We start from the raw sequence: 57,218 nt of genomic DNA on the forward strand, positions 1-57,218 counted from the left end.
ATGTCCCACGCCATCCGCACCCAGTTTCGCCATTGGCTGACGCAGCGCCTGGCGCACTGGGCCTGCGCGCTGTGACGCAGGCGGCCTGCGGGCAGGCATGCAAAAGCCCGCCGGGCAGGGACACCGGGCGGGCTTGCCGTGCCTTAAACGCCGCTCAGGCGCGTTCGTCCAGCAGGGCGCCTTGCATGCGGTCGTTGGTGCGCAGCACCTGCAGATTGGCCAGATAGGCGTAACTGGCGCTGATCTGTTCGACGGCTTCCTGCTCCAGCGCCACGCCTTGCTGGCCGCGCACAGTCTGCGCCGTCACCCCACCTTCGGGCACGGCCTGCTGCGCCACCTGCTGGCGGCGGAAACCTTCCGTCTGCTGGTTGGCCACGTTGTGGGCCGAGGCGTTCAAGCGCTGCTGTGCTGCCTGCAAGCCGGACTGGGCAATGGATGCGATGGCGCTCATGCCGCTCTCCTACCGAAGTGATGAAGCAAGATCAAGATGGCGAAAGCATGCCACGGCGGCGCCATTTCGGCCAGCCCGGCGGCACCGGCCTGCGGCAGACTACACCTCGGGACAAACTGTGGACAAGCACCATGAAACCCGCCTGATGGTGTGCACAAGCTGTGGCAGAGCGGTGGATGCCCCCTGTACCATGGGATTTCTCCGTTGGTTTCCGGCCATTTCGGTCATTTCTGCCGTTTGCGCGAAAAAACCGCCACCGCAGGGAATTTTTTCCGCCGTGCAGGGTCTACCGTTCGTCACACCGCTGTCATGGCGGGCCGCCACACTGGCGGCGTCCGCACGGTTTTTCCGTTGGCTGGCAGTTTTGTTTCCTTGTGGCTCTTTCAGGGCTACTTTATGGCCGCCCCCTGGGGCGGCTTTTTTTTGCTTCGCTGGTGGCCAGCCTGCTGGATGCTGCACCACCGCCCAGGTGATCTCGGACACCCCTGCCCCAGGGTGAACGAAGGCATGGCGCCGCCCCCTGCAGCCTGTGGATAAAGCTGGGCACAAGCCTGTGCGCAGACCTGTAGAAACTGTGTCCTTCTGTGGACAAGCCTTCCGCTGCCGCGCAGACAGGGTGCAGCAGCGCTATGCCGCGCCCTCCCCACCATGGGCGGCCACCAGACAGTCGATGAAGGCCTGGGCCGCACGGCTGGGCTGGGGCGAAAGCCGCCACATCGCCACAAACTGGCAGTCGTAGTGAAAGCGCGCCGGCGCCACCGCCTGCAGGCGGCCTGCCGCTTCCAGCGCCTGGGCGTAATGGTCGGGTAGAAAGCCCAGGTAGCAGCCCGACAGGATCAGCGTGGCAATTGCCTCCTGGTCAAAGCCTGTGGCCTTGCGCGGCAGGTGCGCACGGTGGCTCAGCTCCATGTTCGGGGAATGCTCGCCCAGCCCCGCAAACGGGTAGTGGCGCAGCCCCTCCCAGTCCAGATCGCCATGGTGGGCGCCATACAGCGGGTGGCCGGCGGCGCAGTACAGCTGCATGTGTTCGGCAAACAGGTCGCGGTAGACCAGGCTGGCCGAGGCCCGGTGCGCCGGAATGATGCCCACCTGAAAGCGCCCGTCCATCAGCCCGCGTTCGATGGTGTTGATGCTGCTGACATGCAGCTGCAGATTCACTTCGGGCGCCTGGCGGTGGAAGGCACGGATGGCGGCGTCCAGGTGGGCCGCCGGGTTGGTGACGGTCTTGTCGAACACCGCCACCTCCAGGTTGCCGCCCATGCGGTCGTGGATGTCGTCGATCTGGCTGCGGAACAGGTCCACGCCGCCCAGCAACTGCAGCGTGGCCTCATACACCTTCAGCCCTTCAGCGGTGGTGGCGAACCCGGCACGCCCGCGCCGGCACAGCACCAGGCCCAGCCGTTCTTCCAGGTCTTTCATGTGGCGGCTGAGGGTGGAGGCGCTGATGTTCAGCTCCAGTTCGGCGGCCGACATGCCGCCGCACTCCACCACACTCTTGAAAATGCGCAGCAGGCGCAGGTCCATATCGCTGAGCTGGCCCAGCACCGCGCGGGCACGGGCCATGGACGCGGGCACGGGAGCGCCCGTGGGGGCGGCAGCGGAAACGGGTGCAGAAATGCGAGCAGGCCGTGACGTCATGGCAAGCATTAGAGCAAGTTTTGCACCAGCGGCCTAGACGGCGACCTCCCCCCGCCACCAGGCCATGTGCTCTCGCCCTGGGGCAGGCCTTGCGCATCCGTTACAGCAGGGCCGCCGCAGCGCTGGTGTAATCGGCTCCAGCGCACGCCGTGCGCCCTGCCCTCCTGCTGCCCGCCATGATTCCTGTCCACGATCTGCTGGTGTTTGCCGGCGCCTCCCTGCTGCTGGTGCTCACGCCCGGCCCGAACATGCTGTACCTGATCTCGCGCTCCATCTGCCAGGGGCGCACGGCCGGCGTGACGTCGCTGGCCGGTGTGGTGCTGGGCTTTTTTGTGCACATGCTGGCCGCCAGCCTGGGGGTCACCGCCCTGTTCATGGCCGTGCCCATGGCGTTCGAGGCACTGAAGTGGGCCGGCGCCGCCTACCTGCTGTGGATGGCCTGGCAGGCGCTGCGCCCGGGCGGCGCCTCGCCCTTCGAGCAGACCACCACGCTGCCGCCCGAGTCGCCGCGCAGGCTGTTTGCCATGGGCCTGTTCACCAGCATCCTCAACCCCAAGGTGGCAATCTTCTATCTATCCATCTTCCCGCAGTTCGTCAGCGCCGAGCATGGCCCGGTGTTCTGGCAGAGCGTGACGCTGGGCATGGTCCAGATCACCACCAGCTTCAGCGTCAACCTGTTGATCACGCTGTTTGCCGCACGCATTGCGATCTGGTTCAAGGACAACCCGCACTGGCTGCGCGCCCAGAAATGGGTCATGGGCACGGTGCTGGCCGGGCTGGCGGTGCGCCTGGCCATGGAACAGCGCCGCTAGGCGCGGCAGACAGACCCCGGGCCACCCCGCTGCCTGCGGAATGCGCAGGCCCATTACTTGCGCTATTTCACAAGTAAACATGGGTTTACGGCTATTCAAGAAAACGTGGACCGCTCCAACAATGGATTGCATACCGATCCCCCTGCCTGGAGCCTCCCATGGACTTTGCCGACATCACCCAACCCGCTGCCACCGCCACCCGCATGGATGCCGCCTGGCTGGACGCGCACTGGATGCCGTTCACCGGCAACCGCAACTTCAAGGCCAATCCGCGCATGGTCGTGGGTGCACAGGGCGCCTACCTGCACGACAGCGCCGGCCGCAAGATTTTTGACGGTCTGTCGGGCCTGTGGTGTTCGGGCCTGGGCCATGGCCGCAAGGAAATCGCCGAAGCCGTGGGCAAGGCCGCGCTGAATCTGGACTACGCGCCCGCCTTCCAGTTCGGCCACCCCGCTGCCTTCGCGCTGGCCAACAAGATCAAGGAACTGACACCCGACGGCCTGGACTATGTGTTCTTCACCGGCTCGGGCTCGGAAGCCGCGGACACCTCGCTGAAGATGGCGCGCGCCTACTGGCGCACCAAGGGCCAGGCCGGCAAGACCCGCCTGATCGGGCGCGAAAAGGGCTACCACGGGGTGAACTACGGCGGCATCTCGGTGGGCGGCCTGTCGGGCAACCGCAAGATGTTCGGCCAGGGCATCGAAGCCGACCACCTGCCCCACACCCAGCCTGCCACCGGCTCGTTCTACAAAGGCATGCCCGACATCGACGGCCGCGCGCTGGCCGACCGCCTGCTGGACGTGATCGCCCTGCACGACGCCAGCACCATTGCCGCCGTGATCGTCGAGCCCTTCTCCGGCTCGGCCGGCGTGGTGATTCCGCCCGCAGGCTATCTGCAGCGCCTGCGTGAAATCTGCACTCAGAACAACATCCTGCTGATCTTCGACGAAGTCATCACCGGCTTCGGCCGCTGCGGCGGCTGGACGGGTTCGGAAGTGTTCGGCGTCACCCCCGACATCCTGAACTTCGCCAAGCAGGTCACCAACGGCGCCCAGCCCCTGGGCGGTTGCGTGGCCAGCAAGGACATCTACGACACCTTCATGGCCGCCGGCGGCCCCGAGTACATGCTGGAGTTTGCCCACGGCTACACCTACTCGGCCCACCCCGTGGCCTGTGCCGCCGGCCTGGCCGCGCTGGACATCCTGCAAAAAGAAGACCTGCCCGCCCGCGTCAAGGCACTGGCCCCCACGTTCGAAGCGGCCGTGCACAGCCTGAAGGGCACCAAGCATGTGGCCGACATCCGCAACTTCGGTCTGGCGGCCGGCTTCACCATCGCCCCGCTGCCGGGCGAACCCGCCAAGCGCCCCTACGAGATCGCGATGGCGATGTGGGAAAAAGGCTTCTACGTGCGCTATGGCGCGGACACCATCCAGCTGGCCCCGCCCTTCATCAGCACCGAGGCCGAGATCGACCGCCTGGTCAGCGCCCTGGGCGACACCTTGCAGGCCACGGCGTAAGTCCGGCCGTGACAGCGCCTGTGTCCCGCAGGCGCTGGCCTCCGTTGACGTGCGTGCAGATACTGCCGCACATTCCTGAAACCATAGCTGCTGCAGCGCACCCAGATTGCGCTGCAGCCCATTGAGCACCAAGCCCATGCACAAGGACTCCGCCATCACCGCCACCGTCGGCCACCTGATCGACGGCCAGATCGTCCCCGACACCGAACGCACCCAGCCGGTGTTCAACCCCGCCACCGGCCAGAGCACGCTGAACGTGGCGCTGGCCAGCAAGACCACGGTGGAAGCGGCCATTGCCTCGGCCGAAAAGGCCTTCCCGGCCTGGCGCAACACCCCGCCACTCAAGCGCGCCCGCGTGATGGCCAAGCTCAAGGTGCTGCTGGAGCAGAACGCCGACCAGATTGCCGCGCTGATCACCGCCGAACACGGCAAGGTGCTGGCCGACGCGCATGGCGAGCTGCAACGCGGCATCGAGAACGTGGAATACGCCAGCTACGCCCCCGAGCTGCTCAAGGGCGAACACAGCCGCAACGTGGGCCCCGGCATCGACAGCTGGAGCGAATTCCAGGCCCTGGGCGTGACGGCCGGCATCACCCCCTTCAACTTCCCCGCCATGGTGCCGCTGTGGATGTGGCCCATGGCCGTGGCCTGCGGCAACACCTTTGTGCTCAAGCCCTCCGAGCGCGATCCCAGCAGCACCTTGTTCATCGCCCAGCTGGCACTGGAAGCCGGCCTGCCCCCCGGCGTGCTGAACGTGGTCAACGGCGACAAGACCGCCGTGGACACGCTGCTGCAGGACCCGCGCGTCAAGGCCGTGAGCTTTGTGGGCTCCACCCCCATTGCGGAATACATCTACGCCGAAGGCTGCAAGCACGGCAAGCGCGTGCAGGCCCTGGGCGGCGCCAAGAACCACGCCATCCTGATGCCCGACGCCGACGTGGACAACGCCGTCAGCGCGCTGATGGGTGCGGCCTACGGCAGCTGCGGCGAGCGCTGCATGGCCATCCCGCTGCTGGTGGCCGTGGGTGATGCAGTGGGCGACGCGGTGATCGCCGGCCTGAAGACCGAAATCGCCAAGATGAAGGTCGGCCCCGGCACCGACAACAGCAACGACATGGGCCCGCTGGTGACCAAGCCCCATTTCGAGAAGGTGAAAGCCTATGTCGACAGCGGCGTGGCCGAAGGGGCTACGCTGGTGGTCGACGGCCGCAGCGTGAAGGTGGCCGGCCATGAGGAAGGCTATTTCCTGGGCGCCTGCCTGTTCGACCATGTGCAGCCCGGCATGAAGATCTACCAGGAAGAAATCTTCGGCCCAGTGCTGGGGGTGGTGCGCGTGCAGACGCTGCAGCAAGCCATGCAGCTGATCGACGACCACGAATACGGCAACGGCACCTGCATCTTCACCCGCGACGGGGAAGCAGCCCGCTATTTCACCGACCACATCCAGGTCGGCATGGTGGGCGTGAACGTGCCCCTGCCCGTGCCCGTGGCCTACCACTCGTTCGGCGGCTGGAAGCGCTCGCTGTTCGGCGACCTGCACGCCTACGGTCCCGATGCCGTGCGCTTCTACACCAAGCGCAAGACCATCACCCAGCGCTGGCCCAGCGCCGGCGTGCGCGAAGGGGCGGTATTCAGCTTCCCCAGCAGCCGCTGAAAAGGCTTTTCCGTCTGTCTCCACATGCCCCGCTTCGGCGGGGCTTTTTTGTGTGCAGCATTCGCCGCACTGCACAGCGTCTTGCAAGCACCCGCGCCGTGAACGACCGCAGCCCGGATTGGTGCAGTTCTTGCGAGGCCTCCGGCATTGCCACCACCGCCCTGACCATGCCACCCCGCGACGCTGCCCCTTCCTCCGACGGCCTGTTCAACCAGTCGCTTGCCAAGGGCCTGCAGGTGCTGAGCGCCTTCAATGGTGCGCACCGCAGCCTGACACTGGCCGAGGTGGCACAGCGCACCGGCATGAGCAAGGCCTCGGCCCAGCGCTCGGTGCATACGCTGCAGACTCTGGGCTACATCGGCAAGCACCCCAGCACCCGGCGCTTTCTGCTGCTGCCCCGCGTGGTGGAGCTCGGCTTCAACTACCTGGACGCCCACCCCATGATCAGCGCCGCCCACACCTACCTGGCGCAGCTGGCACGCGCCAGCGGCGAGACCGCCACGCTGACCGAACCGACCGACACCCACATGGTCTACCTGGCCCAGGTGCTGACCACCCAGCACATCCCGATGCTGACACCGGTGGGCACACAGATCCCCATGTACGCCAGCAGCTGCGGCCGTGCCTACCTGAGCCAGCTGCCGACGGCCCAGGCCCGCACCCTGTTGGAGCAGGCAGTACGGCCCGCGCGCACGCGCACCACCCTGACGCAGGTGGAGCCCTTGATGGCCCAGCTGCAGCGCTGCGTCGAGACCGGCTACGCCACCAACTGCGAAGAGCTCTTCATCGGCGACATGGGCATTGCCGCGCCGGTCTTCAACACCCGGGGGGAGGCGGTGGGTGCCGTGCATGTGGCGCCTCCCACCAGCCGCTGGAGCATGGCCGATGCGGAACGCCAGCTCGCCCCGCTGGTGATCGAGTGCGCACGGGCCATTTCCCGCCTGGTGCCGCCCACCTGAGCCCTGCCATGGCACTGCGGTGCCAGCGTCGCCTAGGCAACAGCAGCACGGTAGAAACATCCATGCACCGCACGCAACGCCTGTGAAGAATGCCTGCAACACCCCGCGTGCTCTTGCCGGATTCACCCACAGGAGACCTACCGTGATGCACCGCACAACGACTTCCTCCCTGGCACTGCTGCCCCTGCTCTGCACCCTGAGTCTGGGCGCTGGCGCGGCCGAATACCCTGCCAGCCCGATCACGCTGGTGGTGGGTTATGGCGCCGGCGGCGGCACCGATGTCTGCAACCGCGTACTGGCCATGAACGTGGGCAAACAGCTGGGCCAGACGGTGATCGTGGACAACAAGCCCGGCGCCGGCACCACGTTGTCGCTGAGCCACGGCGCGCGCCAGAAGCCCGACGGCTATGTGCTCACCGCCCTGTCCTCAGCCGGCGTGCTGAACCAGGTGCTGATGCCCAAGGTGGCGTATGACGTGGTGCGCGATTTCACGCCCGTGGCCATGGTGGCGCAGTACCAGGCTGGCATTCTGGTGCGCGCCGATTCGCCGCACAAAACCCTGGCCGATCTGATCAAGGCCTCCAAATCCAGCGCCAAGACGCTGAGCTACAGCACTGCCGGCATTGGCACGCCCCAGCACCTGACGGCCGAGCGCCTGGCCAAGCAGGTGGCGGTGGACTGGGTGCATGCACCGTACAAGAGCGGCCCGGAAGCCATCACCGCACTGATGCGGGGCGATGTGGATTTCATGGCCCAGACGGCCGAATGGGTGCCTTATGTGCGCGACGGCCGCCTGCGCCTGCTGGCCGTGTTCACCGAAGACCGCGTCAAGGGCTTCGATGCGCCCTCACTCAAGGAGCTGGGGTACAACCTGGTCGCACCCAGCACCCTGGGCGTGCTGGGCCCGGCCAGGATGCAGCCGGCCACCGTGAAGAAGCTGCAGGATGCCTTCCACATCGCCGGCCAGTCGCCCGAGTTCGAGAACTGTGCCGACCAGTTCGGCCTCAAGCTCGACTACAAGGACGCGCCCAGCTACAGCGCCTACATCCAGGACATGCTCAAGAGCTGGACCCCGGTGCTCAAGCAGTTTGCGGCCGCGGAATAGCGCCGCAGCGCGGGCCGCCTAGGCGCTTTGCAGTGCCCAGGCGTCGCGCACCAATTCCACACAGTCCCACACCGGTGCGCCGCCCAAGGCCCGCACCCGCGCACCCATGCCGGCCAGGCCCGCGCCACCGATCAGCACGGCATCGGTCCCGGGCACATCCAGTGCCTGGGTGCAGGCCGCAGCCAGGGCCTGCGCAGCCTGCTCCGGCGACTGCATCAGCTGCGCACCGGAGCCCGGCAGCACATGGATGTCGGTGATGCCGACCCCATGGGCGTCCGGCGCCAGGGCATGGCCTTGGGCACGGCTCCAGCGCTGCAGCATGGGCTTCCATGCCGCCCCGCCGGTGACGATGGCAACGCGCTGCGGCCCTTGCGCCCAGAGCGCCTGCAGCGAAGCTTCCGCCAGCCCGCGCACCGGCACCGGAGTGGTGGACCGCAGCGCCTCCAGCCCCGGGTCGCCAAAGCACCCCACCAGCACCCCCGCATAGCCCTGCGGCGGGGCCGCGGCCTGGGCACGTTCCCAGGCATCCAGCACGGCATGGCCGGCAATGCAGTAGCTGCGCTCATCGGCGATATAGGGCGCACCAAACGCCGCCGTCACCCCATGCCAGCGCCGTCGCGGCGTGTCCACCGACAGGTGATGGACCAGGGCCTGGGTGACCGTTTCCGAGGTATTGGGGTTGACCACCAGCCACTGCGGCATGCGCACTCCTTTGCACGGGCCAGCGGCCCTGTGCACACGCCGTGTGCAAATTGGGTGCCAACCCCTGCACACACCCGTCAGGCGATGCCGGCACGCTCCAGCATGGCGTGCAGCAGCACATTGCAGCCGGCGGCCAGATGCTCGGCCTTGGCGTCTTCGATCTCGTTGTGGCTGATGCCGTCCTTGCAGGGCACGAAGATCATGCCGGTGGGCGATACGCCGTGCACATACACGGCGTCGTGGCCGGCTCCGCTGACCACATCCATGTGTGCATAGCCCAGCTGCTCGGCGGCATGGCGCACGCTGGCCACGCAGTCGGCGTGGAACACGCAGGGTTCGAACTTCACCACCTGCTCCAGCGCCACCGAGCACTGGCATTGCGCCGCCAGCTGTGCAAACTGCGTGCGCATGCCCAGGTCCATGCGATCCAGACCGTCCTGCGACAGGTTGCGGAAATCCACGGTGAACTTCACCTGGCCGGGAATCACATTGCGGGAGTTGGGCAGCACCTGCACATGGCCCACGGTGCCCCGGCCATGCGGGGCTTCGTCCAGTGCAATGCGGTTCACGGCGTCCATCATGCGGGCGGCGGCCAGCATGGCGTCATGGCGCAGATCCATGGGCGTGGGGCCGGCGTGTGCGTCCATGCCGGTCACCGTCACGTCGTACCACTGCTGGCCCAGGGCGCCGCTGACCACGCCAATCGGTTTGTCGTAGGCCTCCAGCACCGGACCTTGTTCGATGTGCGCTTCAAAGTAGGCGGCAAACGGGCCGCCGGGCACATCGCCGCAGGCCACTGTGCCGCGGTAGCCGATGCGTTCCAGCTCGGCCCCCACGGTGATGCCTGCACCATCTTGTTGCGAGCAGATGTCTTCCGCACCAAAAACACCGGCAAATGCACCGGAACCCATCATCACCGGGGTGAAGCGCGTGCCTTCCTCATTGGTCCAGAACGCCACTTCCAGCGGTGCCACGGTCTGGATGCCCTGGGCATTCAAGGTGCGCACCACTTCCAGGCCGGCCATCACCCCGTAGTTGCCGTCGAACTTGCCACCGGTCGGCTGGGTGTCGATGTGGCTGCCCGTGGCCACGGCACGGGCCTGCGGATCGGTGCCGGCACGGCGGCCGAAGACATTGCCCACTTCATCGATGCGCACCGCCAGGCCGGCCTCCTGAAACCACTGCACCACCTGGTCACGGCCGGCCTTGTCTTCGTCGGTCAGGGCGATGCGGCACACCCCTCCTTTGGGGGTGGCTCCGATCCGGGCCAGATCCATCAGTGACTGCCACAGGCGGTCGGCATCAATACGCAGGGGATTTGCAGGCGTGCTCATTCGCAGGACTCCTCGATAGAAAGCCTGAAATTCGCATAAACCGTGCCAACACGCATCGAACACACCGCATCACGTATCGATATTCGATAGCTGCGTGATGGCACGGCACTTGCATTGCAGGCCTTGTCTCCCACCAATTTGGAAAGGTCTCCGATGCGCTCGTCTTCCGGTTTCTCCGTTTCCCGCCCCGCGCTCAAAACCATGGCCCTCGCTGTCGCCATGACCCTGGGCGGTGCCGCTGCCACCACCGCCATGGCGCAAGAAAAAGTCTTGCGCATTGCCATGACGGCGGGGGACATACCCCGCACCTCCGGCCAGCCCGACCAGGGTTTCGAAGGCAACCGCTTCACCGGCATTCCGCTGTACGACGCGCTGACCCAGTGGGATCTGACCAAGACCGACAAGCCCAGCGAAATGATCCCCGGCCTGGCCCTGTCCTGGGAAGTGGATGCCAAGGACAAGACCAAGTGGGTCTTCAAGCTGCGCCCCGGCGTCAAATTCCACGACGGCAGCTCCTTCAACGCCGATGCGGTGGTGTGGAACGTCAAGAAAGTGCTGGACAAGGAGGCCGAGCAGTTCGACCCCGCCCAGGTGGGTGTGACGGCATCGCGCATGCCCACGCTGCGCAGCGCCCGCAAGATCGACGACCTGACCGTGGAACTGACCACGTCCGAACCCGATGCCTTCCTGCCCATCAACCTGACCAATCTGTTCATGGCCTCGCCCGCACACTGGGCCAAGAAGCTGGCAGCAGTGCCCGCCTCGGTCACCGGCAAGGCCGAGCGCAGCAAGGCCGCATGGACCGCGTTTGCGGCCGATCCTTCCGGTTCCGGCCCGTTCAAGGGCGCGCGCTTTGTGCCGCGCGAACGCTTTGAAATGGTGAAGAACACCGCCTACTGGGACCCCAAGCGCACGCCCACCATCGACAAGGTGGTGCTGCTGCCCCTGCCCGAGGCCAACTCCCGCACCGCCGCCCTGATGAGCGGCCAGGTGGACTGGATCGAAGCCCCCGCTCCCGATGCGCTGGATGCCATCAAGGGCCGCGGCTTCAAGGTCTATTCCAACCTGCAGCCGCACATCTGGCCCTGGCAGTTCTCGTTCGTGGAAGGCTCGCCCTGGCTGGACAAGCGCGTGCGCCATGCCGCCAATCTGTGCGTGGACCGCACCAGCATGAAGCAGCTGCTCAATGGCCAGATGGAACCGGCCACCGGCATGTTCGAGCCCGGCCACCCCTGGCGCGGCAAGCCCAGCTTCCAGATCAAGTACGACGTGAAGGCGGCACAGGCCTTGATGCAGCAGGCGGGCTACAGCGCCAGCAAGCCCATCAAGGTGAAGATCCAGACCTCCGCCTCCGGTTCGGGCCAGATGCAGCCGCTGCCGATGAACGAATTCATCCAGCAGAACCTCAAGCAGTGCTTCTTTGACGTGGAATTCGACGTGGTCGAGTGGAACACGCTGTTCTCCAGCTGGCGCATCGGCGCCAAGGACGCCAGCGCCAACAAGAGCAACGCCACCAACATCACCGCCGCCACCATGGACCCGTTCTTCGCCATGGTGCGTTTCGTCAGCACCAAGGCCTTCCCGCCGCTGTCCAACAACTGGGGCTTCTACAGCAACAAGCAGGTGGATGCCGTGGTGGACAAGGCGCGCACCACCTTCGATGCCAAAGAACGTGACAAGGCCCTGGCCGAGCTGCACACCCTGGTGGTCGATGAGGCACCGTTCCTGTTCGTGGCCCACGACGTCGGCCCGCGCGCCATGTCGGCCAAGGTGGGCAATGTGGTCCAGCCCCAAAGCTGGTTCATCGACATCGCCACCATGACGATGAAGTAAGCCCGTTCTGCGCGTGCGAGCGGGCGCGCAGACGCCGCCGCACGCTGTTGGTGGCAGGGCCGCAGGCCCTGGCCACGCCGGTGGCGGGCGGGTGCCAAACCCACCCACCCGCCAGTGCGAACCCGCATGGTCCGCTTCCTCCCACGAACCTCTCTCCCACCATGCTTGCCTACCTGCTGCGACGCATTCTCTACACCCTCCCCATCATGCTGGGCGTGGCCCTGCTGTGCTTTGCGCTGGTGCACCTGGCGCCCGGCGATCCGCTGGTCTCGGTGCTGCCGGCCGATGCCTCGGCCGAACTGCAGGCGCAGATGCGCGAGCTGTACGGCTTCAACCGCCCGCTGCCCGAGCAGTTTGCCCGCTGGGTGTGGCGTGCGCTGCAAGGCGATCTGGGCCAGTCCATCGCCACCAGCCGCCCCGTGGCCAGCGAGGTGATGACGGCCGTGATCAACACCCTGCGCCTGGCCGTGGTGGCCACGCTGATCGGCTTTGTGCTGGGCAGCCTGTTCGGCTTTGTGGCCGGCTACTTCCGCAATTCCTGGGTGGACCGCGCCTGCTCCATGCTGTCGGTGCTGGGCGTGAGCGTGCCCCACTACTGGCTGGGCATGGTGATGGTCATCATCTTCTCGTCCCAGCTGATGTGGCTGCCGGCCACCGGCGCCGGACCGGGCGGGTCGGGTGACTGGGCCTGGGACCGGGAGCATGTGCAGTTCATGATCCTGCCGGCCATCACCATGTCGGTGATTCCGCTGGGCATCATCGCCCGCACCGTGCGTGCGCTGGTGGCGGAATTGCTGGACCAGGAATTCATCCTCGGCCTCAAGGCCAAGGGTCTGACGCACGTCGGCATCTTCCGCCATGTGCTGAAGAACGCCGCCCCCACCGCCCTGGCCGTGATGGGCCTGCAGCTGGGCTATCTGCTGGGCGGCTCCATCCTGATCGAGACCGTGTTCTCCTGGCCAGGTACCGGCTTTCTGCTGAACCAGGCCATCTTCCAGCGGGACTTGCCACTGCTGCAGGGCTCCATCCTGGTGCTGGCCGTGTTCTTCGTGCTGCTGAACCTCATCGTCGACGTGGTGCAGACCCTGCTCGACCCCCGCATCGCCCGCTGACCGCCACCTCGAGGAGTCCGTTCCATGACCAGCCTTTCCCTCCCCAACGACGCAGCGGCCCAGGTCCAGCCGCTGCCCGCGCAGCGCTCGCGCGGCTATTGGTCTTCGGTGCTGCAGCGCCTGTTGCACGACCCGGTCGCCATGGGTGCGGCCGCCGTCATCCTGCTGCTGGTGATCGTGGCCATTCTGTCGCCGTGGATCGTCCCTTCCGATCCCTATGCCGCCTCCATGCTCAAGCGCCTCAAGCCCATCGGCACCGAAGGCCTGCCGCTGGGCAGCGATGAGCTGGGCCGCGACCTGCTGTCGCGCCTGATGGTGGGTGCACGCCTGTCGCTGTTCATGGGCATCACCCCAGTGCTGATGGCCTTTGTGATCGGCGCCGGCATCGGCATCCTGGCGGGCTACGCCGGGGGCCGCACCAACACCGTGATCATGCGCACCATCGATGTGTTCTACGCCTTCCCCTCGGTGCTGTTGGCGATTGCACTGTCCGGGGCGCTGGGCGCCGGCATCTTCAACTCGCTGGTGTCGCTGACCATCGTGTTCATTCCGCAGATTGCCCGGGTGGCCGAAAGCGTCACCGCCCAGGCCCGCAACCGCGACTACGTGGAAGCCGCACGCGCCACCGGCGCCCACCCGTTCACCATCGTGCGCGTGCATGTGCTGGGCAATGTGCTGGGGCCGATCTTTGTCTATTCCACCAGCCTGATTGCGGTGTCGATGATCCTGGCCTCCGGCCTGTCGTTCCTGGGCCTGGGCGTGAAGCCGCCGGAGCCGGAATGGGGGCTAATGCTCAATACGCTGCGCACCGCCATCTACACCCAGCCCTGGGTGGCGGCCCTGCCCGGTCTGATGATCTTCATCACCTCGATCTCGTTCAATCTTCTGTCCGACGGCCTGCGTTCCGCCATGGACAACAAGGGGTAAGCCATGCCTTTGACCCAAGCAATGCCCGATGTGGGCGGCCCCGCCCAGCCCCTGCTCACCGTGCGTGGCCTGACCAAGCATTTCCCACTGAAGAATGGTGCCACCGTGCGCGCCGTGGACGGGGTGGATTTTGAGGTGCTCAAGGGCGAGACCCTGGGCGTGGTCGGTGAATCCGGCTGCGGCAAATCCACCACGGCACGCCTGCTGATGCACCTGATGGATCCCACCAAGGGCGAACTGATTTTTGACGGCCGCACCGTGGGCTCCCGCGACCTGCCGCTGAAGGAGTTCCGCCGCCAGGTGCAGATGGTGTTCCAGGACAGCTATGCCTCGCTGAACCCGCGGCTGACCATCGAAGACTCCATCGCCTTCGGCCCCCAGGTGCACGGGGTGTCGCGCAAGGAGGCCGTGGCCCGCGCCCACCACCTGATGGACCGCGTGGGCCTGGCGCCGGCCCGCTTTGCCGAGCGCTACCCGCACGAGCTGTCCGGCGGACAGCGCCAGCGCATCAACATCGCCCGTGCGCTGGCACTGCAGCCGCGCATGGTGATCCTGGACGAGGCCGTCTCCGCCCTGGACAAATCGGTGGAAGCACAGGTGCTGAACCTGCTGGCCGAGCTGAAGCGCGAATTCGGCCTGACCTATGTCTTCATCAGCCACGACCTGGGCGTGGTGCACTACATCAGCGACCGCGTGATGGTGATGTACCTGGGCCAGGTGGCGGAGATCGGCCCGTCCGATGCGCTGTTTGCCGAACCTGCCCACCCCTACACCAAGGCGCTGCTGTCGTCCGTGCCCAGCATGGACCCCGCCCACCGCACCCAGCAGGCGCCGCTGGCAGGCGATCCGCCCAATCCCATCAACCCACCCAGCGGCTGCCGCTTTCACCCCCGCTGCCCCAAGGCCGATGCGGTGTGCGCGCAGCTGGTGCCCGGCATCACCCAGGTGCAGCTGCACCACAGCGCGCGCTGCCTGGTGCACGAGCCCGGCAGCGGCCATCCGCTGGCCCCGGCGGCCGGCTGCATTCCTTTGGCTGCTTGATGGAAAGGCACGCAATGAGCACCCCCACCCCCTCCACCGCCCCTGTGGTGGCGATTGAAGACCTGAACATCCAGTTCACCGGCGGCAGGAAACCGGTGCAGGCCGTCAGCGGCGTGAGCCTGTCCGTGCGTCCGGGCGAAGCCGTAGCGCTGATCGGCGAATCGGGCTCCGGCAAGAGCGTGACCTTGCGCACCCTGCTGCGCCTGCATCCCGAGCGCAAGACCACCATGAAGGGCAAGGTGCAGGTGGCCGGCCACGATGTGCTGGCCCTGCAGGGCAAGGCGCTGAACGACTTTCGCGGCAAGACCTGCGCCATGATTTTTCAGGATCCGCTGCTGGCCCTGGACCCGGTCTATCCGGTGGGCGCACAGATTGTGGAAGCCATCCGCCGCCACGAACCCGGCGTGCGCAAGGCCGAAGCGGAGCAACGCGCGCTGCAGTTGTTCCAGCGCGTGAGCATTCCCAGCCCGGAACAACGCCTGAAGGCCTACCCGCATGAGATGTCGGGCGGCATGCGCCAGCGCGCCATGATTGCCCTGGCCCTGGCCTGCAATCCGCAGGTGCTGCTCGCGGACGAACCCACCACCGCACTGGACGCCACGGTGCAGATCCAGGTACTGCTGCTGCTGCGCGAACTGCAACGCGAGCTGGGCCTGGGTGTGATCTTTGTGACGCACGACATCGGCGCCGCCGTGGAAGTGGCCGACCGCATTGCCGTGATGTACGCCGGCCGCATCGTGGAAGAGGGCACGGCCGAGCAGCTGATCCGCAGCCCGCGCCACCCCTACACCATGGCACTGCTGCAAAGCCGCTCGCACGGGGCCATGGAACGTGGCCAGCCCCTGCAGACCATTGGCGGCGCACCGCCCGACCTGACCGCCATTCCACCCGGATGCGCTTTTGCACCACGCTGCCGCCTGGCACAGGATGCCTGCCTGCAGGCCGTACCCAGCCCGGTCACGCTGGCGCCTGGCCACATGGCCCGCTGCATCCGCACCGATGCCTCGGCCGCGCTGGCCCCCCAGTTGCTGGCGGCCTGACGCGCGTTGACGCCGCAGGTGCTGCCCCGTGCGTGTCCCTATGGGCTCTGCATGCGCCATGCAGGTGAATCCCTGGAGACCACGGCTCGCAGCACCTGCTCGCAAGCACCATTCCCCCCTGTCCTTCCACGAGACTTGCCATGCCCTTGAACGACCCTGCACACGCTTTTGTTCCCTACCCCGATGTGCCCGTGCCCCACGCCGGCACCGGCCCCCTGAGCGGTCTGTATTTCGGTGTCAAAGACCTGTTTGACGTAGCCGGCTACCCCACCAGTGGCGGCAACCCGCTGGTGCTGGCCATGTCGGGCACCAAGACCGCCAACGCCCCCACGGTGCAGAAGCTGCTGGATGCCGGCGCCGCACTGGCCGGCAAGACGGTGACGGACGAGCTGGCCTTCTCCATGAATGGCAACAACGCCCACTTTGGCGCCCCCCTGAACGGCGCAGCACCCGATCGCATCACCGGCGGCTCGTCGTCCGGTTCGGCCTCGGCCGTGTCCAGCAGGCTGTGCGACTTTGCGCTGGGCACCGACACCGGCGGCTCCGTGCGCGCACCGGCCAGCCACTGCGGCCTGTACGGCATCCGCCCCACGCACGGCCGCGTCAGCCTGGCATCGGCCCTGGCCCTGTGCCACAGCCTGGACACCTGCGGCTGGTTCGCCCGCGATGCCCACACCTTTGCCCGCGTGGCCGATGTGCTGCTGGAGGCGGACACCGCCCCGCTGCCGGCCGCGCCCCGCCTGCTGTCGCCCACCGACGTCTGGGGCCTGACCGCCCCCGCCGTCCGCCCGGCCTGGGACGGCGCGCTGCAGCAGATCGCACGCACCTTCGGCCCCAGCACCGACACCGGCCTGGTGCTGGAATCGTTCGATGCCATGTACTGGGCCTTCCGCTACGTGCAGGGTCACGAGGCCTGGATGACCGATGGTGCTTTCATCGAGCGCTACGCGCCCGTGCTGGGTCCCGGCGTGAAGGAACGCTTTGCATGGTCCAAAGAAGTGACCGATGCCCAGTTCGTTCAGGCCAGCCAGTTCCGCGAACGCTTCCGCCAGCACCTGACCGCACTGCTGGGCGATGATGGCGTGCTGGTGCTGCCCACCATGCCCGACATTGCTCCGCTGCGCTCCGCCGATGAGGCGTCGCTGGAGGCCTACCGCAACAACGCCGTGCAGATGCTGTGCATTGCCGGCCTGTCCGGCTTCCCCCAGATCTCGCTGCCGCTGGCCGGGCGCGAGGGGGCGCCGCTGGGCATCTCGCTGCTGGGACCGAAGGGTAGCGACCGCAGCCTGATCGCGATGGCGGAAAAGCTGGCGCAGGCCTGAATCCGGCGCTACGGAGCTGCTCCCGACACCATCGCGGGATGTGAAGCAGACCGGCTCTGGCTGGTCTGCTGCGGGACCTGCCCGCAAGGCCCTTTCGGGCTCACTCACCGCTGTTGTGGGCCGCTGGGCGCCCATCTCTGCGGCATCCGCATGCGCGCCAGCCCGGCGCGCTGCGGGCCGGCGGCGGCCTTATTGCAGCAGAGCCACCGTCAGCGCGGGGTCCACCCCGCAGACATCGCAATCCACCTGCGCAGCGCGCCGCTCCACCACCGCAAAATCCCCGCCTTCCACGGCCAGCAGCGCGTGGTGCCAGGTACCCGGTGCCAGCACCACCCCCTGGCGGCCATCGGTGATGAAAGCATGTAGATCGGCTGCCTGCGGTGCCGGGCCCGGACGGGCCACGACCACCACAAAGCGCTGCGTGCCCAGCGGAACAAAGGTCTGGCTGCCCAGGGCATGGCGCTCCATCTCCACCACCTGCAGCGGAAACTGCCGCGCCTGGGCACGGAACAGGGCCAGTGTGGGCACGCCGCCGTCGGCGGTGAGCTGCAGATCGGCCAGCAGGTCATAGCGCCGGGCATTGCCGCTGTTGATGCTGCGCTGCGGCAGCGTCGCGGCTTGGCCGTCCACCGCCACGACCTGGCCAAAAGGGGCAAAGGCGGCAGGGGTCAACGGCTGCGCCGCCAGCACCAGACCGGAGTTGATGGAAACAGCGGCAGAAGCCGTGGAAGAAAAGGAAGGGCTGTGCATGCTGTTCCCCAAGCAATTGCAATGCCGGGGGGCACTTACCCACAGGCGCGGTGCGCCATGGCGCGTGGTCGCGCGTGAAAAAACGTTTTCACCCTGCACCGTCGCCACCACAAGACCCAGGTACGCCGCAGCGAATGATGGGTTCCAGCGCGCCGCCGTTGCAAAACGCTTTTCAGCCGTGGCCACCTCGACCATCGGCGTGGCCTTGCTGCGGCAAGGCCTTACTTGGGCGCACCCAGGCGCTGCTTGTCGCCTTCGCCCTGTCCATCCGAGATGGCCGCCGCCTGGCCCGCAGCAGGGTTCACGGCACCCCCTTCATCCCTGGGGCCTTCGCTCTTGGGCGCCGCTTCGGTGGCCGTGGCCTGGGGCAAGGCTGCCAACGGCGGCAGCGGGGCACGCAAGGCATCGGGTTTGGAGGGCGGCAACACGCTGTGGGCGGTGACGATGGGGTCGCCAAACAGCGGTTTGCTGGGAATGGGCTGGTCAAAGTGCGTGGGGGCGGCCATGGGAAAGGCGTTGCCGGCATGCGCGTCCGGCTGAGGGCTGCAGGCGGCCAGCAGGGCGGCGGCGCAGGCGGTGGTCATCACGAAGCGGGTGGGCATAGAGGGCTTTCCTTTCCGGCCCCGGCAGGAGCCTGATCCGCCAGCATGCGCGCCTGGGCCGCTGCGGTCTGTAGGTCCAGGCCCTCAGGTGCGGCCTCCTGGCCAGCCCGTGCTGTCTGCCGGGGGCCTCTGCGGATGGAGGCCCTGCGGCGCATACGCCACCGGCGCAGATGTAAAAAAGGAGCGGCCCGTACGGGCCGCACCGATATCGGAAGCGAAAACAGTGCGCCCACCAGGCCGCCGGCACCCATGCGGTGCCTGGCCTGGGAGGGGCTTACTCCAGCGTGATCTTGGCGGTCTTGATCACTTCGCGCCACTTGCCCACTTCGCTGTTCAGGAACGCGGTGGAAGCCTTGGGATCCAGGCCCGAGGGCAGCACGCCACCGGCGTCCAGCTTGGTCTTCACGTCGGCATCGGTCAGGGCCTTGGCGATTTCCTTGTACAGGCGGTCGATGATGGGCTGGGGCGTGCCGGCGGGCACAGCGGCCATGAACCAGGCGTCGGCCATGAAGCCCTTCAGGCCGGCCTCGGTGGTGGTGGGCACATCGGGCATGGAAGGCAGGCGTGTGTCATGGGCCACAGCCAGGGCACGCACATTGCCGGCCTTGAGTTGCGAGTTGATGGTGACGGCGGTCAGGAAGCCAAAGTCTGTCTCGCCCGCCACCAGCGACACCACGGACGGAGCGCTGCCCTTGTACGGCACGTGCGTGACCTTGACCTTGGACTGGATGGCGTAGAGCTCGCCGCCCATGTGGTTGGGGCCGCCGGTGCCCGACGAGGGGTAGTTCAGCTTGCCGGGGTTGGCTTTGGCGGCCGCCGTCAGGTCACCCAGCGATTTCAGCGGGCTGTTGGCGCCCACCGTCAGCACCAGCGGGCTGCGGCCCACCAGGCTGACCGGGGCCAGGTCCTTGAGCGGGTTGTAGGGCAGCTTGGGGTACAGGCCGGGGGCCATGGACATGCCGCCCACATCACCCAGCACCAGGGTGTAGCCGTCGGCCGGCGACTTGGCGACGCGGTCCACGCCGATGGTGCCGTTGGCACCCGGCTTGTTTTCCACCACCACCGAGACGTTCATGCTCTCGCTCATCTTCTGGGCCAGCAGACGGCCCACGATGTCGGTGGAGCCGCCGGCCGAGAACGGGATCACCAGCGTGATGGGCTTGCTGGGGTAGTCCGCAGCGTGCACGGCAGGCGATGCCAGGGCGGCCACAGCGGCGGCCAGCCCGCACAGGGCGCGGACCGGGGAAATGGCGGCAAGACGGGAGAGCGATGTCGTCATCAGAACCTCTAATGCTGGTTTAGTGAAATTGAATTGCGCGCAGCATAGCCGCAAAAAGTGCCTGCCTGGACAAGGCGCAGTCAGGTTATGCGTTTTATTTATTCAAACCACCTGTTTTTTGCATTGATTTACTGCATGGTAGGTGAAGTAGTTTCTCTTTTCAGAGGGAGATGACCCTGATATTTTTGATAGCGCCCAGCCTACAATGCCCCTTCAATTCCACTATTCGCCCCGATTGCACAGTGCCGCCATGGCGGCGGCCTGCCGAGGGCGAGAGATACCTCTGAAGTTTGGAGACGCTCGATGTCTGACGCCAAGGCCCCGACCCTGACCGATAAACGCGCCCTGCTGCGCCAGGCCGCCCTCGAATACCACGAGTTTCCCAAGCCCGGCAAGCTGCAGATTGCAGCCACCAAGCCCATGGCCAACCAGCGCGACCTGGCGCTGGCCTATTCGCCCGGCGTGGCGGCGCCCTGCGAGGAAATCGTCAAGGACCCTTCCACGGCCTTCAAGTACACCGGCCGCGGCAACCTGGTGGGTGTGATCTCCAACGGCACGGCCGTGCTGGGCCTGGGTGACATTGGCGCGCTGGCGTCCAAGCCGGTGATGGAAGGCAAGGCCGTCCTGTTCAAGAAGTTCGCCGGCGTCGATGTGTTCTACATCGAAATCAACGAAAAAGACCCGCAAAAGCTGGTCGAAGTGATCGCGGCCCTGGAGCCCACGTTCGGCGCGCTGAACCTGGAAGACATCAAGGCGCCCGAATGCTTCTACGTGGAGCGCGAGCTGCGCAAGCGCATGAACATTCCCGTCTTCCACGACGACCAGCACGGCACGGCCATCACGGTGGCCGCCGCCATGGTCAATGCGCTGAAGGTGGCGGGCAAGAAGATCGAAGAGATCAAGCTGGTGGCATCGGGCGCCGGCGCCGCCGCCCTGGCCTGCCTGAATCTGCTGCTGGAAGTGGGCCTCAAGCGCGAGAACGTGTTCGTCACCGACATCGCCGGCGTGGTCTACGAAGGCCGTACCGAGCTGATGGACGAGGACAAGGCCCTGTTCGCCCAGAAGACCGATCTGCGCACCCTGGGCCAGGTGATCGAAGGCGCGGACGCCTTCCTGGGCCTGTCCGCCGGCGGCGTGCTCAAGCAGGACATGGTGCAGAAGATGGCGGCCAAGCCCATCATCTTCGCGCTGGCCAACCCCAACCCCGAAATCATTCCCGAAGATGTGAAGGCGGTGCGCGACGACGCCATCATCGCCACCGGCCGCACGGACTACCCCAACCAGGTGAACAACGTCCTGTGCTTCCCGTACATCTTCCGCGGCGCGCTGGACTGCGGCGCCACCACCATCACCACTGAGATGGAAATTGCGGCCGTGCACGCCATCGCCGCACTGGCCGAGGCCGAGCAGTCCGAAGAAGTGGCCGCCGCCTATGTGGGCCAGGAGCTCACCTTCGGTCCGGAATACCTGATCCCCAAGCCTTTCGATCCGCGCCTGATGCTGATCGTGGCGCCCGCCGTGGCCCAGGCTGCCGCCGACTGCGGCGTGGCCCAGCGCCCCATCCAGGACATGGATGCCTACCGTGAGCACCTGAAGACCTTTGTCTATGCCTCGGGCTCGGTGATGAAGCCCATCTTCACCGTCGCCAAGAAGGCTGCCAAGAAGCGCGTGGCCTACGCCGAGGGCGAGGACGAACGCATCCTGCGCGCATGCCAGATCGTGGTGGACGAGCGCATCGCCCGCCCCACGCTGATCGGCCGCCCGGCCATCATTGCCCAGCGCGTCGAGAAGTTCGGCCTGCGCCTGAAGGAAGGCCTGGACTACGACGTGGTCAACGTGGAGCACGACGACCGCTACCGGGACTTCTGGCAGACCTACCACCGCATGACCGAGCGCAAGGGCGTGACCGAAGCCATTGCCAAGATCGAGATGCGCCGCCGCCTGACGCTGATCGGCTCCATGATGCTGGAAAAGGGCCAGGTCGACGGCCTGATCTGCGGCACCTGGAACAACACCGCCATCCACCTGCACTACATCGACCAGGTGATCGGCAAGCGTGCCGGCGCCACCACCTACGCCTGCATGAACGGTCTGCTGCTGCCGGACCGCCAGGTGTTCCTGGTGGACACCCACGTCAACTACGACCCCTCGGCCGAGCAACTGGCCGAGATCACCATCATGGCGGCCGAAGAAATGAAGCGCTTCGGCATCCACCCCAAGGTGGCGCTGTTGAGCCACTCCAACTTCGGCTCCAGCAACCAGCCCAGCGCGCTCAAGATGCGCGAAACGCTGGAGCTGCTGCGCATCCAGGCGCCCTGGCTGGAAGTGGACGGTGAAATGCACGGCGACGTGGCCATCGACAGCGAAGCCCGCAAGAAACTGATGCCCCACAGCACGCTGACTGGCGATGCCAACCTGCTGGTGCTGCCGAATATCGATGCGGCCAACATCTCCTACAACCTGCTCAAGCAGGTGGCAGGCGGCGGCATTGCCATCGGCCCGGTGCTGCTGGGCGCAGCCCAGCCGGTGCATGTGCTGACCCCCAGCACCACGGTGCGCCGCATCGTCAACATGACCGCCCTGACGGTGGCCGACGCCAACGCCGCACGCGGCTGAACGGCACGGCCCCATGGGGGCCGTGCTACACAAACTTTACATTGATACGGCGCAAGCGCCGGCCTGGGACGACCCGGCCGGCGCTTGCTTTTTGGGGGGCGCTGCGTCACACTTACGGGTCGAAATTTCGGGCAAACCCGGGTTTTGGAAGGTGTTTATCGATGTTCCAGGCGGTTGCCAATCACGCGTTGCGCACAGGTATGGCCGTGCTGCTGGGTGCAGCTTGCGCCCTGCCGGGCACGTCTGCATTCGCGCGCGGCACATGGGATGCGGCCGTGGATGCGCCTGGCATCACGCTGCAGGAATTGCCCCCGCAGGGCCGCACCACCTACGCACTGATCCTGGAAGGCGGGCCGTTCCCGTATGACAAGGATGGCGCGGTGTTCGGCAACCGGGAGCGCGCCCTGCCTGCGAACCGGCGCGGCTATTACCGCGAATACACCGTCAAAACGCCCCGTTCCCGCGACCGAGGTGCACGCCGCATCGTCTGCGGCGGCCAGCAGCCGCAGCGACCCGATGCGTGCTACTACACCAGCGACCACTACAGCAGTTTCCGGAAGATCACGCCATGAGCTACCAGGACTTGGATTGGGACCGCCAGAGCAACGCCATGGGGAACTTCCTGGCCAGCCCGCCGTCCACCCCTGCATTGCAAAACCCCGCTTTCCTGGGGTTTGCACGAACAACAGAAAGTACCACGGAGATGGAAAAGCGCCCACTTCGTCCCGAGAACGATACCCCGCTGCGCGGGGTGCGCAGCAACATCGTGCAGTCGATCCGGGCCTTCCACATCCCCGATCTGCAGAAAGCTGCGGCCACGCTGGGCCAGCATTTCCTGTACGCCAATCTGGCCCACGCCCAGAACAAGCCCGACATCCTGGAGCTGATTTCCACCCAGTTCCACTTCCCTGCGCATTTCGGCAAGAACTTCGATGCGCTGTACGACTGCCTGACCGACCCCATCCACAAGGCCGGCCCGCAGCCGGGCTTCATCCTGGTGCTGGACCAGATCCCCACCACCACCAAGTTCGACAAGGAAGCGCGCGAGCAGTTTCTGGACTGCTTCCGCGATGCGGCCGAGTACTGGGCCGAGCGCAAGATCGCCTTCCGCTGCTTCTACTCCTTCCTGTAAGCGCCGCAGCACCAGCCCCCATGCAAAACGCCCGGTCACACCGGGCGTTTTCATGTCGTGCCTCTGCCGGGCTCTATGCGCGGGGCATGCCGCCGGCCCACAGGGGCCGCAGTACGGTCAGGACAGGGCGGCCGCCAGGGCTTCGTACTCCCGCACCGGCACTTCCTCGGCGCGGCGCTGCAGGTCGAAGTCGCCTGCAAAGCCTTTTTCCTCCAGCCACTTGCCCAGGGTGTTGCGCAGGATCTTGCGCCGCTGGCTGAAGGCCACCCGCACCAGTTCCTCCAGCAGCTGCGGGTTCAGCGCCGCAGGCTCGGCCTTGGGCACCATGCGCACCACGGCGCTGTTGACCTTGGGCGGCGGGTCAAAGCTCTCCGGCGGCACGAACAGCACGTTTTCCATGGCGTAGCGCCACTGCAGCATCACGGACAGGCGCCCGTAGTCGGACGAACCGGCATCGGCCACCATGCGGTCGATCACCTCTTTCTGCAGCATGAAATGCTGGTCCTGCACCACGTCCACGCAGTCCATCAAATGGAACAGGATGGGCGACGAGATGTTGTAGGGCAGATTGCCCACCACGCGCAGCCTGGGCACGCCCAGGCGCTGGGCCAGCACCCGGAAATCCACCTTCAGCACATCGCTCTCGACCACGTCCAGCTCGGGCCGCAGACGCAGGCGCACGGCCAGGTCACGGTCCAGTTCGATGACGGTGATCTTGCCCAGGCGCTCCACCAGGGGCTGGGTCAGCGCCATCAGGCCGGGGCCGATCTCCACCACCGGCTCGCCGGCCTGGGGGTGGATGGCATCCACGATGGCGTCGATGATGCCGTGGTCGGTCAGAAAGTTCTGGCCAAAGCGCTTGCGGGGAATATGTTTCATGCCAAGCAAAAGCGGTGCCTCAGCACCGCTCGGTAAGAAAAAGAAAGGGGCACAGCCGGAATGATGGCACTCCCGCTGTGCCGACGGGGGCACAGGGGCATACCGCCACCCGTGCACCCCTGTCCGCCGCGCTTACTGCGGCGGCTCGCGGTATTCCACATAGGTGCGGCCACGCAGCTCCTGCAGCCAGGTGTCGTAGTCCTTTTCGGTCTTCTGGGCCTTGACCACATCGCGCAGCATCTCGCGCTGCTCACGCTGGCTCAGCGCGGCCTGGCGGCGTTCCACCAGCTGGATCAGGTGCACGCCAAAGCGCGAGACCACGGGGGGGCTGATTTCGCCGGGCTGCAGACGCTCCAGCACCTGCTCGAACTCGGGCACATAGCGGCCCGGGCCGGCCCAGCCCAGATCGCCGCCCTGGGCGGCACTGCCGTCCTGCGAATACTGGCGCGCCAACGCCTCGAAACTGGCGTTGCCCTGGAGGATGCGGTTGCGCAGCTCGGCCAGGCGCTCGGCCGCTTCCCGCTCGTTCATCTGTGCGGAGGTGCGCAGCAGAATGTGGCGGGCATGGTTCTGCGCCACCACCATGGGGACGCCATCGGAGCTCTTGTCGATCACCTTCAGCACGTGGAAACCGGCTGGAGAGCGCACCGGCCCCACCACGCTGCCCACCGCCGCGCTGCGCACGGACTGCACAAACAGTTCGGGATAGCGGTCGGCCGGACGCAGGCCCAGGATGGGCGTTGTCTTGACATCGGAGAAGCGCTGGGCGGCTGCCTCGAAATCGCCGCTGCGGGCCGCCTGTGCGGCTTCCTCGGCACGTGCCTTGAGCTGCGCCACCTGCGCTTCGGAGGCGCCTTCGGGCACGGCCACCAGGATGTGGCCCAGGTTCAGTGCCGCCACGGTGGCATCCGTCTGCCCGGTCTTGCTGCGCTGCTCGCGCAGGTAGCGGTCGATGTCCTGCTCGCTGACCTTGACCCGGTTGTCCACTTCCCGCTCCCGCAGGCGCTGCAGCGTCATCTGGTTGCGCAGCTCGTCGCGGAACTTGGCTTCGGCGATGCCTTCCTTCTTCAGCTCGCGCAGCAGCTGGGCCTTGCTGATGCTGTTGTTGCGGGCCACGGCCTCCATGCCCTGGTCCACCGCGTAGTCATCGACCTTGATGCCGATTTCCTTGGCGTACTGGATCTGGGCTTTTTCCAGAATCAGACGCTCCAGCACCTCGCGGGCCAGCTGTGCCTGGGGCGGACGCTGACCGCCTTCCTTGGCCAGGCTGTCCTCGACCCGTGCCATGCGGGCACGCACCTCGTTGTTGGTCACCGGCTCGGAATTGACCACCGCCACGATGTAATCCGCCGAGCGCAGCCCCTGCGCAGCCGCTTCACGGCGCAATTCGGGCGTCTGGGTTTGCTCCAGTGCGCGGGACATGCCCGGCGCACCGCTGGCACGCAGTCCCTGGGCCGAAGCACCCATGCCGGCCAAGGCCGACAGACACAGAACACTGGCGGACACCGCATGGCGCGGCAATGCAGAAAATCGCATGGAACGGATCATGGAAATCAATCGTAATTGCTGAAGCGGCTGGCAACAGAGTCGGTTCCGTCACGCAGGCCGCGGTAACGCGGAATCTGGTCTTTGAGGCTTTGCAGGGGATCGTTGCCCAGGCTCAGGCGCGAGAAGCCCACGAACTCGACCTGGAACATCAGCTTGGTCGCCGAGGAGCGGATGCTGTTCTGGTGGCGTTCCACCAGCACACGGCCAATCCAGCAGCAGCTGTCGTACTCGAAGCCGACCACGGTGTCGATCATCTTGTTGTCCTGCATGCTGTAGTTCATCCGGCCCACGGTGTACCAGCGGCCCTCGCCCGGCAGGTTGCGGCGTGCTGGCGGGGTGAAGTCCCCCCCCAGCAGCGCGGCCACCGGCCACTGCCAGCCCACATCCACCTGTTCGCTGGAGCCCCGCTGCATGCGGTATGCCATGCTGATGGTCCGGTAGGGTCCCGGGCTGTAGCGGGCGCTGACCGTGGAGCGGGTGCTGCGGTTGGTGTCCTGGTTGTACTGCACCGTGCTGTCGAACGCCCAGCGCTGGTTCCAGTTGAAACCGGCTCCCAGCAGCAGGTCCGACAGGCTTTCGGTGCCCTGCACCTCGCCTGGCAGGGTCACGCGCTGGTCCTTGAAGCGCATGCGCTGGGCAATCCCCAGGCGCACCGCTTCCGCACCGGTCTGGCGGTCCAGCCAGCGGGTAGTGAGACCCATAGTCAGCACATTGTTGTCGGCAATGCGGTCCTGGCCCACATAGCTGTTCTCCATGAAGATGGAGGCGAAGTTGAAGTCCGAACGCGCCGTGTCATAGACCGGCAGCATGGACTGGTCGCGGTACGGCGTGTAGGCATAGAAGGCCCGCGGCTCCAGCGTCTGCACGTAATCCTTGCCGAAGAACGTGGTGTCGCGCTCGAACACCAGCCCGCTGTCCAGGCTGAAAGTGGGCAGGGTGCGCTGGAAGCTGGTCTGGCCATTGATGACCGTGTTGTCCAGCTGGTAGCTGGCGGTGTGGATCTGCACCTTGGGCTTGATGAACCAGCCCGGCGCCAGGAAGGAGCGGCTCAGCTGGGCCAGGGCATAGCTGCGCTGGCCATTCCAGATGTGGTTGCTGCCATCGAGGTTGTGGGCGCGAAAACGCGTGGTGTCGGCTTCCCAGCTGAAATCCAGCCCGCCGGGCAGATCGTAGGGGGTGTAGCGCCACACCAGCTGCGGCATGCGGTCAAAGGGCGGCACGATGGGCGAATCCACCTGCTGCTGCACCTGCCACTGCTGCATCACCAGCGTCACGCTGTGGTCGTTGCGCCCCCAGCTCAGGACGCCGGTGCTGGGCACCAGCCGCTCGCGCAGCAGCTTGCTGGCCCGGGTGAAATCGCGCCAGTAATTGCCATCGCTGACGCGGTTCACGTCAAAGCTCAGACCCAGGCCGCCGATCGGGGAATCGAAGGACTGGCGGTGCTTCCAGGAATAGCCCCAGCGGTCCCGGTCGCGCAGCTTGTCCTCGGGCATGGCTTCCAGCGTCAGCTCGCCACTGTATTTCGGCTCCAGATAGCGGAATTCCCCGGCCAGCCCCAGGCCGCGCTTGCTCATCACTGTAGGGGTGAGGATGGCATCGCGGTTGGGCGCCAGATTCCAGTAATACGGCTGGGCATATTCCATGCCGTTGACGCTGTCGATGCCGATGCTGGGCGGCAGCAGACCGGATTTGCGCTTGTCCGACAACGGAAAGCTCACCGCAGGCACCGGCAGCACCGGCACCCCCTTGAACTCCAGCACGGCGTCCTTGGCATAGCCCACTTCTTCCGCGCGGTCTAGCTGGATGGTCTTGGCACGCAGCACCCAGTCGGGCTCCCAGCTGGCGGAATCGTCGCGCAGGCAGGTGGTGTAGGTGGCATCGTGCACGACGGAGCGGTCACGGTCGATGAAGTCCACCCGCGAGGCATCGCCATGCGCCTGGGTCTGCAGAAACTGGTAGCTGGCGTCGTTGAACTGGCCCTGGAAGGCGTCCACATGCAGCTTGAGCGCCGTGCCCTGGTACACATCCCCGCCCTTGTTGATGTGCACACTGCCTTCGGCGTCGACCAGATCCTCGGCCACGGAGTAGTCCACGCGGTCGGCGCGCACCACCATATCGCCCTTGCGCAGCTCGGCATTGCCGCTGACCTGGGCCCGCACGTCGGCCTGGCCGGTCACATGGTCACCGCGCACATAGGAGGGCAGCTGGTCCTCGACGGTCGAGGGCAGCTTTTCCAGCAACTGGCTACTGGGCTTGAGCTGCAGCGGCGGCAGATCACCGCCGCCGTCCGGGGGCGCGGTCTGCGCCCAGGCGCCGGAACAGGCCAGCAGGGCAGCGGCCGCCAGCGGACGCACAACGGCACCACGCGGTGGGGCGCACCGGGATGTCACGGAGAGGGCTGGGGGCAGCAAACGGGCAGACACGTTCAATGGTGGGCGAAGAAAAATCCGGAGGCACCCGGCTGGTGCCGGACGGTTTGTAGAATCCGATTATCCATGAGCGATTCCATCTCCCCCATTTCCAGCGTGGTATGGGCCGATCCGGCCCGCGAACACGCCTTCCAGACCTGGCTGACGCCATTGGCTGTCCAGCATGGGCTGGAGCTGTCCACCCTGCGCCCGGCTTCGGCCGATGCAAGCTTTCGCCGCTATCTGCGCCTTGACCGCAGCGCAGGCGGCAGCCTGATCGTCATGGACGCACCGCCGGACAAGGAGAACTGTACCCCTTTCGTCCAGGTGCAAGGCCTGATGCAGCAATCCGGCCTGAACGTGCCGGCCATCCTGGACTGGAACCAGCCCGACGGCTTCATGCTGCTCTCCGACATGGGCAGCCGCACGCTGATCGAGGTGCTGGACCCCGCCCGGCCCCAGGATGCCGAACTCTGGTACCGCCACGCCGTGGACCTGCTGCTGCAGTGGCAGCAGGCCTCCCGGCCCGGCGTGCTGCCGGCGTACGACGAGGCCCTGCTGCGCCGCGAGCTGCAGCTCTTCCCCGACTGGTATATCGCCCAGCACCGCCAGGTCACGCTGGACGACAAGCAGCAGGCCGTGCTGGCCAAGGCGTTCGACCAGATCGTGGCGCACAATCTGCAGGCACCCAGTGTCTATGTGCACCGGGACTTCATGGCACGCAATCTGATGCTGCCCAGCGACCCCACCCAGCCGCTGGCCGTGCTCGACTTCCAGGACGCGGTCTACGGCCCCGTCACCTATGACATTGCCAGCCTGCTGCGCGATGCCTTCCTGACCTGGGAAGAGGACTTTGTCATCGACATTACCGTGCGTTACTGGGAAAAAGCGCGCCGCTCGGGATTGATCGGCGCCAGGAGCGCCTCCGGCTGGGGCGATGACTTCGGGGAGTTCTACCGCGCCGTCGAATGGATGGGCCTGCAGCGCCACCTGAAGGTGGCTGGCATCTTTGCCCGGCTCACATTGCGCGACGGCAAGCCCAAGTACCTGGCGGATACGCCGCGCTTCATCCACTACATCCGCACCACCTGCAGCCGCTACCGCGAGCTGGCGCCGCTGCTGCGTCTGGTCGACCAGATCGAAGGCATCCAGGCCCAGGTCGGCTATGCCTACGGCCGGATGTGATCCCCGGCTTGCACCGCGCCCTCTGCACCTGCAGCGCCAGTTTCCGTGGCCCCCCATCTGACACTGGCCGCACCTCCTCTTCACCCGTTTCCTTCTTGCCAGCACCCACCGCATGCCGCGCTTTCACTGCCCCCTGCCGCTGACCGCCGGCGCCGAACTGGACCTGCCCGCCGGCGCCGCCCGCCATGTGCAGGTGCTGCGCATGCAGCCCGGCCACACCATCACCCTGTTCGACGGCAGCGGCGACGGCGAATGGAGCGCCACCATCCTGCAGATGGGCCGCAGCACGGTGCAGGTGCGCGTGGAGGCCTTCCACGCCACGGCGCGCGAAGCATCCCGCCCGGTGCACCTGCTGGCCGGGATCACCGCCAACGAGCGCATGGACTGGCTGGTGGAAAAAGCCACCGAAATCGGCGTGGTCAGCATCACCCCGCTGCTGGCCGAACGCAGCGTGCTCAAGCTCAAGGGCGAGCGCGGTGATAAAAAACGCAGTCACTGGCAGGCCGTGGCCGTGGCCGCCTGCGAGCAATGCGGTGGCAACCGCGTGCCCGCCATTCACCCGGCGATGACCCTGGCCGAATGGACCGCCGCCCACCCGCAGGCAGACTCCGCAGACACGCAGCGCGTGCTGCTCTCGCTGGCCGACGGCACGCGCCCGCTGCTGCAGGCCGTGGCGGCCGGCCAGACACCGGTCCTGTTCCTGTCCGGCCCCGAAGGCGGCCTGTCTCCGGCCGAAGAGGCCCTGGCCCGCGCCCAGGGCTTTGCCCCGGTCACGCTGGGCCCGCGTGTGCTGCGCGCCGAAACCGCCCCCATCATGGCGCTGTCCGCACTGGTATTGGGTTGAACCCGCAAACGACCGTTCGTCGTGTCAACGTGGTAATTTTTGCCTGCGGCTCTGTCCAAGAGACGACATTTTCCTAGAATCCGGAAACATTTATTTACAACCGGACCCCTGCGCAGGTTACCCACCGGCGCAGCCCAGAAGGAAAGCTGCCGTGACATCCGCCACCGAGCCGCCTTCGCAGACGGCCCGCATACGGCGCTGGCTGCTGTCGGACGATCCGCACATCCGCACCCACACGGCCATGTCCGGCCTGGCCCTGGTGCTGATGGCGTGCTGCGTTGGCTTGCTGCTCTGGCTGGCCCTGAACAGCCACACCCCCCTGCCCTGGGTCGTCAGCTGGAGCCTGGTGTCGCTGGGGGGCCTGCTGGCAGCCACCCTGGCCATCCGCCTGGGCTGGACACGCCGCCTGAACGACCCCTCCCTGACCCTGCCGCAGATGCTCTGGGCCATCACCAGCGCTGCTGTGGCCTATCTGGTGGTGGCCGATGCCCGCGACATGCTGCCCTGCATGGTGGCCATGGTGCTGCTGTTCGGTTCGCTGGGCCTGCGCATGCGCCAGATCGTGGGCATCACCGTGTACGCCTTTGTGGCCACCAGCACCGCCATGGTGCTGGCCCCCCGGCTGCTGAACCAGCCGGTGTCGGTGGTCGACGCCGCCCACGCCGTCATGCTGGCTGTGGTGCTGCTGGCCTGCATGGGGGTCAGCCTGCGTCTGCATTCCCTGCGCAGCCGGCTCCAGCAGCAGCGGCTTGCCTTGTCGCGGGCCCTGGAGGAACACCGGGCCCTGGCCTCGCGCGATGCGCTGACGGGCCTGCTCAACCGCCGCTCCATGCTGGAGCTGCTGGAGCTGGAACAGCGCCGCTGCGTGCGGGGCCAGCGCAGCATGGCCCTGGCCGTGCTGGACATTGACCACTTCAAACGCATCAACGACAACTACGGCCACGCCGTCGGCGACCGTGCGCTGCAGGCCTTTGCCCACACCGTGCGCCACACCGTGCGCGGCGGCGATGTGCTGGCCCGCTGGGGCGGCGAAGAATTCGTGCTGCTGCTGGGGGATGTGAACGACAACGCCGCCCTCAGCCTGCTGCAGCGCATTGGCCAGGCCGTTTCCCAGGCCGTGGTGGCCGATGCGCCCGAAGGCCTGCGCATGACCGTCTCGACCGGCCTGACCGTGCACCTGCCCGGCGAATCGGTCGAAGCCACGCTGGAGCGCGCCGACCAGGCCCTCTACCGTGCCAAGCACCAGGGGCGCAACTGCGTGGTGCTGGCCGACCTGCAGGCACCGCCGCCGCCCCCTCATCCGCCACCGCCGCTGGCCCCGGCCGGATTGACGGCCGGCCCCGCGGTGCCACCGCAGACAGCGGCCTCCCTCCACTGACCCCTACCCCCGTGAAGAGCGCGCAGGTCTGCTCCAGGCCACGGAACGCCGGCACATCCCGCGCGCGGTGGCCATCCTGCGCTACCCTGTGCGGTTTGGACGGCCCCGTATCCCGGGCCGTCCGCCACCTTGGAGTTTCTGCATGACTGTTTCCACCTCCGGCCCCATCACCCGCCACCATGTGGGCGCCCGCCTGTCCGAGACCGCGGTCCACCACGGCACCGTCTACCTGGCCGGCCAGATCCCTGAAAACCACCCGGATGGCGACATGCGCGTGCAGACCCAGGAGGTGCTGGGCCATGTGGAACGCCTGCTGAATGAAGCGGGCAGCAGCAAGGCCCACATCCTGTCGTGCAACATCTTCATCCGCAACGCGGCCGACATCACGGTGATGAACGAGGTCTGGGATGCCTGGATCGTGCCCGGCCACACCCCGCCCCGCTGCACCGTGATCGCCCCAGCCATCAACCCCCAGTACCTGATCGAGGTGGTGGTCATCGGCGCACAGATCGCGGCCTGATACGGCCTAACGCGGCGGAAACTGCTGATCCAGCCACTGCTGCAGCCGGGTGAACACCGGCGCCGCCAGGGCCTCGCTTTCGTTGAAGATCTCGTGGAACGCCGGCCCAAAACACTGGGCCTGCAGCACCGCTGGCGGCGCCAGGCGGGCCAGGGCGGCACTGCCCGCCGGGTCCACCACCCGGTCCTGCCCGGCCCACAGCAGCAAGGTGGGAGTGCGCCAGGCCGGCGCCCGGGCCACGACCCGCGCGCCGCCTTCGGCCATGTAGCGCGCCATCCGGCCGCTGATGCGCGGGTGCTGCAAGGGATCGCGGTCATAGGCCTGCACCACCGCCGGGTCGTGCGACAGATGGCGCGAATCCACGCCATTGTGGACGCGCAGATTCGGCAGCAGCCGGGGCAGACTGGCCAGCAAGGCTTTCTGCAACCCCGACAAATGCAGCGCCAGCGCGGGAGAGGACAGCACCAGGCCCTCCACCTGGCATGCACCGGATGCCACCGCGTCCGCCGCCACCAGCCCGCCCATGCTGTGTCCCAGCAGCACCAGGGGCCGGGAGGCCGGCATGCCGGCACGGGTGGCATCCAGCACCTGCGCCAGATCGTCCAGCAGCCGGTCGTCGCTGCTCAGGCCGCCCCGGGGGCCGCCCGACCGGCCGTGGCCATACTGGTCATAGGCCCGCACGGCCATGCCCCAGCCGTTCAATCGCTGCGCCAGCGCGGCATAGCGGCCGGCGTGCTCGCCCATGCCGTGCACGATCAGCACCGTGGCGCGCACCGCCGCCGCAGGCGCCAGCGGCCAGTCGTAGACCGCCAGGGGCGTGCCGTCAGCGGCGGGCAGGAAAGTGGACTCTGTCGGATGCATACCGCGGGGCTCTCCTTGCAGTACCCGGCGCGGTCGGCCGGGAATACCAAAAAAATAGCTGCCTGCGCCCTTTGCGTGGGCTTTGGCAGCTATTTTGGAGAATTCCCTCAGCGACTCAAGCTGTCGCTTCCTCGGATTGCGCCACCGGCATGGCGGCAATCACCTGGGCCACGGCGGCGGTGAGCTTCTTGGCATAGGGCACATGCAGGAACTCATTGGGGCCGTGGGCGTTGCTCTTGGGGCCCAGCACGCCGCAGACCATCATCTGTGCGGTGGGGAAGCCCTGGCTCAGCAGGTTCATCAGCGGGATGGTGCCGCCCTGGCCGATGTAGCCGCAGTCCGCGCCAAAGTGGGCCTGGCTGGCCACATTCAGGGCGGTTTCAAACCAGGGACTCATGCCCGGGGCGTTCCAGCCGCTGGAGCTGGACAGGCCTTCCCAGGTCACCTTGGCCTGGTACGGCGCATTGTCTTCCAGCAGCCGCTTCATCTCCTGCACGCAGGTGGCGGCGTCCACCAGCGGCGGCAGGCGCAGGCTGAGCTTGAAGGCCGTGTAAGGCCGCAGCACATTGCCCGCGTTCTGCAACGTGGGAAAGCCTTCGGCGCCGGTGACGGACAGCGTGGGCTCCCAGGTGCGCTTGAGCAGGGCTTCCACCGGGTCGGTGGTGGTGGGCAGGGCCACCAGCGTGCTGCCGCCGCAGTCATGGTGGGCCCAGGGAAAGCGCTTGTAGGTTTCCTCGCCCAGGATGGCCGCCGTGGCCTTGGCCTGGGCCAGACGCTCGGGCGGCACCTGGCAGTGGAAGCTGGCGGGCAGCATGCGACCGGTTGCGCTGTCCTCCAGCCGGTCCAGCACCTGGCGCATGATGCGGAACGACGAGGGCACCACGCCCGAGGCATCGCCTGAGTGCACCCCTTCGGTCAGGATTTCCACCTTCAGCGTGCCGCTGGCCATGCCGCGCAGGCTGGTGGTCAGCCACAGCTGGTCGTAATTGCCGGCACCGCTGTCCAGGCAGATCACCAGTTCCACCGCACCCAGGCGAGGACGCAGTGCATCCACATAGGGCAGCAGATCGCGGGAGCCGCTTTCTTCGGCCGTCTCGATGATGCCCACGATGCGCGGGTGGGCCACGTTCTGGCGCTTGAGTTCCTGCACCGCCGCCACGCTGGCGTAGACGGCATAGCCATCGTCTGCGCCGCCACGGCCGTAGAGCTTGCCGTCCTGGTACACCGGGGTCCAGGGGCCCAGGTCGCTGCGCCAGCCTTCGAATTCGGGTTGCTTGTCCAGGTGGCCGTACATCAGCACCGTGGGGGCGCCGCTGGCATTGGCTCCGGGCTGGGTGCCTTCCACCTCGAAGAACAGCACCGGTGTGCGGCCTTCCAGGCGCACGATTTCCAGCCTCAGGCCGGGCACTTTCTGCGCTTCCACCCAGGTGGCGGCGTTGCGCAGCACCGTGTCCAGCAGGCCCTGGGCCGCCCAGTCGGGGGCGAACATGGGCGATTTGGCGGGAATGGCGATGTAGTCCTTGAGCTGGGCCACGATGTCGCGGTCCCATTGCTGGCTGACATGCTCCAGCGCCTGTGTGGTGTCCAGCGCGGTGGACGGAATGCGTGCGTTCATGGCAAAGCTCCTGGTCACTGCGGCCCGCACAGGGCGGACGCGAAGCAACCATTGTGCGCCATGCCGGAGCCCCCACAGCGCAGGGGGTGCCAACCCGCCCCGGCCGGCCCGCCGCAGCCGGCGTCAGCGGGGCAATGCCGGCAGTGCTGCGGCCGCTGCCGGCGCCGCCAGATCCAAGGTCAGGGCACCGGCGGGCTGCAGCTTGAACACGCTGACCGCCGCCTCCAGGCCGCTGGCCTGGTCGCGCATGCTGGACGAAGCCGCGGCCGACTCCTCGACCAGCGAAGCGTTCTGCTGGGTCAGCTGGTCCAGCTCGGCCACATCGTGGTTGACCTTGGCCATGCGCTCGGCCTGCTCCGAGGCGCTGGCCGAGATCTCGCCCACGATGTCGCCCATGCGCTGCACGGAGCTGACGATCTCGTCCATGGTCTGGCCGGCGGCCTGGACCAGCTGGGCACCGGACTCCACCTGGTGGACCGAGCTGCCGATCAGCGCCTTGATCTGCTTGGCCGCTTCGGCGCTGCGTCCGGCCAGCGAACGCACCTCGCTGGCCACCACGGCGAAGCCCCGGCCCTGCTCCCCGGCGCGGGCGGCTTCCACGGCGGCGTTCAAGGCCAGGATGTTGGTCTGGAACGCGATGCCATCGATCACACCGATGATGTCGGCAATCTGGCGGCTGCTGTCGTTGATCGCCCCCATGGTGCGCACCACCTGGCCCACCACCTCACCGCCGCGCGAAGCCACTTCCACGGCCGAGGCCGACAGCTGGTGTGCCTGGCGCGCCGCATCAGCGGCCTGGTGCACGCCCTGGGCCGTGTCCACCATGCGCTGGGCCGTGCGCGCCAGCCGGTCTGCGGTGTTGTCGGTGCGCTCGGCCAGATCGGCATTGCCCAGGGCAATCTGGCTGCTGGCGCTGGCAATGTTGTGCGCCGCCAGACTGACCTGCTGCAGCATGGCCACGTAGCGCTGGCGCATGTCTTCCACTTCGCGCACCAGATCGCCAATCTCGTCGCGGCGCGGGCTGTGGAAGGGCTGGGTCAGATCGCCCTGGGCCACCAGGGTCAGCGCCTGCGTCAGCCCGCGCAGCGGCTGGCTCACGCCCCGGCGCAGCACCCAGAACAGGCCGGCGGCCAGCAGGGCCAGCGCCACCGCCATGGCACCCCATACGGCAAACAGCGCACGGCGCTGGCCGGCCATGGCTTCGCGGTCCGAGACTTCGGTCACCACCCACCAGCCGGACTGGGTCTTGCGCACTACGGCCCAGGGGTCGGCCCCTTGCTCCGGCAGCAGCGCGACCGCGTCGCGCACCCAGCCGTCCGGGCTGTCGGCCAGCGCCTGCAATGCGGCCTGGGCCTGGGGAAGGGCCTCCAGCACCTTCTGGCCGGCATGGCTGGGATGGGCCACAAACCGGGCCTGCGCCAGGCTGGTACCCGGGTCGATCACCATGGCACCGCCATGCTCGTACAGGCGCAACCCGGACACCTGACGCAGCAGGCCTTCCTGGAAGGCGCTGAGGTCGGTGCCCACAAACAGAATCCCCACCACCTGGTTCTGCGCATCGCGCAGCGGCGCGTAGTGCGTCATATACGGCTTGCCGAACAGCGTGGCGCGGCCGATGAAGCTCTGGCCTTCGCGCACCCGGGTATAGGCCGCATGCTGGCGGTCCAGCATGGTGCCGATCACGCGCTCGCCCTGCGGGTTGCGCAGCGAGGTGGTGATGCGCACAAAGTCATCGCCCTGGCGGGCAAACACCGTGGCCACGCCACCGGTGTCGGCGCTGAACTTGTCCGGCAACGCAAAGTTGCCGTTCAACACCTCGCCGTCCACCGACAGCTGACCGCTGGCGCTGTCCAGCGCCACATGGCCCGCAAAGTGGCGAGCAAATCCTTCGGAGGCCTTGACCACCATGTCGCGGTTGGCGTGCTCCACCGCGTCGACCGAAGCCACCAGCGCCTGGGTGGCATGGCCCACGCTGGCTACCAGCTGCGTGCGCGAAGCCTGGTTGGTGATGGATGCGGTCACCAGGCTCAGCGCCAGCAACACCAGCGCCACCATCGCGATGGCGATGGCGGTGACCCGGCGGGCCACGGAACGGCGGCCTGCAGCCGCAGAAGAAGAGGACAACATGGAATATCCGCACCTGGACACAAAACGGGCGGATTCTCACATTGCGTTACTGAGTAAGTCCTGACGAACGGCAAAGCCCTGCAATTCGTCCGCTTTTTACGGCAACCGCAGGGCTTTTTGCACCAATACAGGGAATTTTGCCTCTATCGCCGCTGGCTGACGGCTCCGGCCCGCCATCGGCCGCCGGCCGTCCACAGCAGGCACCCTCTGCCGTGCGGCGCCGCTCAGCGTGCGTGGTAGGCGGCAATGGCCTTGCGCCCCTCGGCCGGGTCATCGGTGAAGATGCCATCGATACCGGTGCGCAAAAAGGCTTCGAAGTCCGCCGCCACATTGCCGCGCGTGGCACCGTTCTCCACCGGGTGGGCTTTCAGGGCGGCGGGCAGAAAAGCGTTCTCGGGGCGCAGCGTCCACACATGCACCAGCAGCCCGGCGCGGTGGGCCGCCCCCACCAGGCCGGTGGGCGCAGCGTTCTTGCCCTCCTTGACCGGCACGACCATGGATTTGCTCGGACCAATGCCGTTGGCGTAGGTGGCCACCTGGGCCAGGCCTTCGGGCGTGGTCAGGTCGGCATAACTGGGGCCCCTACCCCGGGCCACGCTGTCGTAGGGCTGACCCTTGGGGCTGAGCAGCTGCACCAGGCGCACGGTGCTGCGCGCGCGGATCCAGCGCAGGTTCTCCACCTCGAACGACTGCACCAGCACCGGCGCCTGGGCGTCGTTCCAGCCGTTGGCGGCCAGCACCTGCAGCAGCACCGGCTCCAGCGGCTTGCCGATCGACAGGAAATAGCTGGGGTGCTTGGTTTCCGGGTAGATGCCCACGGTGCGGCCGGTGCGCGCGGTCTCGGCCTTGGCCAGGTCGATGATCTCCTGCAGCGTAGGCACCTCGAACTGGCCGTCAAAGCGCACATTCGCCGGGCGCACAGCGGGAATGCGTTCGCGCGCGCGCAGCGTCTTCAGCTCGGCCAGCGTGAAATCCTCCACAAACCAGCCGGTGATGCGCTCGCCGTCGATGGTCTTGGTGGTCTTGCGCGCCGCAAATTCGCGGCGGTCGGCCACATCGGTGGACGCCTCCTTCAGGCTGCCGTCGGCGTGGAGCATGGCGATGGCGTTTTCGTGCCGCGCCACCAGCACGCCATCCCGGGTGATGACCAGATCGGGCTCGATGAAGTCCGCTCCGGCGGCAATGGCCACCCGGTAGGCTTCCAGCGTGTGCTCGGGACGCAGGGCCGAGGCCCCCCGGTGGGCAATCAAGGCCGGCTTGGGCGGCCAGGCGCCGGCACGGGGCGCGGTGGGGGCGGCCCCCTGTGCCGCTGCCGCCGCAGCAGGCGCAGGGGCCGGGCTGCTGCAGCCGGTCAGCCCCCACGGGCCCACCAGTGCAGCAGCGGTGGCGGTCAGGCAGTGGCGGCGGGTGATGGCGGGCATGGCAGTCTCCGGTTGCAAAGGTTTTTTCCATCCGCGCAGCGGCGCGGCGCTTTCTGCCCCTGATTTCACCACCAAACAGGCAGTGGTCCTTGCGGCGCCGCGCACCGCTTGCAAAGGGTTTTTCAGATTTCTGCCGCGTCCATGCGGGCATAGGCCTGCAGCCAGCCCAGTCCCTGCGAGGTACCGGCACGCGGGCGGTATTCGCAGCCGACCCACCCGGTGTAGCCCAGCTGGTCCAGCACATCGAACAGATAGGGGTAGTGCAGCTCGCCGCTGTCCGGCTCATGCCGGTCGGGCACGCCCGCAATCTGGATATGGCCCACGCGCCCGGTGGGCAGGTAGTGGCGCAGCTTCATGGCCACATCGCCTTCGACGATCTGGCAGTGGTACAGGTCCATCTGCACCTGCAGCCGGGGTGAATCCACGGCCTGCACCAGCGCATGCGCCTGGTCCTGGCGCTGCAGGTAGTAGCCGGGCATGTCGCGGCCGTTGATGGGCTCGATCAGCAGCGCCACCCCCGCATCCTGCGCCTGCTGGGCGGCCCAGTGCAGGCGCTCCGTCACCAGGGCCTGCACGCCGGCATGGCTTTGACCCGCAGGCAGCAGGCCGCCCATCACATGCACGCGCGGGCATTGCAGGACGCTGGCGTACTCCAGCGCCTGCTGCAGGCCCGCACGGAAGGCCGCGTCCTGCCCGGCCAGGCACAGCGTGCCGCGGGCACCGGCGTCCCAGGCGGTGGCCATGGCGTCCCGCGTCGTGCCGCCCGGCGGCGCGTTGAACAGCACCTGCTGCAGGCCATGGGCACGCAGCTGCTGCGCCAGCTGTGCCGGCGCATGGGCATAGGGAAACAGGTATTCCACCGCCCGGAAACCATCGCGCGCCGCAGCGGCAAAGCGTTCCAGAAACGGCAGCTCGGTGTACATCAACGACAGGTTGGCAGCGAACTGGGGCATGGGCCCATTATCGGAAGCGCCCTGCCCTGCTGTCTGTCACCGGTCTGTCGCAGGCGACGACATTGCGCCCGCCTGTGCGCCAGATCAACCTCTTTCGAGGCAGAACACCGCCGTGCTGGCGCGCAGATTGGGCAGGGTGCGAATCACCTGGCCCTCCCGCAGGCCGAAGGAGTCGACCACGTTCAAGCGGTTCTTGTGCGCCAGCACCTCGAAGTCCTTGTACGTGCCCACGCGGATATTGGGCGTGTCATACCACTGGTACGGCAGGTGGCGCGTGACCGGCATGCGCCCGCGCAGCACCGAAAAGCGGTTGGGCCAGTGGGCGAAATTGGGGAAGGTGACCACGCTCATCCGGCCCACGCGCGCGGTTTCGCGCAACATCGTTTCGGTATTGCGCAAGTGTTGCAAAGTGTTTATCTGCAGCACCATGTCGAAGCTGTTGTCATCGAAGATGGCCAGACCTTCATCCAGGTTCAGCTGCAGCACATTGACGCCGCGCTGCAGGCAGGCCAGCACGTTGTCGTCGCTGATCTCCACGCCGTAGCCGGTACAGCCGCGTTCACGCTGCAGATACTGCAGAAAGGCGCCATCGCCACAGCCCAGGTCGAGCACGCGGGCGCCCTGGGGCACCAGCTGGGCCAGTGCTTGCATGGTGGGGGTGGCGGTCATGCGCGGAACTCCTTGGCAATGCCTTCGAAATAGGCGCGCATCGCGGCCAGGTAGCGGGGGTCGTCCAGCAGAAAGGCGTCATGGCCGTGCGGAGCGTCGATCTCGGCATAGCCCACATCGCGCTGGTTCTGCAGCAGGGCATGCACGATCTCGCGGCTGCGCCCCGGTGCAAAGCGCCAGTCGGTGGTGAAGCTCACCAGGAAGAACTTGGCCAGCGTCTTGGACAGCGCGGCCTTCAGATTGCCGCCGTGCTTCTTGGCAGGGTCGAAGTAGTCCAGCGCCCGGGTGATCAGCAGGTAGGTGTTGGCGTCAAAGTAGCCGCTGAACTTGTCGCCCTGGTAGCGCAGATAGCTCTCGATCTCGAACTCGATGTCCTGGGTGGTGAACTGGATGTCCGGGCCGTTGCGCAGCGCACGGCCGAACTTCTGGTTCATCACATCGTCGCTCAGGTAGGTGATGTGGCCGATCATGCGGGCGATGCGCAGGCCGCGCTGCGGCACCACGCCATGGGCGTAGAAGTCGCCGCCGTGGAAATCCGGATCGGTGACGATGGCACGGCGTGCCACCTCGTTGAAGGCAATGTTCTCGGCGTTCAGATTGGGCGCACTGGCCACCACCACGGCGTGGCGCATGCGCTCCGGATACTGCAGCGTCCAGCTCAGTGCCTGCATGCCGCCCAGGCTGCCACCCAGCACGGCCGCCATCTGCCGGATGCCCAGCCGGTCCAGCAGCAGCGCCTGGGCATTGACCCAGTCCTCCACCGTCAGCACCGGAAAGCTGGAGCCGTACACCGCACCCGTGTCCGGGTTGGTGTGCATGGGGCCGGTGGAGCCGAAACAGGAGCCCAGGTTGTTGACCCCGATGACGAAGAACTTGTCGGTATCGACCGACTTGCCCGGGCCGATCATGTTGTCCCACCAGCCTTCGCTCTTGGGCTGGCCTTCGTAGACACCCGCCACATGGTGCGAGGCGTTGAGCGCGTGGCACACAAGGATGGCGTTGGACTTGTCGGCGTTCAGCGTTCCGTAGGTTTCGAACGCAAGGGTGTAGTCGCGGATGCTGTGGCCGCTTTGCAGCGGCAGCGCATCCGGAAAATGCATGGATTGCGGTGTGGCGATGAAGGACATGAAAAAACCCGGCATCGCTAAAAACGAGGCCGGGTCGATAGATGTCGTCGGACGGGTCTTTAGCAGGATTTATAAAGCGCCCGCAAGCTGTAGCAAATCGGCGCGTGAGCGGCAATTATGCCAAATCCTTGAGCATGGGCGCAAACAGCGCCAGCAAGCCCAGCACCAGGAAAATGACCGCCGACACCAGGTGCACCATGCGGATGGGCACCTTCTTGACCAGCTTGTCGCCCAGCCACACCACCGGGGCATTGGCCAGCATCATGCCGAAAGTGGTGCCCGCCACCACCCAGACATAGGCTCCGCTGTACTGGGCCGCCAGCATTACCGTGGCGATCTGGGTCTTGTCGCCCATCTCGGCCAGGAAGAAGGCAATCAGCGTGGTGCCGAACACGCCCCAGCGGGAATGCTGGGACGTGCCGTCATCGTCCAGCTTGTCGGGAATCAGCATCCACACCGCCATGGCGATGAAGGACAGGCCCAGGATCCAGCGCATGGCGTCCGGGCCGACCATCTGGGTCACCCAGGCGCCCACGGCGCCGGCCAGGGCATGGTTGACCAGCGTGGCCACCAGAATGCCCAGCACGATGGGCCAGGGCTTGCGAAAGCGCGCCGCCAGTACGAGGGAGAGCAGTTGGGTTTTGTCGCCCATCTCGGCCAGGGCGACGATGGCGGTAGAAACAAGGAAAGCGTCCATGGTGGGGTTATCTTGTGTAAATCACGGCCGGATGATTGCGAGCGCGCATTGACCACACCCCGACTCCGGCACGTGGATCGGTGTGTAGTCAATGGTCTCGCCCAGCTCCAACAAGAGAACCGCGTACGCCATAGGGCAAAGCCCCAAGTCTGTTGACGCACGCTTTTGGCACCTTGCGTACCAAACGGGCTACTCCCCAAAGACAAACGGCATTCTACCGCCCCGCCGTGGTGCACTGCGTTTAAATGGGGTTTCCGGGTTTTCTCGGATGACATGTTGTAAGCAGCACAAAGTTGTCTATACCCTGTGAAACTCGCATTCTTATGATTGATAATGCCTTGAGCTTTTGTGCTTATCGCAGAGGCCAGTGCGTTAGCGTCTCTACCGTCGTCACGTTTGCGGACACCTAGGGCTCCATCGCGTTTTCACTTTTTTCCTGGAGTCTCCCATGGGTAACAAACTTTACGTCGGCAACCTGCCGTACTCTTTCCGCGACAACGATCTGCAACAAGCTTTCAGCGAATTTGGCAATGTCAGCAGCGCCAAGGTCATGATGGAGCGTGACACCGGCCGTTCCAAGGGCTTCGGCTTTGTGGAAATGGGCAGCGATGCTGAAGCCCAAGCCGCCATCCAAGGCCTGCACGGTCAAAACCACGGCGGCCGTGACCTGGTGGTCAACGAAGCCCGTCCGATGGCTCCCCGCCCTCCCCGCAGCGGCGGCTTCGGCGGCGGCAACTACGGTGGTGGTGGCGATTTCGGCGGTGGCCGTCGCAACAGCTACTAAATAGCCCGCGCTTTTACGCTTGAACGTCAAAGCGAAAAAAAAGGAACCTTCGGGTTCCTTTTTTGTTTAGAAATGTCACAAATTTGCCCGCCCAACGGTAATGCTTCTTTTGCGCCCCCATTAATAATGTTTTACGGGAATACTCCCGCGGTGATCTGCAGGTCCGGTTTCCAGCGCACAGTGCGATGCAGGCTTGTATAGGTCGAACAAAGAAGGATATTGAGGAGCGATTGATGGGAAATAAGTTGTACGTAGGAAACCTGCCCTACGGCGTGCGTGACAATGATCTGGAACAGGCCTTCTCCCAGTTTGGCACCGTGACAAGCGCCAAGGTCATGATGGAGCGTGACACGGGTCGCTCCAAAGGTTTTGGATTTGTGGAAATGGGCAGCGATGCCGAAGCCAGTGCCGCCGTCCAGGGCATGAATGGCCAACCACTGGGCGGGCGCAGCCTGGTGGTCAATGAGGCCCGCCCCATGGAACCCCGTCCGCCCCGCAGCTTCGGTGGTGGGGGGGGTGGCGGCTATGGCGACGGCGGTGGCCGCCGCGACAGCTACGGTGGTGGCGGCGGTGGTGGCGGCTACAACCGCGACCGCGAAGGCGGTGGTGGCTACGGTGGTGGCCGCCAGGACGGCGGCTTCCGCAGCCCCTATGGCTCGGGCCCACGTGGCCGGGGCGGCTATGGCGGCGGCGGTGGTGGCGGCTACAACGGCGAATAAGCCCGCCGCATTACCTCTGCTGCAAAAAAAAGGCCTCTGACAGAGGCCTTTTTTATGGAAACTTTCCCGTGGATCTTTGCGCAGCCATGCCGGCCACATATTCGGTCCGCGGTATTAACGCCCGGGCTCTAGCACCCCCCGCACGCGCCCCTGCATTTGCACCACCCGCGACACATTGTCGTAATCCAGCTGGTCGGCCGTAAACCGGTCCTTGCCCTGGGTCAGCACCACCGGCAAATGCGATTTCACCCGTTCTTCCTGGGTCCAGGCATGCAGAAACTCGCCTTCAAACTGCATGGCGGACTTGGGCGGCAGAGGCTGCCGAACCACCACCGCATTGCCCCACAGCTGGACTTCCGAGGCATCCGAATTGCTGATGCCTTTCTTGGCCGTGGCCGTGGTCTTGGCACCGTCCGGGGCATAGCCGCGCATATCCACATTCTGGATTTCCAGGGTATCGGTATCGGGGTAATGGTCTGCCTGGTCCCCCCGGATTTCGCTTTGCATACGCCCCTGCACATCGAAATCCTTCACCATGAAGTGGACCATGGTGTAGTCCGGGTCGTGGCCCACGGACCGCTCCTGCGCCGCTTTGGGCGCAGACGGCGCATTGCGCACCAGCCACCACGAACCCAGCGCCAGCAAGGCCATCAGCAGCACCGGCAGGTACAGGGACAGGCTTTCCCAGGAGCGGCGGACAGCTTGGATCATGGCAGATAGGCTTCCAGCAACCGGCGGTAGGCCCCCGTGGCGGTCAACAGCAGGTCACAGACCGCGCGCACGGCCCCGTGTCCACCGGCCAAAGGCGTCACAAAATCCGCAAGCGCCAGGCATTCGGCATGCGCATTGGCCGGCGCGCAGGCCAGCGCACTGCGGCTGAGCATGGGCAGATCAGGCCAGTCGTCGCCCATGGCCGCGGCCTGGTGCCAGTCCAGCCCCAGCGCATCGAGGATGGCCTGGGCGGCGGGCAGCTTGTCTTCCGTGCCGTAGCGCACATGGGTGACCCCCAGTTGCTGCAGGCGCAGACGCAGCGGCGCCGAATCCCGCCCGGTCACCACCGCCGGCGTGATGCCGGCCTTTTGCAGCAGCTTGATGCCGTGGCCATCCAGGGTATTAAAGCGCTTGAGCGTTTCACCCTGCTCCGAAAACAGCAGGCCGCCGTCGGTCAGCACCCCGTCCACATCCAGGAAGAGCACGCGCACGTTCTGCGCCTTCAGCAGCAGGTCGGGGGGAAATTGCAAAGCAGCGTGGGCCATCAGATCACCTTGGCACGCATCAGATCACGGATGTGCACGATCCCGGCCAGCCGGCCTGCGGCATCCACCGCCATCACCGAGGTGATGCCATGCTGCTCCATCAACTGGGCCGCGTCCACCGCCAGCGCTTCCGTGCTGACGGTCTTGGGGCGGGCATGCATCAGCTGGCCGGCCGTGGCCGTGCGCAGCTCGGTGCCCGCTTCGATGCAGCGGCGCAGATCGCCGTCGGTGAAGATGCCCTGCACCTGCTGCTGTGCATCGACCACCACCGCACACCCCAGGCCCTTGGCACCCATTTCGCGCATCAGCGTGCTGAAGTCGGCATCCGGCTGCACCGCAGGCACATCGCTGCCGGAACGCATCACATCCGCCACATGGGTCAGCAGCTTGCGGCCCAGCGATCCGCCGGGGTGCGAACGGGCAAAGTCCTCGGCCCGGAAACCGCGCGCATCCAGCAGCGCCATGGCCAGCGCATCTCCCAGAGCCAGCTGGGCCGTGGTGCTGGCGGTGGGGGCCAGGTTCAGCGGACAGGCTTCGCGCTCGACACTGGTGTCCAGCACCCAGTCGGCATGGCGTGCCAGCGTGGACTGCAGCCCGCCGGTCATGGCCACAATGCCCACGCCCTGACGCTTGAGGGCGCTCAGCAGCGAGGTGATCTCGTCAGATTCACCACTGTTGGACAGGGCCAGCACCAGATCCTTGTCGGTGACCATGCCCAGGTCGCCGTGGCTGGCTTCGGCCGGGTGCACAAAGAACGCCGGGGTGCCGGTGGACGCCAGCGTGGCGGCCAGCTTGCGGCCCACATGGCCGCTCTTGCCCATGCCCATCACCACCACGCGGCCGGGCAGGCGCAGGATCTGCTGCACCACCTGGGCAAACACCTGGTTCAGGCGGTCCGCCATGGACTGCAGGGCCTGCACTTCAATGGCCAATGTGCTGCGCGCCAGGTCCAGGGCGCGCTGATCTTCTGGCGCAACAGGGCGCACAGCAACTTGCGAAGCATTCATGGCGAAATTCTATCGGCCCGCCCCATCCCCTGCAGGGCAGCAGCGAGCACCGCCCATGGTTATCCCGCCGGCACCACCAGCCCGGCATGCGCCAGCAGCATCTGCGCCTCGGCCGGCCGCCCGAACAGATAGCCCTGGAACCGCCGGCAGCCATGGGCCACCAGGAAATCCAGCTGACCGCGGGTCTCCACCCCTTCGGCCACCACCTCCAGCCCCAGGCTCTGGCCCAGTGCGATCACGGTGCGCACGATGGCGGCATCGTTCGCGTCCAGCAGCACATCGCGCACAAAGCTCTGATCGATCTTCAGCTGCGACAGCGGCAGGCGCTTCAGATAGCCCAGCGAGGAGTAGCCGGTGCCGAAGTCGTCCAGCGAGAACTGGATGCCCCAGCCGCGCAAGGTCTGCATCTTGGCGATGCTGTCCTCCACCTCGTCCAGCATCAGGCTTTCGGTCAGCTCCAGCTTCAGCCGGTCGGCACGCGCCCCGGTGTCGCGCAGAATGTCCTGCATGCGGGACACAAAGTCGGCATGGCGGAACTCCTGGGCGCTCAGGTTCACCGCCAGGGTCCAGTCGGCGGTGGCCGCATCCTGGGCCCACAGCGCCAGCTGCTGGCAGGCCAGGCGCAGCACCCAGCGGTCCAGCGCGAAAATCAGCCCCATCTGCTCGGCGGCGGGAATGAAGGCCCCGGGCGGAATCAGTCCGCGCTCCGGGTGCTTCCAGCGCACCAGGGCTTCCGCCCCCTGCACCCGGCCCTCGGCATCCACCACCGGCTGGTAATGCAATAAGAAATGGCCCTGTTCCAGGGCCATGCGGATATCCACCTCCAATGCCGCACGTTCGCGCACGGTGCGCTGCAGCTGCGGGTCGAACACGCTCCAGGCATTGCGTCCCCGGGTCTTGGCTTCGCCCAGTGCCAGTTCCACGCACTGGCGCATTTCGTCCACCGAGCGCTCCAGCCCCTGGAAACCCGCCACCCCGATGCAGAACGAGGGCTGGACTGCCCGCCCCTGCAGCTCGAAAGCCTGCCCCAGGATACCGATCAGGCTCAGGGCCATGGCGCCAGCACGCGCGTGGGCCTGTTCCAGGTCCGGCGCCAGGCTTTCGATCATGATCAGGAACTCATCGCCCCCCACGCGCCCCACCACATCGCCGGGCCGGCACCACAGCTCCAGGCGGCGCGCCACTTCCTTGAGCAGCACATCGCCCCAGCTGTGGCCCATGGCGTCGTTGATGTCCTTGAAACGGTCCACGTCCAGCATCAGCAGGGCGCCGGCACCTTGGTGCTGGCTGCGGTGCAGCGCCGCCGTGAGCTGCTGCAGCATGGCGGCCCGGTTGGGCAGCTCGGTCAAGTCGTCGGTATAGGCCAGACGGCGGATCTGGACCTCGTTCTGCTTGCGTTCCGTGATGTCACGCGCCACCCCGCAATAGCCCCGGAACTGGCCCTGGGCGTCGATCCTGGGCGTGCCGCTGAGGGACAGCCAGACGGTGCTGCCGTCTTCGGCACGGTGGCACATCTCCCAGTCCTGGAAAGGCTGGCGCGCCTCCAGCACCACGCGGCTGCCAGACAGGGCCACGGCCATGTTCGGCTGGTGGCACCACAGCGCCGGCGCATCCACCGGCTGCCCTTGCAGCACCGCCTTCAGGCCCTCGGGGCAGCCATCCAGCAGCACAAAGCGCAGTTGCGCATCCAGCTCCCAGAACCAATCGGACGACAGCGCCGTCATGCTGCGCCAGCGCTGTTCGCTGTGGCGCAGCTGTTCCTGGATGTGCACATAGTCCGTCACATCCGTATAGGTGCGCACCCGGCGCCCGTTGCGCTCCGGATGCGTGCGCACTTCCAGATAGCGCCCTTCCAGGGTACGGCGGATGTAGACCGCAGGGCAGGTGCCGTTGCCGTAGGAGCCCAGCTTGGCGCCGGTCGGCCAGTACACGCTGCCATCCTCCCCGAATTCGCCCCGCGCACGCTGGAACTCGACGAGGTCGCTCAGGAACGGCTCGCCCTGCATCAGGCTGTGGGGCAGACCCACCAGCTCCTGGGCCCGCTCGTTGAAGACATGGATGCGGCCCTCGCCATCCAGGCTGATGATGCCCTGCGAGATGCTGGCCAGCGTGGCCGACAACTCCCGGCTCTGGGCTTCCAGCGCATCCTGGGTGGCCCGCTGCCGGGCCAGCCCTTCGATCTGTTCCGGCAAGGTGTGCAGGTGGCTGGTGCTGCCCGGCAGCTCGGAGCGCACCACGAAATCGGCAAAGCCGGCGCGCATGGCCAGCGCCGCCATGGCCTCCTGGCCTGCGCACACCACCACCATGGCCATGGTCCGCCCCAGCCAGCGCAGGGACTGCAGGGCGTCGCCATCGGCCTGCTCCAGCGCCACCACGGCCACACTGGGAGCATGCCGGGCATGCAGGGCCTGGCCCTGGGCCAGGTCGGCGGCCTGCAATACCTGCCAGCCGGGCCGGGTGCGCTGCAAAAACTGCCTCACCTGGTCCGCATGGGCAGCATCTCCATCGATCAGCAGAACGGTCAATTCCATACAGTTGTGAGGCTCAGGCTGCATCAAAGGCCACAATACCGACACGCGGTATGCACATTCGAGGGCATTATGCGCGGCGCCAGCGACCTGCCTACACTCGCGCACTGCAGTTTTCCCAGCGCGGCTGCGCTGCGCCGGACCGCTTGTCCCTCTCCCACCCCTACGGCACACTCTGCCGAATCTTGAGCGCCTTCGCGCTATTTTTTTCCTGACACCATGCCCAGCCTCAGCGTCACCGACTACCTTCGCGCCCACATCCGCACCGTGCCCGACTGGCCGGCCCCCGGCGTGCAGTTCCGCGACATCACCCCGCTGCTGCAGGACCCAAAGGTGTTCCGCGTGCTGATCGACGCCTTTGTGCACCGCTACATGGACAAGGACATGCGCCCCGATGTGGTGGCCGGCCTGGACGCGCGCGGCTTCATCCTGGGCGCCGTGATCGCCTACGAACTGGGCGTGGGGTTTGTACCCATCCGCAAAAAGGGCAAGCTGCCCTTTACCACCGTGGAAGAAACCTACGAACTGGAATACGGCAGCGCCACCGTGGAGCTGCACACCGATGCCGTGAAAGCCGGTGACCGGGTGCTGCTGATCGACGACCTGATCGCCACCGGCGGCACCATGATGGCCGGCAAGAAGCTGCTGGAAAAGCTGGGCGCCACCGTGGTGGAAGGCGCCGCGATTGTCGATCTGCCCGAGCTGGGCGGCTCCGACCGCCTGCGTGGCGAAGGCCAGTTGCCGCTGTTCACGCTGGTGGACTTCGCCGGTCACTGAAGCGACACCACGCCCCGGAACCCGGCATGTGCCGAGCCGCTGCAGCACTTCCCCCACACCTCACCGACCATGGCCTCTGATTCCGCCTCGTCCCTGGCTGCCGCCATGCCCGCGTGGCTGCAGGCTCTGCGCGCCCTGGCCTGGGCCGGCGGCGGCCTGTGCGCCCTGCTGGCGCTGCTGTGGGGTGCCGGCGCGCTCTGGTACCAGTGGGAAGCACGCCCGGCCCTGCTCTGGCCGTTGCTGGTGCTGTGGGGCCTGGCCTGGCTGGCGCTGGCCCTGCTGGCCTGGCACCACCAGCACCTGGGGCTGCTGTGGGGCGGCGGCGCCCTGCTGATGGCGCTGCTGCTGGCCTGGTGGGCCACCATCACGCCGCGTGCGGACCGCGACTGGGCCGACGACGTGGCGCGCATCACCCGCATGCAAGCGGCCGGCTCCGGCGCCGACATCGTCGCGCTGCAGGATGTGCGCAACTTTGCCTGGCGCAGCGAAACCGACTACACCGCCCGCTGGGAAGACCGCCGCTACGACCTGAACCAGCTGCGCAGCGTGGACATGGCCGTTTCTTACTGGATGGGCCCGGCCATCGCCCACACCCTGGTGTCCTTCGGCTTCGAGAACGGCGAACAACTGGTGTTTTCTTTCGAGATTCGCAAGGAAAAAGGCGAAGCCTTTGGCGCCCTGGCCGGTTTCTTCAAACGCTATGAATTGGCACTGATCGCGGCAGATGAGCGCGACATCCTGGCGGTTCGCACCAATGTGCGCGGAGAACAGGTGTTCTTGTACCGCGTGGACATGCCCCAGCCGGCCATGCGCGCGCTGCTGCGTTCCTATGCCGAACAGGCCGCCGCGCTGCACCACCAGCCGCGCTGGTACCACACGCTGACCGCCAACTGCACCACCATCGTCTGGGACATGGCCCAGCGCCTGGTGGGCGGCCTGCCGTTGGACTGGCGGCTGCTGGCCTCGGGCTATCTGCCCGAATACCTGGCATCGGTGGGCGGTCTCACGCCCGGCCTGCCGTTGGAGCAGCTGCGCGCTGCCGGCGACATCACCCAGCGTGCGCAGCAATGGCAGGCCCCTGCGGGAAGCGACGACCGCACGGCCAGCATCGACTTCTCCCGCGGCATCCGCGCCGGCATCCCGCCGCTACAGCCCTGACGTCGCCTGGCCTGGTAGCGCCCTTCACCGCCATTGCAGCACACCGGGCCCGGTCCTCAGCCCCCTGTCATGCAGGGGCGCGCAGGCCTGCCTACACTGGCACACCATCCCGCTTACCCCTGTCTGCCGTGATCCGTTTCCGCCGTCCCTGCCGCCCCCTGCTGTGGCTGCTGCCCGCCTGCCTGGCCCTGCTCACCGGTTGCGCGGGCGTCAAAGTCAGCTCCATCCAGCCTTCGGACTACCTGGCCCAGCGCCGCGCCGATGTGCTGACCAGCGGCCAGCTCAGTCCCGCCACGCGCGAATCGCTGCGGGTCATGGGCAGTGAAGCCAAACCCTGCCTGGCCGATGCCGCGGCCTGCCGCACCGCGCTGCGCAGCAGCGCCGGCCTGACGGACGAGCAACGCCTGTCCGCTCTGTCCGAGCTCTGGGCCCGGGAGGCCATGGACCAGGAACGCGCCCCGGCCACGCAGCCCGGACAGGCCGTGGATGCCTGGCTGGAATCGGCCCGCTACGCCTGGGCCTACCTGTTCTTCACCGAACGCGACCCCACGGCGCGGGCCTTCGAAGACCGCCAGACCCAGGTGCGCGACTACTACAACTACGCCGTGCAGCAGGCCATCACCGGCATGTTCCGCTACCGCAGCACGCTGTCCGAGCCCCTGCCCGCCGACCTGGACGCGCTGCAGGGCGACCGCACGCAGTGGCAGCAATGGCTGCTGACCATGGACCTGTCCGGCCTGCGCCAGCCCGCCCACCGGGTGATGCCGCAGGAGCTGCTGGCGGCCACCTCGCTGACCTTCTCCGGCCTGCGCAACATCTACCGGCGCGACGGCTTTGGCGCCGAACTGGTGGCGGTGTTTCCGCCACCGCCCGAGGCCGTCGGCCCGGATCCGCGCTGGGGCAGCATGCAAGGCCCGCCCTACCAGGAGGCGCTGTTCCCCGCCATCACCGCCTTGCTGCAGTTTGACGGCGGCACGCTGCCCGAGGTGTTGTCCACCCAGAGCCTGACCGTGCGCCTGCTGGACCCCTACCGCCAGCGCGAGGTGCAGCTGGCCGACAGCCGCGTGCCGCTGGCGGGCAACTTCACCTCGGGCTATGGCCTGTGGCTGGCCCGCTCGGGCTTTTCCACCCAGGCGCTGCGCAGCCTGCTGGGCGTGGGCAACGGCATCGTGCGACCGCAGATCTATCTGATGCAGCCCTACGACCCCAGCCGCCGCGTGGTGGTCATGCTGCACGGACTGGCCAGCAGCCCCGAGGCCTGGATCAATGTGGCCAACGAGGTGCTGGGCGACGAGCTGCTGCGCAGCAACTACCAGATCTGGCAGGTCTACTACCCCACCAATGCCCCGCTGGCGCTGAACCACCACGCCATCCGCGCCGCGCTGCAGGAAACGCTGGAGCACTTCGACCCCAGCGGCCAGGCGCCGGCCTCGCAGAACCTGACCCTGGTGGGCCACAGCATGGGGGGCGTGCTGTCGCGGCTGATGGTCAGCAGCACCCAGGGCAATATCCTGGATGCCATGACCATGGCGCTGGAGATGCCCGCCCGCACCCAGCGCCAGCTGCGCGGCCAGCTGGCCGAATACCTGGAATTCGAGCCCCTGCCCCAGGTGCGCAACGCCATTTTTGTGGCCGCGCCGCACCGCGGCACCAGCTTTGCCAACCACCGGCTGGCACGCTGGGCCGCCAACCTGATCACGCTGCCGTTTTCCATGGTCGAACAGTTTGCCGATGTGACCCTGGCCATTGCCAACGCCGCACCACGCACCGGCAAGCAGGGGCTGTTCCGCATTCCCAACAGCATCGACAACCTCAGCGACCAGGACCCGTTCATCCGCGCCACGGCCGACCTGCCGATTTCCAGCTTCGTGCGTTATCACTCCATCATCGGAAACGATACACCCAAGTTACCGCTGGAAGAGAGCAGCGACGGCATCGTGCCCTATGCCAGCGCCCACCTGGCCGGAGCGGAGTCGGAGCGCGTCATCCCATCGGGCCACAGCGTGCAGGAGCAGCCCCAGGCAATTGTCGAAATCCGGCGCATTCTGCGCAGCCAGCTGACGGGGCCCTGAACCGATTCCACCATGGTGTCCGGGTGACCGCCCATGCAAAAGGGAGGGCGTCACCGCCCTCCCTGCTACTTTGTCATCTTGTCACCCGGTAATGCCGCGCAGCGCCACCACCGCAGCACCGTTCAGAAGCCGACCGCCAGACCGTCGCGGCGGTGGTCGGACCCAGCCACATAGGCGCTGGGCTCGCCCGGCGCCGTGTCCAGCTTGCGGATCAGCTGGGCGGAACCGAAGTCCAGGCTGTTAGGCGGCGCAATCTCGGGCGCATGGCCCAGGGCGCGCAGCCCTTCCACCACGGCGGCGGGCACGGTGTGTTCCAGGGTCAGCGCTCCCACATCGTTGATGCGCCAGCGCGGCGCATCGCTGCAGGCCTGGGGGTTGAGCCCCTCCACCGCCTCGCGCAAAGTCATCTGCAGATGGCCCTGGGCCTGCATATTGCCGCCCATCACGCCAAACGCCATATGGGGCTGGCCGTTGCGCAGCATGAAGGCCGGGATGATGCTGTGCATGGGCCGCTTGCCGCCCGCCACCTGGTTGGGATGGCCCGGCGTGGTGACAAAGCCCATGCCGCGGTTGTGCAGCGCAATGCCGGTGCCCGGTACCACCACGCCCGAACCGAAGCCCTTGAAGTTGGACTGGATGAACGAGACCATGCGCCCCTGCGCATCGGCCGCGCACAGGTAGACCGTGCCGCCGCTGCTGGGCTGGCCCGGCGGGTAGCTGCCGGCGCGCTGCGGGTCGATCAGCGCCGCGCGGCGCTGGAGGTAGGCCGGCGCCAGCAACTGGGCAGCGGTGACCTCCATGTGCGCCGGGTCGGCGATGTGGGCGTACAAGTCGGCGAAGGCCAGGCGCATGGCCTCGATCTCCAGGTGCATGCGCGCGGCCGAACCCGGTGCCGTGTCCCGGTATGGCAGCTGCTCCAGGATGCCCAGCGCGATCAGCGCGGCAATGCCCTGGCCGTTGGGGGGAATCTCGTGCACCGTGCGGTCGCCGAACGGGGTGGAAATGGGCTCCACCCACTCCACCTGGTGGGCGGCCAGGTCATCGGCCGTCAGCGCCGCACCGCAGGTCTGGGAAAACGCGGCCATGCGCTGCGCCAGCGCGCCGCGGTAGAAGGATTCGGTCCGGGTGCGGGCAATCTCCTGCAGCGTGTCGGCCTGGGCCGGGAAGCGCCAGATCTCGCCGGTCTGCGGGGCGCTGCCATCGGGCTTCAGAAACTCGGTAAAGCCGGGCTGCGCGCCCAGATCGATGGCCGCCTGCGCCCACTGGCGGGCAATCACCGGGCTGACCGGAAAGCCATCGCGCGCATGGCGGATGGCGTCGGTGAACAGGTCTTCGAACGGCAGGGCGCCAAAGCGTTCGGACAGGGCTTTCCAGGCCGCCACCCCGCCCGGGGTGGTGACGGAGTCCCAACCCACCTTGGGCATGTGCTCCATGCCCGCAAAGCGCTCGGGTGACCAGGCCTGGGGCGCGCGGCCGCAGGCGTTCAGGCCATGCAGCTGGCTGCCGTCCCACACCAGGGCAAAGGCATCGCCGCCAATGCCGTTCATCGTGGGCTCCACCACCGTCAAGGTGATGGCGGCGGCCAGCGCCGCGTCGATGGCATTGCCACCGCGCGCCATCGCCGCCAGACCTGCCTGGGCGGCCAGCGGCTGGCTGGTGGACACCACATTGCGCGCCAACACAGGCTGGCGGCCAGAGGGAAAGGGAAGGCTCCAATTCATACGCACTTGTTCTCGCAATTCGTCATTTCCATGCAGGCCAGCCGTCACAGCGACACCTTGGCCGTCTTGATCACCTCACCCCAGCGCCGGTGGTCGGCCTGGGTCAGCGCCGCCAGCTTGGCACCGTCGCCCGGCGTCACCACATAGCCCTTGGCAATCAGCTCGTCGATGGTGGATTTCTCCTTCAGCACCTCGGCCGTGGCCTTGGCCAGCAGATCGACCGCCGCCTGCGGCGTGCCCTTGGGGGCGTAGATGCCGAACCAGTTGTCCACGTCATAGCCTGACACACCGGCCTGCATCACCGTCGGCAGATTGGGCACGGCAGGCACCGCCGTCGACGATGCCACGGCAAGCGCACGCACCTTGCCGGCCTGGATCAGCGGCAGCGAGGCCGCCACACTGTCGAACATGAAGGACACGGCGCCCGACAGCATATCGGTCACCGCCATGGCGCTGCCCTTGTAGGGCACATGCACGGCCTGGGTGCCGGTGCGCTGCAGCAGCAGCTCGGATTCCAGGTGCGACAGCGTCCCCGTGCCCTGGGAGGCAAAGTTCACCGTGCCGCTCTTGCTGCGCAGCCAGGTCACGAATTCGGCCATGGTCTTGGCCGGCACCTCGTTGTTGACGATCAGCAGGTGGGGCGCATTGGCGATCAGCGCCACGGGCACGAAGTCGCGCTGCAGATCCGCCTTGGTGGGATAGAGGTGACCGGCAATCATCTGGTTGGTGACGGCCGCCAGGTACAGGCTGTAGCCATCGGCCGGCGCACGCGCCACGGCATCCAGCCCCAGCGTCCCGCCAGCGCCGGGACGGTTCTCCACCATGATGGACTGCCCGATCTTCTCGCCCACCTTGTGCGCAACCAGGCGCGCCAGGATGTCGGTGGCACCCGCGGGCGGAAAGGAAATCACCGTCTTCAGCGGGCGGGCCGGGTAGGCGTTGGCCCAGGCCGGCAGGCCCGCAGCCGCCAAGGCACCGGCCGCCGCCGGGGCCAGCAGGCTGCGCAAGGCGCCGCGGCGCGTGGTGGAAGTGGAGGAAGCAGACGCAGAAGGGGAAACCAAGAAACCGAGGGAATGCATGGGAGCCTTTCAGGGGACGAAAACCCGGCCGCCACACGACACGGCGGCGGATCCGAGGGAGGGAGACCCCCACTTCCGCGCAAGAACAGTGCCAACGGGCCCAACGCACTGCATCCACCCTGCTTCTTGCAGCATTCCCTCTGCAATCCCCACTCCCACGCCACACTCACCCCACACTGGTGCACGGCGGCTGCACCAGCAGGCAGCAGGATTCACCGGGCAGCGCCCAGCAAAAAGCCCCGGCAGGCGGGGCTCAGCGGGATGCCGCCATACGGCGGCACCAAGGGGCCGGCAGGCTTATTTGCCGATGCAGAAGCTGGAGAAGATCACGCCCAGCAGATCGTCCGAGGTGAATTCGCCGGTGATGCTGTTCAGCGCCTGCTGCGCCAGGCGCAGCTCCTCGGCCAGGATGTCCAGCGCCGGCCCGGGCACATTCAGCTGGTCATGGGCCTCCTGCAGGTGGGCTCCCACGGCCTGCAGCGCCTCCACATGCCGCGCACGGGCGATGTACAGGCCTTCGGCGGCGGACTGCCAGCCGGCCACCTGCAACAGGCGCTGGCGCACGGCATCCAGCCCCGCGCCGGTGCGGGCGGACAGGCTCAGCCGCTGCTCACTGCCCACGCGGCCGGCCAGAGGCGCCAGCGGCTCCATCTGCGCGCCGGGCGCGGCCAGGTCGATCTTGTTCCACAGATCGATCACCGGCACACTGGGCAGGATGCGTTCCGCCAGCGTCTGGGCGATCTCCAGGTCGGCGGCGGCGTAGTCCGCCTCCGTGGTGCGCGAGAGATCGTGCAGGAACAGCACGGCATCGGCAGCGGCGATCTCGTCCCAGGCACGGGCAATGCCGATGCGTTCCACCTCGTCGTCGCTGTCGCGCAGGCCGGCGGTGTCGATCACGTGCAGCGGCACGCCATCGATCTGGATGGTCTGCTGCACCTTGTCGCGTGTGGTGCCGGCAATCGGGGTGACGATGGCCAGCTCGGCCCCCGCCAGCGCATTGAGCAGCGAGCTCTTGCCCGCATTGGGCTGGCCGGCAATCACCACCTTGATGCCTTCGCGCAGCAGCGCCCCCTGCTGGGTGCGGGCCAGCACCAGGCCCAGCTGCGCCTGCAGGCGGTCGAGCTGGCCGTAGGCGTCGGCTTTCTGCAGGAAATCGATTTCTTCCTCAGGGAAGTCCAGCGTGGCTTCCACCAGCATGCGCAGATGCACCAGCGCATCGCGCAGCTCGCGGATTTCGCGCGAGAAGTCACCCGACAGCGACCGGCTGGCGCTGCGGGCCGCCGCTTCGGTGCTGGCGTCGATCAGATCGGCAATCGCCTCGGCCTGGGCTAGGTCGATCTTGTCGTTCAGAAACGCACGTTCGGTGAACTCGCCGGGCTGAGCCAGGCGCAGGCCTGGCAGCACCGGCGCCCCTGCTTCGCCCAGGCTGGCCGCCGCCTCCAGGCAGCGCGCCAGCAGCAGCTGCAGCACCACCGGCCCGCCGTGGGCCTGCAGCTCCAGCACGTCTTCCCCGGTGTAGCTGTGCGGGCCGGGGAAGTACAGCGCCAGGCCGTGGTCTATGGGAGCCCCCTTGGCATCTTTGAACGGTAGGTAGCTGGCCTCGCGGGGCTTGAGATTCTTGCCGCACAGCACACGCACCAGTGGCGCGATCTGCTTGCCCGAGATGCGCACGATGCCCACCGCCCCCCGGCCGGGTGCGGTGGCGATGGCGGCAATGGGATCGGTATGGCGGGCAAGCATGGGCAAGGCTTTCGAGGAGGAAATCGGTGGGGTACCGGGTCAGCGGCCGATCATAGCCAGGGCCGCCGTCTTTGCCGTGCCGGAAGTCCCGGCACCAAAGACAACGGCCGCTTGCGGCGGCCGTTGGGGGATCAGCGCAGGCGCTGCTTACTTCTTCTTGCCCGCATCAGCCACAGGGGCCGACTTGAAGTTGGGCAGATTGAACTGGGGCGGCACACCCATGCGGGTGTTGATGACCCACTGCTGTGCAATGGACAGGATGTTGTTGGTCAGCCAGTACAGCACCAGGCCGGCGGGGAACATGAAGAACATCACGCTG

Annotated in this window: 49 protein-coding genes and 1 riboswitch (1 of these 50 running past the window's edge); of the genes, 23 read left to right on the plus strand and 26 right to left on the minus strand. The window is 66.9% G+C overall.

The genetic code is table 11. The features are described 5' to 3' along the window. Window positions 1–154 precede the first annotated feature (154 nt). Window positions 155–451 carry a flagellar basal body protein gene (locus tag CT3_RS20830; RefSeq protein ID WP_066538220.1) on the minus strand — a complete coding sequence of 99 codons (297 nt, stop codon included), beginning with the start codon at window positions 449–451 and terminating at the stop codon, window positions 155–157. Window positions 452–1,078: 627 nt separating this feature from the next. Then, complete coding sequence (locus CT3_RS20835; RefSeq protein WP_066538223.1) at window positions 1,079–2,014, minus strand: LysR family transcriptional regulator; 936 nt, start codon at window positions 2,012–2,014, stop codon at window positions 1,079–1,081. Between the two features lie 251 nt (window positions 2,015–2,265). Here CT3_RS20835 and CT3_RS20840 point away from each other — a divergent pair, with 251 nt between their 5' ends. From CT3_RS20840 to CT3_RS20860, 5 genes are all read left to right on the plus strand, one after another. Continuing rightward, window positions 2,266–2,901 (plus strand): LysE family translocator, encoded by a 636-nt coding sequence (locus tag CT3_RS20840; protein ID WP_066538225.1) that lies wholly within the window; start codon window positions 2,266–2,268, stop codon window positions 2,899–2,901. 158 nt (window positions 2,902–3,059) lie between these two features. Further along, window positions 3,060–4,418, plus strand: coding sequence for an omega-aminotransferase AptA (gene aptA, locus CT3_RS20845; protein WP_066538227.1), 1,359 nt, complete (start codon window positions 3,060–3,062; stop codon window positions 4,416–4,418). A gap of 136 nt (window positions 4,419–4,554) precedes the next feature. Further along, window positions 4,555–6,072 carry a CoA-acylating methylmalonate-semialdehyde dehydrogenase gene (locus tag CT3_RS20850; RefSeq protein WP_066538422.1) on the plus strand — a complete coding sequence of 506 codons (1,518 nt, stop codon included), beginning with the start codon at window positions 4,555–4,557 and terminating at the stop codon, window positions 6,070–6,072. A 167-nt stretch (window positions 6,073–6,239) separates the two neighbouring features. Continuing rightward, window positions 6,240–7,031 (plus strand): IclR family transcriptional regulator, encoded by a 792-nt coding sequence (locus CT3_RS20855; RefSeq protein ID WP_066538424.1) that lies wholly within the window; start codon window positions 6,240–6,242, stop codon window positions 7,029–7,031. Window positions 7,032–7,176: 145 nt separating this feature from the next. After that, the gene (locus tag CT3_RS20860) at window positions 7,177–8,136 is read left to right on the plus strand and encodes a tripartite tricarboxylate transporter substrate binding protein (RefSeq protein WP_066538230.1); all 960 of its coding nucleotides are present in this window, start codon (window positions 7,177–7,179) and stop codon (window positions 8,134–8,136) included. An 18-nt stretch (window positions 8,137–8,154) separates the two neighbouring features. On the opposite strand, the gene CT3_RS20865 is transcribed toward CT3_RS20860, so the two are convergent. Together CT3_RS20865 and CT3_RS20870 are read right to left on the minus strand one after the other, a co-directional pair. Next, on the minus strand, window positions 8,155–8,838 hold the full coding sequence (locus tag CT3_RS20865) for an aspartate/glutamate racemase family protein (protein WP_066538233.1): 684 nt from the start codon (window positions 8,836–8,838) through the stop codon (window positions 8,155–8,157). A gap of 77 nt (window positions 8,839–8,915) precedes the next feature. Beyond that, window positions 8,916–10,172 (minus strand): Zn-dependent hydrolase, encoded by a 1,257-nt coding sequence (locus CT3_RS20870; RefSeq protein WP_066538236.1) that lies wholly within the window; start codon window positions 10,170–10,172, stop codon window positions 8,916–8,918. 153 nt (window positions 10,173–10,325) lie between these two features. Here CT3_RS20870 and CT3_RS20875 point away from each other — a divergent pair, with 153 nt between their 5' ends. The 6 genes from CT3_RS20875 to CT3_RS20900 all read left to right on the plus strand — a co-directional run bounded on the left by CT3_RS20875 (window position 10,326) and on the right by CT3_RS20900 (window position 17,447). Next, window positions 10,326–12,005, plus strand: coding sequence for an ABC transporter substrate-binding protein (locus CT3_RS20875; protein ID WP_066538247.1), 1,680 nt, complete (start codon window positions 10,326–10,328; stop codon window positions 12,003–12,005). Window positions 12,006–12,166: 161 nt separating this feature from the next. Continuing rightward, window positions 12,167–13,117 carry an ABC transporter permease gene (locus tag CT3_RS20880; RefSeq protein WP_066538250.1) on the plus strand — a complete coding sequence of 317 codons (951 nt, stop codon included), beginning with the start codon at window positions 12,167–12,169 and terminating at the stop codon, window positions 13,115–13,117. A gap of 24 nt (window positions 13,118–13,141) precedes the next feature. Beyond that, complete coding sequence (locus tag CT3_RS20885) at window positions 13,142–14,044, plus strand: ABC transporter permease (RefSeq protein WP_066538253.1); 903 nt, start codon at window positions 13,142–13,144, stop codon at window positions 14,042–14,044. A 3-nt stretch (window positions 14,045–14,047) separates the two neighbouring features. Next, window positions 14,048–15,085 carry an ABC transporter ATP-binding protein gene (locus tag CT3_RS20890; RefSeq protein WP_066538257.1) on the plus strand — a complete coding sequence of 346 codons (1,038 nt, stop codon included), beginning with the start codon at window positions 14,048–14,050 and terminating at the stop codon, window positions 15,083–15,085. A 14-nt stretch (window positions 15,086–15,099) separates the two neighbouring features. Continuing rightward, window positions 15,100–16,125, plus strand: a complete 1,026-nt coding sequence (locus CT3_RS20895; RefSeq protein ID WP_066538260.1) for an ABC transporter ATP-binding protein — start codon at window positions 15,100–15,102, stop codon at window positions 16,123–16,125. A gap of 140 nt (window positions 16,126–16,265) precedes the next feature. Continuing rightward, entirely contained in the window at window positions 16,266–17,447 is a 1,182-nt protein-coding gene (locus tag CT3_RS20900; RefSeq protein WP_066538263.1) for an amidase, read from the plus strand. 189 nt (window positions 17,448–17,636) lie between these two features. Here the strand turns inward: CT3_RS20900 and CT3_RS20905 are convergent, their stop codons facing one another. The 3 genes from CT3_RS20905 to CT3_RS20915 all read right to left on the minus strand — a co-directional run bounded on the left by CT3_RS20905 (window position 17,637) and on the right by CT3_RS20915 (window position 20,078). After that, the gene (locus CT3_RS20905) at window positions 17,637–18,197 is read right to left on the minus strand and encodes an ureidoglycolate lyase (RefSeq protein WP_066538274.1); all 561 of its coding nucleotides are present in this window, start codon (window positions 18,195–18,197) and stop codon (window positions 17,637–17,639) included. Between the two features lie 221 nt (window positions 18,198–18,418). Further along, entirely contained in the window at window positions 18,419–18,799 is a 381-nt protein-coding gene (locus CT3_RS20910) for a hypothetical protein (RefSeq protein WP_066538277.1), read from the minus strand. Window positions 18,800–19,073: 274 nt separating this feature from the next. Further along, entirely contained in the window at window positions 19,074–20,078 is a 1,005-nt protein-coding gene (locus CT3_RS20915; RefSeq protein ID WP_066538280.1) for a Bug family tripartite tricarboxylate transporter substrate binding protein, read from the minus strand. A gap of 303 nt (window positions 20,079–20,381) precedes the next feature. Here CT3_RS20915 and CT3_RS20920 point away from each other — a divergent pair, with 303 nt between their 5' ends. From CT3_RS20920 to CT3_RS20930, 3 genes are all read left to right on the plus strand, one after another. Continuing rightward, a complete protein-coding gene (locus CT3_RS20920) occupies window positions 20,382–22,694 on the plus strand; it encodes an NADP-dependent malic enzyme (RefSeq protein ID WP_066538283.1) in 2,313 nt (770 codons plus the stop codon). A 161-nt stretch (window positions 22,695–22,855) separates the two neighbouring features. After that, window positions 22,856–23,266 carry a guanyl-specific ribonuclease gene (locus CT3_RS20925; protein WP_066538286.1) on the plus strand — a complete coding sequence of 137 codons (411 nt, stop codon included), beginning with the start codon at window positions 22,856–22,858 and terminating at the stop codon, window positions 23,264–23,266. A 131-nt stretch (window positions 23,267–23,397) separates the two neighbouring features. Continuing rightward, window positions 23,398–23,826, plus strand: a complete 429-nt coding sequence (locus CT3_RS20930; protein ID WP_066538426.1) for a barstar family protein — start codon at window positions 23,398–23,400, stop codon at window positions 23,824–23,826. Between the two features lie 117 nt (window positions 23,827–23,943). On the opposite strand, the gene rsmA is transcribed toward CT3_RS20930, so the two are convergent. The 3 genes from rsmA to CT3_RS20945 form a co-directional block, all read right to left on the minus strand. Next, the gene (gene rsmA, locus CT3_RS20935; protein WP_066538289.1) at window positions 23,944–24,705 is read right to left on the minus strand and encodes a 16S rRNA (adenine(1518)-N(6)/adenine(1519)-N(6))-dimethyltransferase RsmA; all 762 of its coding nucleotides are present in this window, start codon (window positions 24,703–24,705) and stop codon (window positions 23,944–23,946) included. Between the two features lie 132 nt (window positions 24,706–24,837). After that, complete coding sequence (locus tag CT3_RS20940; protein WP_066538428.1) at window positions 24,838–26,241, minus strand: peptidylprolyl isomerase; 1,404 nt, start codon at window positions 26,239–26,241, stop codon at window positions 24,838–24,840. Window positions 26,242–26,258: 17 nt separating this feature from the next. Continuing rightward, window positions 26,259–28,676 carry an LPS-assembly protein LptD gene (locus tag CT3_RS20945; RefSeq protein WP_098066313.1) on the minus strand — a complete coding sequence of 806 codons (2,418 nt, stop codon included), beginning with the start codon at window positions 28,674–28,676 and terminating at the stop codon, window positions 26,259–26,261. A 72-nt stretch (window positions 28,677–28,748) separates the two neighbouring features. Here CT3_RS20945 and CT3_RS20950 point away from each other — a divergent pair, with 72 nt between their 5' ends. The 4 genes from CT3_RS20950 (at window position 28,749) to CT3_RS20965 (ending at window position 32,588) form a co-directional block, all read left to right on the plus strand. Continuing rightward, entirely contained in the window at window positions 28,749–29,846 is a 1,098-nt protein-coding gene (locus CT3_RS20950; RefSeq protein WP_066538291.1) for an aminoglycoside phosphotransferase family protein, read from the plus strand. Between the two features lie 112 nt (window positions 29,847–29,958). After that, entirely contained in the window at window positions 29,959–30,690 is a 732-nt protein-coding gene (locus tag CT3_RS20955) for a 16S rRNA (uracil(1498)-N(3))-methyltransferase (RefSeq protein WP_066538294.1), read from the plus strand. A 151-nt stretch (window positions 30,691–30,841) separates the two neighbouring features. After that, complete coding sequence (locus CT3_RS20960; RefSeq protein WP_227657842.1) at window positions 30,842–32,068, plus strand: GGDEF domain-containing protein; 1,227 nt, start codon at window positions 30,842–30,844, stop codon at window positions 32,066–32,068. A 142-nt stretch (window positions 32,069–32,210) separates the two neighbouring features. Continuing rightward, window positions 32,211–32,588, plus strand: a complete 378-nt coding sequence (locus tag CT3_RS20965) for a RidA family protein (protein WP_066538300.1) — start codon at window positions 32,211–32,213, stop codon at window positions 32,586–32,588. A 6-nt stretch (window positions 32,589–32,594) separates the two neighbouring features. Here the strand turns inward: CT3_RS20965 and CT3_RS20970 are convergent, their stop codons facing one another. The 8 genes from CT3_RS20970 to CT3_RS21005 all read right to left on the minus strand — a co-directional run bounded on the left by CT3_RS20970 (window position 32,595) and on the right by CT3_RS21005 (window position 42,058). Next, entirely contained in the window at window positions 32,595–33,449 is an 855-nt protein-coding gene (locus CT3_RS20970; protein ID WP_066538303.1) for an alpha/beta hydrolase, read from the minus strand. Between the two features lie 115 nt (window positions 33,450–33,564). Next, complete coding sequence (locus CT3_RS20975; protein WP_066538306.1) at window positions 33,565–35,064, minus strand: M20 family metallopeptidase; 1,500 nt, start codon at window positions 35,062–35,064, stop codon at window positions 33,565–33,567. 123 nt (window positions 35,065–35,187) lie between these two features. Beyond that, complete coding sequence (locus CT3_RS20980) at window positions 35,188–37,191, minus strand: Cache 3/Cache 2 fusion domain-containing protein (RefSeq protein WP_066538309.1); 2,004 nt, start codon at window positions 37,189–37,191, stop codon at window positions 35,188–35,190. Between the two features lie 224 nt (window positions 37,192–37,415). Then, the gene (locus tag CT3_RS20985) at window positions 37,416–38,612 is read right to left on the minus strand and encodes a glycerophosphodiester phosphodiesterase (RefSeq protein WP_066538312.1); all 1,197 of its coding nucleotides are present in this window, start codon (window positions 38,610–38,612) and stop codon (window positions 37,416–37,418) included. 122 nt (window positions 38,613–38,734) lie between these two features. After that, window positions 38,735–39,565, minus strand: coding sequence for a 2-oxo-tetronate isomerase (gene otnI, locus CT3_RS20990; protein ID WP_066538315.1), 831 nt, complete (start codon window positions 39,563–39,565; stop codon window positions 38,735–38,737). Window positions 39,566–39,649: 84 nt separating this feature from the next. Beyond that, window positions 39,650–40,234, minus strand: a complete 585-nt coding sequence (gene metW / locus CT3_RS20995; RefSeq protein WP_066538321.1) for a methionine biosynthesis protein MetW — start codon at window positions 40,232–40,234, stop codon at window positions 39,650–39,652. Next, window positions 40,231–41,361 carry a homoserine O-succinyltransferase MetX gene (metX, locus tag CT3_RS21000; RefSeq protein WP_066538434.1) on the minus strand — a complete coding sequence of 377 codons (1,131 nt, stop codon included), beginning with the start codon at window positions 41,359–41,361 and terminating at the stop codon, window positions 40,231–40,233. Before metX ends, metW begins: the two co-directional genes overlap by 4 nt. A gap of 115 nt (window positions 41,362–41,476) precedes the next feature. After that, entirely contained in the window at window positions 41,477–42,058 is a 582-nt protein-coding gene (locus tag CT3_RS21005; RefSeq protein WP_066538324.1) for a TMEM165/GDT1 family protein, read from the minus strand. A gap of 103 nt (window positions 42,059–42,161) precedes the next feature. Next, a riboswitch (yybP-ykoY riboswitch) is annotated at window positions 42,162–42,268 on the minus strand. A gap of 238 nt (window positions 42,269–42,506) precedes the next feature. On the opposite strand from CT3_RS21005, the gene CT3_RS21010 reads away from it, so the two are divergent. Both CT3_RS21010 and CT3_RS21015 read left to right on the plus strand, forming a co-directional pair. Then, a complete protein-coding gene (locus tag CT3_RS21010; RefSeq protein ID WP_066538329.1) occupies window positions 42,507–42,842 on the plus strand; it encodes an RNA-binding regulator in 336 nt (111 codons plus the stop codon). Window positions 42,843–43,075: 233 nt separating this feature from the next. Beyond that, entirely contained in the window at window positions 43,076–43,561 is a 486-nt protein-coding gene (locus CT3_RS21015; RefSeq protein ID WP_066538336.1) for an RNA-binding regulator, read from the plus strand. A gap of 114 nt (window positions 43,562–43,675) precedes the next feature. On the opposite strand, the gene lptC is transcribed toward CT3_RS21015, so the two are convergent. The 4 genes from lptC to CT3_RS21035 are packed head-to-tail and all read right to left on the minus strand — an operon-like array spanning window position 43,676 to window position 48,355. Further along, entirely contained in the window at window positions 43,676–44,272 is a 597-nt protein-coding gene (gene lptC / locus CT3_RS21020) for an LPS export ABC transporter periplasmic protein LptC (RefSeq protein WP_066538337.1), read from the minus strand. Next, the gene (locus CT3_RS21025; RefSeq protein ID WP_066538345.1) at window positions 44,269–44,817 is read right to left on the minus strand and encodes a KdsC family phosphatase; all 549 of its coding nucleotides are present in this window, start codon (window positions 44,815–44,817) and stop codon (window positions 44,269–44,271) included. The genes lptC and CT3_RS21025 overlap by 4 nt, the downstream gene beginning before the upstream one ends. After that, window positions 44,817–45,824 (minus strand): KpsF/GutQ family sugar-phosphate isomerase, encoded by a 1,008-nt coding sequence (locus CT3_RS21030; protein WP_066538347.1) that lies wholly within the window; start codon window positions 45,822–45,824, stop codon window positions 44,817–44,819. Before CT3_RS21030 ends, CT3_RS21025 begins: the two co-directional genes overlap by 1 nt. A 59-nt stretch (window positions 45,825–45,883) precedes the next feature. Continuing rightward, window positions 45,884–48,355 (minus strand): EAL domain-containing protein, encoded by a 2,472-nt coding sequence (locus CT3_RS21035; protein WP_083520471.1) that lies wholly within the window; start codon window positions 48,353–48,355, stop codon window positions 45,884–45,886. A 216-nt stretch (window positions 48,356–48,571) separates the two neighbouring features. Between CT3_RS21035 and CT3_RS21040 the strand changes: the two genes are divergently transcribed. The 3 genes from CT3_RS21040 (at window position 48,572) to CT3_RS21050 (ending at window position 52,359) form a co-directional block, all read left to right on the plus strand. Then, the gene (locus CT3_RS21040; protein WP_066538348.1) at window positions 48,572–49,129 is read left to right on the plus strand and encodes an adenine phosphoribosyltransferase; all 558 of its coding nucleotides are present in this window, start codon (window positions 48,572–48,574) and stop codon (window positions 49,127–49,129) included. Window positions 49,130–49,198: 69 nt separating this feature from the next. Continuing rightward, a complete protein-coding gene (locus CT3_RS21045) occupies window positions 49,199–50,287 on the plus strand; it encodes an Lnb N-terminal periplasmic domain-containing protein (protein WP_225608804.1) in 1,089 nt (362 codons plus the stop codon). Between the two features lie 128 nt (window positions 50,288–50,415). Then, window positions 50,416–52,359 carry an esterase/lipase family protein gene (locus CT3_RS21050; protein ID WP_227657843.1) on the plus strand — a complete coding sequence of 648 codons (1,944 nt, stop codon included), beginning with the start codon at window positions 50,416–50,418 and terminating at the stop codon, window positions 52,357–52,359. A 122-nt stretch (window positions 52,360–52,481) separates the two neighbouring features. Here the strand turns inward: CT3_RS21050 and CT3_RS21055 are convergent, their stop codons facing one another. From CT3_RS21055 to yidC, 4 genes are all read right to left on the minus strand, one after another. Continuing rightward, a complete protein-coding gene (locus tag CT3_RS21055) occupies window positions 52,482–54,080 on the minus strand; it encodes a gamma-glutamyltransferase family protein (protein WP_066538350.1) in 1,599 nt (532 codons plus the stop codon). A gap of 44 nt (window positions 54,081–54,124) precedes the next feature. Beyond that, a complete protein-coding gene (locus CT3_RS21060; RefSeq protein WP_192334572.1) occupies window positions 54,125–55,141 on the minus strand; it encodes a Bug family tripartite tricarboxylate transporter substrate binding protein in 1,017 nt (338 codons plus the stop codon). Window positions 55,142–55,456: 315 nt separating this feature from the next. After that, window positions 55,457–56,899 (minus strand): tRNA uridine-5-carboxymethylaminomethyl(34) synthesis GTPase MnmE, encoded by a 1,443-nt coding sequence (gene mnmE / locus CT3_RS21065; protein WP_066538355.1) that lies wholly within the window; start codon window positions 56,897–56,899, stop codon window positions 55,457–55,459. A 147-nt stretch (window positions 56,900–57,046) separates the two neighbouring features. Then, on the minus strand, window positions 57,047–57,218 hold the 3' portion of the coding sequence (gene yidC, locus CT3_RS21070) for a membrane protein insertase YidC (protein ID WP_066538362.1). Its footprint extends 1,541 nt past the window's final position; only the last 172 of its 1,713 coding nucleotides appear in the window; the start codon falls outside the window, past its right edge; the stop codon is at window positions 57,047–57,049.

It is taken from the genome of Comamonas terrigena NBRC 13299 (assembly GCF_006740045.1).
Lineage (GTDB): Bacteria > Pseudomonadota > Gammaproteobacteria > Burkholderiales > Burkholderiaceae_C > Comamonas > Comamonas terrigena.

Bases quoted from the DNA above. Each gene is read 5' to 3' on its own strand.
- CT3_RS20970 (WP_066538303.1), bottom strand. From the start codon at position 33,449: ATGCATCCGACAGAGTCCACTTTCCTGCCCGCCGCTGACGGCACGCCC.
- CT3_RS20900 (WP_066538263.1), top strand. From the start codon at position 16,266: ATGCCCTTGAACGACCCTGCACACGCTTTTGTTCCCTACCCCGATGTG.
- CT3_RS21030 (WP_066538347.1), bottom strand. From the start codon at position 45,824: ATGAATGCTTCGCAAGTTGCTGTGCGCCCTGTTGCGCCAGAAGATCAG.
- CT3_RS20955 (WP_066538294.1), top strand. From the start codon at position 29,959: ATGCCGCGCTTTCACTGCCCCCTGCCGCTGACCGCCGGCGCCGAACTG.
- CT3_RS20980 (WP_066538309.1), bottom strand. From the start codon at position 37,191: ATGTTGTCCTCTTCTTCTGCGGCTGCAGGCCGCCGTTCCGTGGCCCGC.
- CT3_RS21045 (WP_225608804.1), top strand. From the start codon at position 49,199: ATGGCCTCTGATTCCGCCTCGTCCCTGGCTGCCGCCATGCCCGCGTGG.
- aptA (WP_066538227.1), top strand. From the start codon at position 3,060: ATGGACTTTGCCGACATCACCCAACCCGCTGCCACCGCCACCCGCATG.
- CT3_RS20835 (WP_066538223.1), bottom strand. From the start codon at position 2,014: ATGGCCCGTGCCCGCGCGGTGCTGGGCCAGCTCAGCGATATGGACCTG.
- CT3_RS20975 (WP_066538306.1), bottom strand. From the start codon at position 35,064: ATGAACGCACGCATTCCGTCCACCGCGCTGGACACCACACAGGCGCTG.
- CT3_RS20880 (WP_066538250.1), top strand. From the start codon at position 12,167: ATGCTTGCCTACCTGCTGCGACGCATTCTCTACACCCTCCCCATCATG.
- CT3_RS20965 (WP_066538300.1), top strand. From the start codon at position 32,211: ATGACTGTTTCCACCTCCGGCCCCATCACCCGCCACCATGTGGGCGCC.
- CT3_RS20840 (WP_066538225.1), top strand. From the start codon at position 2,266: ATGATTCCTGTCCACGATCTGCTGGTGTTTGCCGGCGCCTCCCTGCTG.
- CT3_RS20865 (WP_066538233.1), bottom strand. From the start codon at position 8,838: ATGCCGCAGTGGCTGGTGGTCAACCCCAATACCTCGGAAACGGTCACC.
- CT3_RS21015 (WP_066538336.1), top strand. From the start codon at position 43,076: ATGGGAAATAAGTTGTACGTAGGAAACCTGCCCTACGGCGTGCGTGAC.
- CT3_RS20875 (WP_066538247.1), top strand. From the start codon at position 10,326: ATGCGCTCGTCTTCCGGTTTCTCCGTTTCCCGCCCCGCGCTCAAAACC.
- CT3_RS20950 (WP_066538291.1), top strand. From the start codon at position 28,749: ATGAGCGATTCCATCTCCCCCATTTCCAGCGTGGTATGGGCCGATCCG.
- CT3_RS20940 (WP_066538428.1), bottom strand. From the start codon at position 26,241: ATGCGATTTTCTGCATTGCCGCGCCATGCGGTGTCCGCCAGTGTTCTG.
- CT3_RS20930 (WP_066538426.1), top strand. From the start codon at position 23,398: ATGGAAAAGCGCCCACTTCGTCCCGAGAACGATACCCCGCTGCGCGGG.
- CT3_RS21005 (WP_066538324.1), bottom strand. From the start codon at position 42,058: ATGGACGCTTTCCTTGTTTCTACCGCCATCGTCGCCCTGGCCGAGATG.
- CT3_RS20885 (WP_066538253.1), top strand. From the start codon at position 13,142: ATGACCAGCCTTTCCCTCCCCAACGACGCAGCGGCCCAGGTCCAGCCG.
- CT3_RS20985 (WP_066538312.1), bottom strand. From the start codon at position 38,612: ATGCCCGCCATCACCCGCCGCCACTGCCTGACCGCCACCGCTGCTGCA.
- CT3_RS20860 (WP_066538230.1), top strand. From the start codon at position 7,177: ATGCACCGCACAACGACTTCCTCCCTGGCACTGCTGCCCCTGCTCTGC.
- metW (WP_066538321.1), bottom strand. From the start codon at position 40,234: ATGACCGCCACCCCCACCATGCAAGCACTGGCCCAGCTGGTGCCCCAG.
- metX (WP_066538434.1), bottom strand. From the start codon at position 41,361: ATGTCCTTCATCGCCACACCGCAATCCATGCATTTTCCGGATGCGCTG.
- CT3_RS20890 (WP_066538257.1), top strand. From the start codon at position 14,048: ATGCCTTTGACCCAAGCAATGCCCGATGTGGGCGGCCCCGCCCAGCCC.
- CT3_RS20915 (WP_066538280.1), bottom strand. From the start codon at position 20,078: ATGACGACATCGCTCTCCCGTCTTGCCGCCATTTCCCCGGTCCGCGCC.
- CT3_RS20910 (WP_066538277.1), bottom strand. From the start codon at position 18,799: ATGCCCACCCGCTTCGTGATGACCACCGCCTGCGCCGCCGCCCTGCTG.
- CT3_RS21055 (WP_066538350.1), bottom strand. From the start codon at position 54,080: ATGAATTGGAGCCTTCCCTTTCCCTCTGGCCGCCAGCCTGTGTTGGCG.
- otnI (WP_066538315.1), bottom strand. From the start codon at position 39,565: ATGCCCCAGTTCGCTGCCAACCTGTCGTTGATGTACACCGAGCTGCCG.
- CT3_RS21035 (WP_083520471.1), bottom strand. From the start codon at position 48,355: ATGGAATTGACCGTTCTGCTGATCGATGGAGATGCTGCCCATGCGGAC.
- CT3_RS20920 (WP_066538283.1), top strand. From the start codon at position 20,382: ATGTCTGACGCCAAGGCCCCGACCCTGACCGATAAACGCGCCCTGCTG.
- CT3_RS20895 (WP_066538260.1), top strand. From the start codon at position 15,100: ATGAGCACCCCCACCCCCTCCACCGCCCCTGTGGTGGCGATTGAAGAC.
- CT3_RS21025 (WP_066538345.1), bottom strand. From the start codon at position 44,817: ATGGCCCACGCTGCTTTGCAATTTCCCCCCGACCTGCTGCTGAAGGCG.
- CT3_RS20855 (WP_066538424.1), top strand. From the start codon at position 6,240: ATGCCACCCCGCGACGCTGCCCCTTCCTCCGACGGCCTGTTCAACCAG.
- CT3_RS20850 (WP_066538422.1), top strand. From the start codon at position 4,555: ATGCACAAGGACTCCGCCATCACCGCCACCGTCGGCCACCTGATCGAC.
- CT3_RS20925 (WP_066538286.1), top strand. From the start codon at position 22,856: ATGTTCCAGGCGGTTGCCAATCACGCGTTGCGCACAGGTATGGCCGTG.
- mnmE (WP_066538355.1), bottom strand. From the start codon at position 56,899: ATGCTTGCCCGCCATACCGATCCCATTGCCGCCATCGCCACCGCACCC.
- lptC (WP_066538337.1), bottom strand. From the start codon at position 44,272: ATGATCCAAGCTGTCCGCCGCTCCTGGGAAAGCCTGTCCCTGTACCTG.
- CT3_RS20870 (WP_066538236.1), bottom strand. From the start codon at position 10,172: ATGAGCACGCCTGCAAATCCCCTGCGTATTGATGCCGACCGCCTGTGG.
- CT3_RS20905 (WP_066538274.1), bottom strand. From the start codon at position 18,197: ATGCACAGCCCTTCCTTTTCTTCCACGGCTTCTGCCGCTGTTTCCATC.
- CT3_RS21010 (WP_066538329.1), top strand. From the start codon at position 42,507: ATGGGTAACAAACTTTACGTCGGCAACCTGCCGTACTCTTTCCGCGAC.
- CT3_RS21040 (WP_066538348.1), top strand. From the start codon at position 48,572: ATGCCCAGCCTCAGCGTCACCGACTACCTTCGCGCCCACATCCGCACC.
- rsmA (WP_066538289.1), bottom strand. From the start codon at position 24,705: ATGAAACATATTCCCCGCAAGCGCTTTGGCCAGAACTTTCTGACCGAC.
- CT3_RS20830 (WP_066538220.1), bottom strand. From the start codon at position 451: ATGAGCGCCATCGCATCCATTGCCCAGTCCGGCTTGCAGGCAGCACAG.